At 55.4% G+C, this 56466-nt stretch carries 56 protein-coding genes and 2 tRNA genes (2 of these 58 only partly in view); 21 read left to right on the top strand and 37 right to left on the bottom strand.

The genetic code is table 11. The features are described from left to right. The 3 genes from ACB496_RS09155 to hisD all read left to right on the top strand — a co-directional run. A protein-coding gene (locus tag ACB496_RS09155; RefSeq protein WP_100780421.1) for a nuclear transport factor 2 family protein crosses the window boundary here: on the top strand, positions 1-14 show its end. It extends 958 nt beyond the left edge of the window; the window shows 14 of its 972 coding nt (coding positions 959-972); the start codon falls outside the window, past its left edge; the stop codon is at positions 12-14. Between the two features lie 152 nt (positions 15-166). Then, positions 167-1309 (top strand): ester cyclase, encoded by a 1143-nt coding sequence (locus ACB496_RS09160; RefSeq protein WP_102103554.1) that lies wholly within the window; start codon positions 167-169, stop codon positions 1307-1309. Then, positions 1309-2619 carry a histidinol dehydrogenase gene (hisD, locus tag ACB496_RS09165; RefSeq protein WP_371975019.1) on the top strand — a complete coding sequence of 437 codons (1311 nt, stop codon included), beginning with the start codon at positions 1309-1311 and terminating at the stop codon, positions 2617-2619. The genes ACB496_RS09160 and hisD overlap by 1 nt, the downstream gene beginning before the upstream one ends. 32 nt (positions 2620-2651) lie before the next feature. On the opposite strand, the gene ACB496_RS09170 is transcribed toward hisD, so the two are convergent. The 4 genes from ACB496_RS09170 to mdtK form a co-directional block, all read right to left on the bottom strand. Then, positions 2652-4262 (bottom strand): FAD-NAD(P)-binding protein, encoded by a 1611-nt coding sequence (locus tag ACB496_RS09170; protein WP_371975020.1) that lies wholly within the window; start codon positions 4260-4262, stop codon positions 2652-2654. A gap of 403 nt (positions 4263-4665) precedes the next feature. Further along, positions 4666-4742: transfer RNA gene (locus ACB496_RS09175), tRNA-Val, on the bottom strand. A gap of 19 nt (positions 4743-4761) precedes the next feature. Beyond that, positions 4762-4838: transfer RNA gene (locus tag ACB496_RS09180), tRNA-Val, on the bottom strand. Between the two features lie 153 nt (positions 4839-4991). Continuing rightward, entirely contained in the window at positions 4992-6365 is a 1374-nt protein-coding gene (gene mdtK, locus ACB496_RS09185) for an MdtK family multidrug efflux MATE transporter (RefSeq protein ID WP_102103557.1), read from the bottom strand. Positions 6366-6592: 227 nt separating this feature from the next. Between mdtK and ACB496_RS09190 the strand changes: the two genes are divergently transcribed. Beyond that, positions 6593-7234: a riboflavin synthase subunit alpha gene (locus ACB496_RS09190; RefSeq protein WP_231276411.1), complete on the top strand. Its 642-nt coding sequence runs from the start codon at positions 6593-6595 to the stop codon at positions 7232-7234. A 30-nt stretch (positions 7235-7264) separates the two neighbouring features. Here ACB496_RS09190 and cfa read toward each other — a convergent pair whose 3' ends face one another. After that, the gene (cfa, locus tag ACB496_RS09195) at positions 7265-8413 is read right to left on the bottom strand and encodes a cyclopropane fatty acyl phospholipid synthase (RefSeq protein ID WP_123428955.1); all 1149 of its coding nucleotides are present in this window, start codon (positions 8411-8413) and stop codon (positions 7265-7267) included. 296 nt (positions 8414-8709) lie between these two features. Next, the gene (punC, locus tag ACB496_RS09200; protein ID WP_371975021.1) at positions 8710-9909 is read right to left on the bottom strand and encodes a purine nucleoside transporter PunC; all 1200 of its coding nucleotides are present in this window, start codon (positions 9907-9909) and stop codon (positions 8710-8712) included. Positions 9910-10025: 116 nt separating this feature from the next. On the opposite strand from punC, the gene punR reads away from it, so the two are divergent. After that, the gene (gene punR / locus ACB496_RS09205; protein ID WP_371975022.1) at positions 10026-10937 is read left to right on the top strand and encodes a DNA-binding transcriptional activator PunR; all 912 of its coding nucleotides are present in this window, start codon (positions 10026-10028) and stop codon (positions 10935-10937) included. Between the two features lie 16 nt (positions 10938-10953). On the opposite strand, the gene purR is transcribed toward punR, so the two are convergent. Further along, positions 10954-11979 (bottom strand): HTH-type transcriptional repressor PurR, encoded by a 1026-nt coding sequence (gene purR, locus ACB496_RS09210; protein ID WP_100780412.1) that lies wholly within the window; start codon positions 11977-11979, stop codon positions 10954-10956. Between the two features lie 296 nt (positions 11980-12275). Here purR and ACB496_RS09215 point away from each other — a divergent pair, with 296 nt between their 5' ends. After that, positions 12276-12365 carry a YnhF family membrane protein gene (locus tag ACB496_RS09215; RefSeq protein WP_100780411.1) on the top strand — a complete coding sequence of 30 codons (90 nt, stop codon included), beginning with the start codon at positions 12276-12278 and terminating at the stop codon, positions 12363-12365. A 169-nt stretch (positions 12366-12534) separates the two neighbouring features. Next, complete coding sequence (locus ACB496_RS09220) at positions 12535-13701, top strand: MFS transporter (protein WP_100780410.1); 1167 nt, start codon at positions 12535-12537, stop codon at positions 13699-13701. 38 nt (positions 13702-13739) lie between these two features. Here the strand turns inward: ACB496_RS09220 and sodB are convergent, their stop codons facing one another. Both sodB and ACB496_RS09230 read right to left on the bottom strand, forming a co-directional pair. After that, complete coding sequence (gene sodB / locus ACB496_RS09225) at positions 13740-14321, bottom strand: superoxide dismutase [Fe] (protein WP_100780409.1); 582 nt, start codon at positions 14319-14321, stop codon at positions 13740-13742. Positions 14322-14443: 122 nt separating this feature from the next. Further along, positions 14444-15226, bottom strand: a complete 783-nt coding sequence (locus tag ACB496_RS09230; protein ID WP_371975023.1) for a C40 family peptidase — start codon at positions 15224-15226, stop codon at positions 14444-14446. A 340-nt stretch (positions 15227-15566) separates the two neighbouring features. Here ACB496_RS09230 and grxD point away from each other — a divergent pair, with 340 nt between their 5' ends. Then, the gene (grxD, locus tag ACB496_RS09235) at positions 15567-15914 is read left to right on the top strand and encodes a monothiol glutaredoxin 4 (protein WP_095281803.1); all 348 of its coding nucleotides are present in this window, start codon (positions 15567-15569) and stop codon (positions 15912-15914) included. A 46-nt stretch (positions 15915-15960) separates the two neighbouring features. Here grxD and rnt read toward each other — a convergent pair whose 3' ends face one another. From rnt to eptA, 5 genes are all read right to left on the bottom strand, one after another. After that, entirely contained in the window at positions 15961-16611 is a 651-nt protein-coding gene (gene rnt / locus ACB496_RS09240; RefSeq protein WP_100780407.1) for a ribonuclease T, read from the bottom strand. Between the two features lie 95 nt (positions 16612-16706). Next, positions 16707-17114: a lactoylglutathione lyase gene (gene gloA / locus ACB496_RS09245; protein WP_012017189.1), complete on the bottom strand. Its 408-nt coding sequence runs from the start codon at positions 17112-17114 to the stop codon at positions 16707-16709. A 99-nt stretch (positions 17115-17213) separates the two neighbouring features. Further along, positions 17214-18311, bottom strand: coding sequence for an alkene reductase (locus ACB496_RS09250; RefSeq protein ID WP_102103565.1), 1098 nt, complete (start codon positions 18309-18311; stop codon positions 17214-17216). Positions 18312-18364: 53 nt separating this feature from the next. After that, positions 18365-18964: a TetR/AcrR family transcriptional regulator gene (locus ACB496_RS09255; protein ID WP_102103566.1), complete on the bottom strand. Its 600-nt coding sequence runs from the start codon at positions 18962-18964 to the stop codon at positions 18365-18367. 39 nt (positions 18965-19003) lie between these two features. Further along, positions 19004-20632, bottom strand: a complete 1629-nt coding sequence (eptA, locus tag ACB496_RS09260) for a phosphoethanolamine transferase EptA (protein ID WP_102103853.1) — start codon at positions 20630-20632, stop codon at positions 19004-19006. 148 nt (positions 20633-20780) lie between these two features. Here eptA and ACB496_RS09265 point away from each other — a divergent pair, with 148 nt between their 5' ends. The 3 genes from ACB496_RS09265 to sodC all read left to right on the top strand — a co-directional run bounded on the left by ACB496_RS09265 (position 20781) and on the right by sodC (position 22564). Next, on the top strand, positions 20781-21020 hold the full coding sequence (locus ACB496_RS09265; RefSeq protein WP_100780403.1) for a DUF1289 domain-containing protein: 240 nt from the start codon (positions 20781-20783) through the stop codon (positions 21018-21020). A 48-nt stretch (positions 21021-21068) separates the two neighbouring features. Beyond that, positions 21069-21965: an aldo/keto reductase family oxidoreductase gene (locus ACB496_RS09270; protein ID WP_100780402.1), complete on the top strand. Its 897-nt coding sequence runs from the start codon at positions 21069-21071 to the stop codon at positions 21963-21965. 80 nt (positions 21966-22045) lie between these two features. Next, the gene (gene sodC / locus ACB496_RS09275; protein WP_100780401.1) at positions 22046-22564 is read left to right on the top strand and encodes a superoxide dismutase [Cu-Zn] SodC; all 519 of its coding nucleotides are present in this window, start codon (positions 22046-22048) and stop codon (positions 22562-22564) included. Here sodC and ACB496_RS09280 read toward each other — a convergent pair. From ACB496_RS09280 to ACB496_RS09290, 3 genes are read right to left on the bottom strand one after another with little or no spacing between them, the layout of a single operon-like run. Then, positions 22543-24576 carry an FUSC family protein gene (locus ACB496_RS09280; RefSeq protein WP_371975024.1) on the bottom strand — a complete coding sequence of 678 codons (2034 nt, stop codon included), beginning with the start codon at positions 24574-24576 and terminating at the stop codon, positions 22543-22545. The two genes, sodC and ACB496_RS09280, sit on opposite strands and share 22 nt — an antisense overlap. Further along, complete coding sequence (locus ACB496_RS09285; RefSeq protein WP_371975025.1) at positions 24576-25436, bottom strand: efflux RND transporter periplasmic adaptor subunit; 861 nt, start codon at positions 25434-25436, stop codon at positions 24576-24578. Before ACB496_RS09285 ends, ACB496_RS09280 begins: the two co-directional genes overlap by 1 nt. Positions 25437-25438: 2 nt before the next feature. Next, on the bottom strand, positions 25439-25675 hold the full coding sequence (locus ACB496_RS09290) for a DUF1656 domain-containing protein (protein WP_100780398.1): 237 nt from the start codon (positions 25673-25675) through the stop codon (positions 25439-25441). Positions 25676-25851: 176 nt separating this feature from the next. Here ACB496_RS09290 and slyA point away from each other — a divergent pair, with 176 nt between their 5' ends. Further along, positions 25852-26292 (top strand): transcriptional regulator SlyA, encoded by a 441-nt coding sequence (gene slyA, locus ACB496_RS09295; RefSeq protein WP_100780397.1) that lies wholly within the window; start codon positions 25852-25854, stop codon positions 26290-26292. A 36-nt stretch (positions 26293-26328) separates the two neighbouring features. On the opposite strand, the gene ACB496_RS09300 is transcribed toward slyA, so the two are convergent. Together ACB496_RS09300 and slyB are read right to left on the bottom strand one after the other, a co-directional pair. Further along, a complete protein-coding gene (locus ACB496_RS09300; RefSeq protein WP_371975026.1) occupies positions 26329-27690 on the bottom strand; it encodes a GGDEF domain-containing protein in 1362 nt (453 codons plus the stop codon). Between the two features lie 203 nt (positions 27691-27893). Continuing rightward, on the bottom strand, positions 27894-28361 hold the full coding sequence (gene slyB, locus ACB496_RS09305) for an outer membrane lipoprotein SlyB (protein ID WP_100780395.1): 468 nt from the start codon (positions 28359-28361) through the stop codon (positions 27894-27896). A 255-nt stretch (positions 28362-28616) separates the two neighbouring features. On the opposite strand from slyB, the gene anmK reads away from it, so the two are divergent. The 5 genes from anmK to pdxY all read left to right on the top strand — a co-directional run bounded on the left by anmK (position 28617) and on the right by pdxY (position 33200). Next, a complete protein-coding gene (gene anmK / locus ACB496_RS09310) occupies positions 28617-29741 on the top strand; it encodes an anhydro-N-acetylmuramic acid kinase (protein ID WP_100780394.1) in 1125 nt (374 codons plus the stop codon). 95 nt (positions 29742-29836) lie between these two features. Beyond that, on the top strand, positions 29837-30160 hold the full coding sequence (gene mliC, locus ACB496_RS09315) for a C-type lysozyme inhibitor (RefSeq protein ID WP_100780393.1): 324 nt from the start codon (positions 29837-29839) through the stop codon (positions 30158-30160). Between the two features lie 57 nt (positions 30161-30217). Beyond that, positions 30218-30874: a pyridoxamine 5'-phosphate oxidase gene (gene pdxH, locus ACB496_RS09320; RefSeq protein WP_100780392.1), complete on the top strand. Its 657-nt coding sequence runs from the start codon at positions 30218-30220 to the stop codon at positions 30872-30874. A 125-nt stretch (positions 30875-30999) separates the two neighbouring features. Further along, the gene (tyrS, locus tag ACB496_RS09325) at positions 31000-32274 is read left to right on the top strand and encodes a tyrosine--tRNA ligase (RefSeq protein ID WP_100780391.1); all 1275 of its coding nucleotides are present in this window, start codon (positions 31000-31002) and stop codon (positions 32272-32274) included. Between the two features lie 65 nt (positions 32275-32339). After that, positions 32340-33200, top strand: a complete 861-nt coding sequence (gene pdxY, locus ACB496_RS09330) for a pyridoxal kinase PdxY (protein ID WP_371975027.1) — start codon at positions 32340-32342, stop codon at positions 33198-33200. 49 nt (positions 33201-33249) lie between these two features. Here pdxY and gstA read toward each other — a convergent pair whose 3' ends face one another. The 12 genes from gstA to blr all read right to left on the bottom strand — a co-directional run bounded on the left by gstA (position 33250) and on the right by blr (position 43538). Continuing rightward, positions 33250-33855: a glutathione transferase GstA gene (gene gstA, locus ACB496_RS09335; protein ID WP_100780389.1), complete on the bottom strand. Its 606-nt coding sequence runs from the start codon at positions 33853-33855 to the stop codon at positions 33250-33252. Between the two features lie 109 nt (positions 33856-33964). After that, positions 33965-35473 (bottom strand): dipeptide/tripeptide permease DtpA, encoded by a 1509-nt coding sequence (dtpA, locus tag ACB496_RS09340; protein ID WP_100780388.1) that lies wholly within the window; start codon positions 35471-35473, stop codon positions 33965-33967. A gap of 620 nt (positions 35474-36093) precedes the next feature. Beyond that, entirely contained in the window at positions 36094-36729 is a 636-nt protein-coding gene (nth, locus tag ACB496_RS09345; protein WP_107703691.1) for an endonuclease III, read from the bottom strand. Next, a complete protein-coding gene (locus ACB496_RS09350) occupies positions 36726-37412 on the bottom strand; it encodes an electron transport complex subunit E (protein ID WP_371975028.1) in 687 nt (228 codons plus the stop codon). Before ACB496_RS09350 ends, nth begins: the two co-directional genes overlap by 4 nt. A 2-nt stretch (positions 37413-37414) precedes the next feature. Continuing rightward, a complete protein-coding gene (rsxG, locus tag ACB496_RS09355) occupies positions 37415-38035 on the bottom strand; it encodes an electron transport complex subunit RsxG (protein ID WP_100780385.1) in 621 nt (206 codons plus the stop codon). 10 nt (positions 38036-38045) lie between these two features. Next, on the bottom strand, positions 38046-39098 hold the full coding sequence (gene rsxD / locus ACB496_RS09360) for an electron transport complex subunit RsxD (RefSeq protein ID WP_107703690.1): 1053 nt from the start codon (positions 39096-39098) through the stop codon (positions 38046-38048). Further along, positions 39099-41216 carry an electron transport complex subunit RsxC gene (gene rsxC / locus ACB496_RS09365; RefSeq protein WP_371975029.1) on the bottom strand — a complete coding sequence of 706 codons (2118 nt, stop codon included), beginning with the start codon at positions 41214-41216 and terminating at the stop codon, positions 39099-39101. Continuing rightward, complete coding sequence (gene rsxB, locus ACB496_RS09370) at positions 41209-41784, bottom strand: electron transport complex subunit RsxB (RefSeq protein WP_100780382.1); 576 nt, start codon at positions 41782-41784, stop codon at positions 41209-41211. Before rsxB ends, rsxC begins: the two co-directional genes overlap by 8 nt. Further along, a complete protein-coding gene (gene rsxA / locus ACB496_RS09375) occupies positions 41784-42365 on the bottom strand; it encodes an electron transport complex subunit RsxA (RefSeq protein WP_100780381.1) in 582 nt (193 codons plus the stop codon). The genes rsxB and rsxA overlap by 1 nt, the downstream gene beginning before the upstream one ends. A 76-nt stretch (positions 42366-42441) precedes the next feature. Beyond that, positions 42442-42882, bottom strand: a complete 441-nt coding sequence (locus ACB496_RS09380; RefSeq protein WP_100780380.1) for a DUF2569 domain-containing protein — start codon at positions 42880-42882, stop codon at positions 42442-42444. 86 nt (positions 42883-42968) lie between these two features. Then, the gene (gene ydgT / locus ACB496_RS09385; protein ID WP_064325909.1) at positions 42969-43184 is read right to left on the bottom strand and encodes a transcription modulator YdgT; all 216 of its coding nucleotides are present in this window, start codon (positions 43182-43184) and stop codon (positions 42969-42971) included. Between the two features lie 228 nt (positions 43185-43412). After that, a complete protein-coding gene (blr, locus tag ACB496_RS09390) occupies positions 43413-43538 on the bottom strand; it encodes a division septum protein Blr (protein WP_181827939.1) in 126 nt (41 codons plus the stop codon). Between the two features lie 245 nt (positions 43539-43783). Between blr and ACB496_RS09395 the strand changes: the two genes are divergently transcribed. Beyond that, positions 43784-44824 carry an oxidoreductase gene (locus tag ACB496_RS09395; protein ID WP_102103576.1) on the top strand — a complete coding sequence of 347 codons (1041 nt, stop codon included), beginning with the start codon at positions 43784-43786 and terminating at the stop codon, positions 44822-44824. 36 nt (positions 44825-44860) lie between these two features. On the opposite strand, the gene add is transcribed toward ACB496_RS09395, so the two are convergent. From add to malX, 3 genes are all read right to left on the bottom strand, one after another. Then, positions 44861-45859 carry an adenosine deaminase gene (add, locus tag ACB496_RS09400; protein ID WP_102103577.1) on the bottom strand — a complete coding sequence of 333 codons (999 nt, stop codon included), beginning with the start codon at positions 45857-45859 and terminating at the stop codon, positions 44861-44863. Between the two features lie 96 nt (positions 45860-45955). After that, positions 45956-47128, bottom strand: coding sequence for a MalY/PatB family protein (locus ACB496_RS09405; protein WP_371975030.1), 1173 nt, complete (start codon positions 47126-47128; stop codon positions 45956-45958). 50 nt (positions 47129-47178) lie between these two features. Next, positions 47179-48771, bottom strand: coding sequence for a maltose/glucose-specific PTS transporter subunit IIBC (gene malX, locus ACB496_RS09410; RefSeq protein WP_100780375.1), 1593 nt, complete (start codon positions 48769-48771; stop codon positions 47179-47181). Between the two features lie 178 nt (positions 48772-48949). Here malX and ACB496_RS09415 point away from each other — a divergent pair, with 178 nt between their 5' ends. Then, complete coding sequence (locus tag ACB496_RS09415; RefSeq protein WP_100780374.1) at positions 48950-49978, top strand: Mal regulon transcriptional regulator MalI; 1029 nt, start codon at positions 48950-48952, stop codon at positions 49976-49978. Positions 49979-49987: 9 nt separating this feature from the next. Here ACB496_RS09415 and ACB496_RS09420 read toward each other — a convergent pair whose 3' ends face one another. After that, positions 49988-51100 carry a serine hydrolase domain-containing protein gene (locus ACB496_RS09420; protein WP_371975220.1) on the bottom strand — a complete coding sequence of 371 codons (1113 nt, stop codon included), beginning with the start codon at positions 51098-51100 and terminating at the stop codon, positions 49988-49990. Between the two features lie 267 nt (positions 51101-51367). Between ACB496_RS09420 and ACB496_RS09425 the strand changes: the two genes are divergently transcribed. After that, positions 51368-51883, top strand: coding sequence for a phospholipase D family protein (locus ACB496_RS09425; RefSeq protein ID WP_194514041.1), 516 nt, complete (start codon positions 51368-51370; stop codon positions 51881-51883). 74 nt (positions 51884-51957) lie between these two features. Here the strand turns inward: ACB496_RS09425 and ACB496_RS09430 are convergent, their stop codons facing one another. Together ACB496_RS09430 and manA are read right to left on the bottom strand one after the other, a co-directional pair. Further along, the gene (locus tag ACB496_RS09430) at positions 51958-53484 is read right to left on the bottom strand and encodes a YdgA family protein (protein ID WP_102103581.1); all 1527 of its coding nucleotides are present in this window, start codon (positions 53482-53484) and stop codon (positions 51958-51960) included. An 85-nt stretch (positions 53485-53569) separates the two neighbouring features. After that, positions 53570-54745: a mannose-6-phosphate isomerase gene (manA, locus tag ACB496_RS09435; protein WP_371975031.1), complete on the bottom strand. Its 1176-nt coding sequence runs from the start codon at positions 54743-54745 to the stop codon at positions 53570-53572. Positions 54746-54945: 200 nt separating this feature from the next. On the opposite strand from manA, the gene fumA reads away from it, so the two are divergent. Further along, positions 54946-56466 carry the 5' portion of a class I fumarate hydratase FumA gene (gene fumA, locus ACB496_RS09440; protein ID WP_100780369.1) on the top strand. The gene runs 126 nt beyond the window's last position, so the window shows 1521 of its 1647 coding nt (coding positions 1-1521); it begins with the start codon at positions 54946-54948; its stop codon lies beyond the right edge, outside the window.

The following is a 56466-nucleotide window of genomic DNA, read 5'->3' on the forward strand; positions in this document are numbered from 1 at the left end:
AGATTGTGAAATAAATCAGATTGTGAAATAAAAAAAGGGAGGTTCGCCTCCCGCTATTCTTCTTTCATTAACGCTGTCTACATCGCCGTATTAGGTTCTGCGGTTAATTTCTCCATCCATTCCGGGTGCGGGATCCTTTTGTCTGAAAAGAAATGCAGGAGGTCATATGTCTTCAACTGAAGCAACCAATAAAGCTCCAGCAGTACCCGAGAAAAATAATAGCAAACCCGCGCGAGACGAGCCGGTATTACAGGTCGAGCGTCGTGACTTTATTGATCTCGTTCCGGAAAAACGTCCGCGTGCCCAATCATTACGAGGCTTCGATGATTGTTATACGGATATTGTCGATTATATTGTCCGCTGTACCCATAAAATATGGGATGAGCGTGATGTCGGATTAATTTACACCCATTACACCCACAACTGCGTGTTATATAACGCGCTGGGAACCCTCTATAACCGCGAGCAGGTCGTGCAGGATACGCTCCAGCGCTTAATTGCGTTCCCGGAGCGTCGCGGCATGGCGACCCAGGTTATCTGGAACGGCAATGACGTGGACGGTTTCTATACCTCGCATCTGGTGACCGGCAGCGGGCGTCACACCCAGTACAGCCATCTGGGCAAACCGACCAATCGCACCTTTGTGAACCGTACCGTCGCCGACTGTATGATCCACGAAAACAAAATTTACCGTGAGTGGGTGGTGAGCGACAACATGTCGCTGATGAAGCAGCTTGGGCTGAACACCGATGAAATCGCCTTTAACATGGCGAAAGAGCAGTTCGATAAAGGTTTTCGCGTCACCGATATTGGCGAGAACGGCCGGATGCTCGGCCAGTATCCGCCGGATGTGGCCTGTGACGTCTCTATCGCCCACACGGACACCGAAGAGCAGCTCCTGCGCTGGCTGCATGAGATCTATAACCGCCGGATGCTGGGCAAAATCAAAGAGGTGTACGCCCCGACCGTGCAGTGGCACGGCCCGTTAATGAAAGAGCTGTACGGCACGGCGGCGGTGACGCACCAGACGCTGGCGCTGATCGGCATGATCCCTGATGGCGCATGGCTGCCGCAGCATATCTGCTCGAATCCATGCGATGAGGGCGGGGTGAAAGTGGCGGTGCGCTGGATTATCGAAGGCCACCACCTGGGCTACGGCGCGCTGGGCAAACCGACGGGCGAGCGTCTGTTCGTGATGGGCATGTCCCACTACCACATCGTCAACGGCAAAATCGTCGATGAGTGGGTGGTGTACGACCACCTGGCGCTGCTGGCTCAAATCAAACTCGGCCAGATGGAGGAGGCGTAATGTCTGCACAAGCGATTACGGAACAGGTGCGCTGGATCAAGCGGCCGCAGGGGCAGGATGCGCAGGCCGACCGTACATTAACGGATAAAGTCAGCGCCATCATCGAGCGCGTGAAAACGGAAGGCGATGCGGCGCTGCGGGCATTTTCGCAGCAGTTCGACAACGTGGTGCCAGAGCAGTTTGAAGTGACGGCGCAAGAGATTGAAACCGCGCTGAACGATCTGGATCCGCAGACGCGGCGCGACAGCGAATTCGCCATTGCGCAGGTCCGCCGTTTTGCCCAGGCGCAGCTGGCGACCATGCAGCCGCTCGAGGTAGAAACCCTACCGGGCGTGCATCTCGGACACCGCATTATTCCCGTGCAGACCGTCGGCTGCTACGTACCGGGGGGGCGCTATCCGATCCTTTCGGCGCCAGTGATGTCGATTGTTCCGGCAACCGTCGCGGGCTGCGAGCAGATTATTGCCTGTCTGCCGCCCGCCGCTCATCCGGCGATGATTGCTGTCTGCCATCTGGCGGGCGCACATCGGATCTTCAAAATCGGCGGGGCGCAGGCGATTGCGGCGATGGCCTGGGGAACCGACAGCGTTCCGGCGGTGGATAAAATCGTCGGGCCGGGCAACGCTTTTGTGAACGAAGCCAAGCGTCAGGTGTTTGGCAAAGTGGGGATTGATGCCCTGGCCGGGCCAAGCGAAATCTTCACCGTCGCCGACGACAGCGCCGATCCGCGTATTCTGGCGGCGGATCTGCTGGCGCAGGCTGAGCATGACGTCCATACCCGCGTCGGGCTGGCGACCACCAGTCGCGCCATTGCCGAAGGTACGCTGATGGAGATCGAACGTCAGCTGACCACGCTGCCGACGGCGGCCACGGCGGGTGAAGCCTGGCGTCGTCAGGGCGAAATCGTGCTGTGTGACACCGAGGAGCAACTGATCGCGTTTGCCGATTTTATGGCGACGGAGCATCTGCAGGTGCACACCCGCGATCCGCACGGCACGGCGGCGAAGATCCACAACTACGGTTCGCTGTTTATCGGCCAGAACGCCAGCGTGGTGTTTTCGGACAAATGCTGTGGGACCAACCACACCTTGCCGACGATGGCGGCGGCGCGCTACACCGGCGGGCTGTGGGTGGGCGCCTATGTGAAAATCTGTACCCATCAGTGGATTGATGACAAAGGCATTGCGGCAATTGCGGAACCGGCGATACGCCAGAGCCGCACGGAAGGGATGCAGGGGCACCGGCGCGCGGCGGAGATTCGTCTGCGGCCTGAGGCGATTGACGCAATCACGTCGGGCACGCGCGATTAAATCAGCAGCCTGGCCTGGCCCTCCGCCAGTCCTTACTCCTCGCTGAATGGCAGGCGACGACGCGCGCGCGATGCGCGTTGGGTGATCGCTTTCGCCATCGACTCGCCAATCTCCGCACACACGGTCAGCCCCTGAACAAAGGGCTGATCGTGCATCAGATATGGCAGAGCACCAAAGGCGATGCGCCCGCGCACGCTGTCGGGTGCCAGCAGGGTATAATCCTCACCGACGTCCGGGATCTCATCGCCGTTTTCCTGTAACTGCTGGCGCAGCGTCGGGAACGGCAGATCTTTGGTCTTCAGCGGTTTTTGCCCGCGGGCATCAATAAAGAGATCGAATTCATTACGCTCTCCCTTCGCCATAATGATCGTCCTGTCGTCCTGCACATCCCTTTTATAATCTGCGCCCAGCGCCAGCACGCTGATAATGCCGGCCTCGCGCAGCGCCAGCAGCCGACGAATCGACTGGGAGGGAATGGCCGCATAGTTGTCGATAAAAATGCGCGACAGCCCGGCGTCAAAACGCTTGCGGTCTTTATCCGTCAGATGCGGGACGATCTCCTGCACCACTTCATGCATCCGCAAAATGGTGTAGCGCCAGGGCACCGTGCGTTTATCACGTTTGTTGCGCTCAACCTCATCGAGGTTGGATTGCGCCCAGCTGAAGGGATCGTGTTTGTGGCGCTCGGCAAAATAGGCGTCGTGGAAGGTATCGACGTTCAGCGCTTCAAGGCCAATGGCGTGGCTCCACTGCGGATCGGCCAGCTCAAGTTCCTGCGTCATCAGAGTGAACACGCGATCGAGCAGCCCCTCAGATCCTGCGGCGATCGCTTTTTCGATGGCCTGTTCCGTGACGAGGGTGAGCGGTTCGTAGGGGAGAGGGCAGTAAAAATCGGCTTCTGGCAGAATGCCCGAGCGCGACATCAGCACGATGTCGAGCGCGTCGCTCCCTTCGTCGAGCCTGAATTCCACGGGCTGATTTTCCGGCTCGATAAATTCACCGTGCTGAATGGCGACCGCCATCGCCGCATCTAATCCGCTGAGGGAGGTGCCCATAATGCCAACGCGACAGGCGCGAATAGTGGCTTCCATCAATCCCGACCAGGGGCTGGGGAAGAACGAGCGCGTTGATTCCTCTTCGTCCGGCCAGACGTGACCGGTGGCGATCACCGCCAGATCGTAGGTCGCGGGTTCTGCCCGGTTCTCCGCCCAGACGTTGACGCCCTGAGGCGTCACCTCCAGGTCCGTCACCTGGCAGGACTCCTGCACCTTGACAGTGAACCCGCGCTGTTTCGCCTGTGCGATCAACTGTAAAAACTGGTCGCGATAATACTCGCCCAACAAAATGCGTGGCAGGAACTGACGGTCATGAAGGGAGGATTTCTGCACACCGTAGCGTGCCAGGTGTTCGCTGCTCTGGGTAAGCAGCCAGTCGAGGTAGGTCGAAAAGAGCGGGGGGATTTCGATGCTGGCGATGTTAGCGAGCATCATCCGCGAGTTGTCTTCATCGCTGTACGGCATGCCAACTCCGGCCTCGTCGCCCTGCTCATAAATATCCACGGCCAGTGGCGTCTGATTTTTCAGCAGAGAGAAAAGGGTATAAATGCCGGTGGGGCCGGCACCGATAATCGCAATCTGTTTCATCCATTCTCACCCGTTATTATTGTTTGATTCCTGGAGGGCAACCGGGCACCGACTTCGCCGGGCGTTAACGCCTTTTGCCCGTCTGCCCTCGTCCATTTCTGAGTCATCACCGCTTTTAGTGCCGGATTTCCCTTACATCAAACAGTATATACGCTGTCACTATTTCTATAGCAGAAGCGGGAGCGTCATCAGAAAGCGGTCATCCGTCAGGATGTCACTTGTGGGACACATTACGTCAGGGGATGAAACAGGATTCGCGCAAAGAAGCAGAGGGTTAAGCGGTGAAAATGTAAAACGGGAAACTTGGTCGAGAGAGAGCCGCAATGGCTGTTATTAACGGGCTAATCAGGGATATTCTGGAATGTTGAAAAGGGAGGTAAAGCTGAGGAGGTGTAACCTGAAATGGTGCGTCCGAGTGGACTCGAACCACCGACCCCCACCATGTCAAGGTGGTGCTCTAACCAACTGAGCTACGGACGCACTTTACAGATTTTTTTGATGGTGCGTCCGAGTGGACTCGAACCACCGACCCCCACCATGTCAAGGTGGTGCTCTAACCAACTGAGCTACGGACGCATCATGTTGTCTGTGACAACGGGGTCGAATATTAGCGACAGTGACGGGATGAGGCAAGAGGGAAAATGCAATTTTCTTCCGTATTTCACGCGATTGCTTCATTCCCGCGCAAAATGAAGAGAAAGTAGCCGCCCGTAGACGGCTAGCGGGTAATTAACGCGCAGCGCGTTGCAAAATCACATTCGATGGCTGACGTTGCAGGAAGCGCATACGCAGCATCATCAGGATCGCGGCGGAAGTTAATCCGATGATAAAGCCCATCCAGAAACCGGCCGGCCCCATTCTGTCGACCACCAGATCCGTCAACGCCAGCACGTAACCGCTCGGCAGCCCGAGCACCCAGTAGGCGGTGAAGGTGATAAAGAAGATCGAACGCGTATCTTTATACCCACGCAGAATACCGCTGCCGATCACCTGAATCGAATCGGAAATCTGGTATACCGCCGCCAGCAGCATCAGCTGTGAGGCGAGGATCACCACTTCCGGATTGTCGTTATAAAGCAGGGCGATCTGCTCGCGCAGCAACACGGTAAAGATGGCGGTACAGGCCGCCATGCACACGCCCACCATCAGGCCGGTACGCGCCGCCGTCTGTGCATCAAGCGTCGAACCCTGCCCCAGACGATAGCCGACGCGGATCGTTACCGCTGCCGCAAGGGACATCGGCAGTACGAACATCAGCGAGCTAAAGTTCAGCGCAATCTGGTGGCCCGCCACGTCGACAATCCCCAGCGGGGAGACCAGCAGGGCGACGACCGCAAACAGCGTCACTTCGAAGAACAGCGCCAGCGCAATAGGCAGACCGAGCTGCACCAGACGTTTCACCACGCTCATATCCGGCTTGCCGAAACCCGGCTCATTGCGGATATCGCGCATTGAGCGCGCGCGTTTGACGTAAGAGAGCATGCTGGCAAACATGACCCAGTACACCGCCGCCGTCGCGACGCCACAGCCCACGCCGCCCAGTTCAGGCATGCCGAAATGACCGTAAATAAAGACATAGTTCACCGGGATGTTAACCAGCAGCCCGATAAAGCCAATTACCATGCCGGGTTTGGTTTTCGCCAGTCCTTCACACTGGTTACGCGCCACCTGGAAGAACAGGTAGCCGGGCGCGCCCCACAGCAGCGCACGCAGATAGCCGACGGCTTTATCGGCCAGGGCCGGGTCGATATTGTGCATCGAGCGAATAATATGGCCCGCGTTCCACAGAACAATCATGATCAGAACGGAGACACATCCGGCGAGCCAGAAGCCCTGACGCACCTGATGGGCAATACGATCGCGTCGGCCTGAGCCGTTAAGCTGGGCGATAACCGGCGTAAGGGCCAGCAACAGTCCGTGGCCGAAAAGAATAGCCGGAAGCCAGATAGAGGTACCGATAGCAACGGCGGCCATATCGGTGGCGCTGTAACCACCCGCCATAACCGTATCCACAAATCCCATTGCGGTTTGAGCGACCTGCGCGATGATCACCGGTATTGCCAGCGCTAATAACTGACGCGCTTCATTCATGTACTTCTGCACGTGAACACCTTTTGTTTTGTTGTTATTTGAGAGACTAAAAAACCCGCCGAAACTGGCAGCAAGAAGAAAAAACAGGGGGAATGCCAGCTATTGTAGCGGGGTTTCTCTATTTATCTAGTGAAAAAATCGCCAGAAAATGCGCTCCGCTGGCAACCTGTTTTTCCAACTGTTATTGTGTTGCGATTAAACGGTGTCACTACCGTTGGGATAATACAGGAGTGGTAAGCATGTTTACTGGTATCGTGCAGGGCACTGCAAAACTGGTGTCCATAGATGAAAAACCTAATTTCCGTACCCATGTGGTCGAGCTGCCGGAATATATGCTCGACGGTCTGGAGACCGGGGCATCGGTGGCACACAACGGCTGCTGTCTGACAGTGACAGAAATTAACGGCAACCGTATTAGCTTTGATCTGATGAAAGAGACGCTGCGTATTACCAACCTCGGCGAGCTGGTGGTGGGCGACATGGTTAACGTTGAGCGCGCGGCGAAGTTCAGCGATGAGATTGGCGGACATTTAATGTCGGGTCATATTATGACGACCGCCGAGATTTCGAAAATCCTGACCTCAGAAAATAACCGTCAGATCTGGTTTAAGGTTCAAGACGCGTCATTAATGAAATACATCCTGTACAAAGGATTTATTGGCGTGGATGGGATTAGTCTGACGGTGGGAGAAGTGACGCCAACCCGTTTCTGCGTGCATTTAATTCCGGAAACGTTGCAGCGCACGACGCTCGGGGCGAAAAAACTCGGCCATCGCATTAATATCGAAATTGATCCCCAGACCCAGGCGGTAGTGGATACCGTAGAACGGGTGCTGGCGGCGAAAGAATTAGCAAGTAAACTGACGTCGGAAGAAGAATAAAATAAACCCCGGATATCCGGGGTTTATTTTTTATCGCGCGACCCGCAAACCATGCTCCACGCCACGACTGAACACGACCTGCCAGAGCTGAATATCCCGGGCACGAAACGCGCCCGCACAGGCATTCAGGTAATAGACGAACATCCGCTTGAAGCGTTCAGAATAGTTATCCGCAATTTCCGGCCATGACGCCAGAAAACGTTCGTGCCAGGCCATCAGTGTCGTATCGTAGTCGGCACCGAAATTGTGCCAGTCTTCGACAATAAAGTGCGATTCACTGGCATCGGCTATCTGGCGAACCGAAGGTAAACAGCCATTCGGGAAGATGTATTTATTGATCCAGGGATCGACCGAATGATCGGTCTTTTTGGAACCAATGGTGTGTAGCAGGAAAAGACCTTCTGGTTTCAGGTTGCGATCGGCAACCGTGAAATAGGTGTTGTAATTTTTTGGCCCAACGTGCTCGAACATTCCCACGGAGACGATACGATCGAACTGATCGTCCAGATCGCGATAATCCTGCAGCAGAATGGTCACATCCAGCCCCGCGCAGCGTTCTTGCGCCAGTTTCTGCTGTTCAGCCGAAATGGTCACACCCACGACGCTCACGCCGTAGTGTTTCGCCATGTACCAGGCAAGCCCACCCCAGCCGCAGCCGATATCCAGCACCCGCATACCGGGTTGAAGCTGCAGTTTTTCGCAGATTAAACGCAGTTTCGCCTGCTGTGCATCTTCGAGCGTGGTGGCCTCTTTCCAGTAGGCGCAGGAATATTGCATCAACGGGTCAAGCATGCGGCTGAAAAGATCGTTGCCAAGATCGTAATGCTCTTTCCCGACAATCCATGCCCGTTTTTTACTTTGCAGATTCAGCAACCGTGCAGAGGCGATCCGCAGCGTATCCTTCAGGTGGTGGGGGAGCTGGTTTTCCAGCCCGGCGCGCAGAACGTTATGGAAAAACATATCCAGCCGCTCGCATTCCCACCAGCCGTCCATGTAGCTCTCGCCTAAACCCAGCGAACCTTCCTGCAACACGCGTTTGAAAAAATCGGGATGCTTTACCTGAATATCTGAAGGAGCAGACCCGTTAATCGCGATGCCCGCCCGACTCAGTAATTCATTGACGATCCGGAACCAGTTATTGTCCCGAACATTGACTTCTTCTATACACGATGAACTCATAGCTTCTCCATCACGTTGTGTGATCAGAACCTTCAAACAGCGTAGCCGCTTTTTATGGTTTGTGAGAAATCCCACGGTTTTTCCGTGAGGCTAATATCCGACGTAGAACAGAGGAAGGGAGATAACCCTTACCGAAAGGCCTTCCATGGTAAAACGGGAGCACTCCGGCTCCCGTTAACACATAATATTTATCGTATTTATATGAACCAAATTTAGTATAGGCCGCAAAAAAGAGCGATTCAACTGAAAGTTGTTAGCAGCCTAATGACTGAAATGTAACATAATTGCTCGCGCGATTACGCCTGCGACGATTTCGCCTCTGCAGTGTCCTCTGTCAGCGTCTTCATAGAGGCCTGCATGCGATAACCCAGCGCGGCGAGAACCACGGTAGCCAGCATCACGCTGGTCGTGGTCATTAGCGGCGTAGCGATTAACGCAGAGACAATCAGGCTTGCGAGGAAGCACAGACCGAGCTGCAGGGTGTTTTGCAGCGCCGCCGCACGGCCCGTTGCATGAGGGAACGGGCGCAAAGCCTGAGCCACCACAATCGGGTAAATCGCGCCGTTTGCCACGGCCATCACACAGAACGGGATCAGAATTTCAGTCAGCCCGACGTGTGGAATAAAGCCAACCGCCCAGGTACCGATGACGCTTACGGCGAACAGCACCAGCAGCCATGGCAGCATCTGCTGTCCCTGCCATTTTTGCAGCGCGGCGCGGCAGCCGTAGCCCCCCACCAGGAACGCGATGGTCTGTGGAACATAGCTCAGGCCGATCACCGCCGGGCTGTAGCCCATATCATGCAGAATAAACGGCGAACCGGTCAGCCACGCAAAGAAGCTGGCGGAACAGGCGGCGTAGACCAGCACGTTGCCGCGATACGCGCGTGAACGCAGCAGCGACAGGAAAGTGACGCGATTATCGTGGTTTTCAGCCGGTTTCGGCTGGGCAGGTTTTAGCGTGAAGGCCGGTAACATCAGCACCAGCGTGATGATAAACAGGGTGGCGAAAATCGCCTGCCAGTCAAAATGCACCAGGATCCAGCTACCGAGCAGGGGAGCCAGCGCCGGAGAAAGCCCGACCAGCGGCATAATAGTGGCAAAAATGCGGTTCACGCGAGACGCGGGATAATAGTCCGTCACCAGCGCCTGCCAGGTGACAGCTGCGGCACACACACCGAATGCCTGGATAAATCGCAGCACCAGCAGCCAGGTGGCATCACGCACCCACAGCATCCCCAGGCAGCCGACGGCGAAAATCGCCAGACCGAGGAGCAGAATCGGTTTGCGACCGTAACGGTCAGAGAGCGGGCCCCATAACAGCTGTGCGAAGGCAAAACCGGCGAGGAACAGGCTCAGGCTGGCGCTGATGGCGGCGGCAGGGGTCTGTAAATCGGCCTGCATCGCGGCAAACGCGGGCAGGTACATGTCGGTCGCCAAAAAGCCCAGCACGCTTAAACCGCCGAGCCAGACCAGGAATCCTTTGTTGGGTTGCATTGTTTTTTATTTCCTAAAGAGGGCAGGTAATCACTGGCGCAAAGTGTAGGGAGTGCAAACTGCCTTGTGAAACGCTAATATTTGGTGATTGCATTCAAAAATTTTGCAGGCAGAAAATGTGGTCAGAATATTCGTTAGAAGTGGTGGATGCGGTCGCGCGTAACGGCAGCTTTAGTGGCGCGGCCCAGGAACTCCATCGCGTCCCCTCTGCGGTGAGCTATACGGTGCGTCAGCTTGAAGAGTGGCTGGCGGTTCCGCTGTTCGAGCGCCGTCACCGCGACGTTGTTCTGACGCCAGCGGGCGTCTGGTTTTTGAAAGAAGGACGATCTGTTATCAAAAAAATGATGATCACCCGCGAGCAGTGCCAGCAGATTGCGAACGGCTGGCGCGGGCATCTCGCCATTGCGGTGGATAACATCGTCAAACCCGAACGCACCCGACAGATGGTGGTCGATTTCTATCGCCACTTCTCTGATGTGGAGCTGCGCGTCTCGCAGGAGGTGTTCAACGGCGTGTGGGATGCGCTCTCTGACGGCAGGGTGGAGATGGCGATCGGCGCGACTCAGGCGATCCCTGTGGGTGGTCGCTATGCATTTCGCGATATGGGAGCCCTGAGCTGGACCTGCGTTGTCGCCCGCGATCATCCTCTGGCCGCCATTGCAGGCCCGTTGAGCGATGATACGTTGCGCAACTGGCCGTCACTGGTGCTGGAAGATACCTCACGATCGCTGCCAAAACGGATTACCTGGTTACTGGATAACCAACGCCGTGTGGTCGCCCCGGATTGGGAAACGTCGGCGACCTGTCTTTCTGCGGGGCTGTGCGTGGGAATGGTGCCGGCGCATTTTGCACGTCCACGCATCGATCGCGGTGAATGGGTGGCTCTGACGCTGGAAAACCCGTTCCCGGATGCGGCCTGTTGCCTGACGTGGCAGCAAAACGATATGTCACCGGCGCTGGCGTGGCTGCTGGATTATCTGGGAGACAGCGAAACGCTGAACAGAGAGTGGCTGAGGGAGCCGGAATAACCGGCCCCTCGGGGGATTAACGGCGGTAGTCGCGGAACGGACCGTCGGCCACGGAGCGGCGTTCAATCAGGCGCGGGTGGACTTCAATCGACTGCGACTCTTCACGCTTGCTGACGATGCGGTCCAACAACATATTGAAGGCCGTTTCGCCCAGCGAGTCTTTCGGCTGGTGAATGGTCGTCAGCGCCGGGGTGAAGTAGCGTGCGTTGCGCACGTTATCGTACCCGATCACGGAAATGTCCTGCGGCACGCGCAAACCCAGCTCATCGGCTGCGCAAAGGGCGCCCATCGCCATGATGTCACCCCCGATAAAGACTGCGGTAGGGCGGTGCGACTGGGAGACGATCTGCTGCATCGCGCGGTAGCCGGACTCCGGCTCGAAGTCGCCCTGCACGATCCAGTTTTCTGGCACCGTAATTAGCGCTTCTTCCATCGCTTTCATGAACCCTGCCAGACGGCCTGCGCCGGTGTTGCGCTCCAGCGGACCCGGAATGACGCCGATTTCGCGGTGACCGCGCTCAATCAAGTAGCGACCTGCCATGTAGCCGCCTTCAAAGGCGTTATCGTTGACGGAATCGGTAAAATCAGCGCGGGTATCACCCCAGTCCATCACCACCATCGGAATGTGGCGATACTCTTCAAGCATGGAGAGTACGGACTCCGGGTATTCAGAACACATTACCAGCAGGCCATCAACGCGCTTTTGCGCCATCATCGACAGGTAAGCGCGCTGTTTCTCCTGGCTGTTCCAGGCGTTGCCGAGAATCAGGGTGTAGCCCTTCTGGAAACAGTTTTTCTCAACCGCTTCGATGATCTCCGCAAAATAGGCGGCTTCGCTGCTGGTCGCCAGCAGGCCGATCGATTTGGTGTGGTTCACCTTCAGGCTACGCGCCACGGCACTTGGGGAGTAGTGCAGCTCTTTGATGGCGGCCCATACGGCGTTGCGCGTCTCTTCCGCAACGAAACGCGTTTTGTTAATTACATGTGATACGGTTGTAGTGGAAACGTTTGCGCGTTTCGCCACATCTTTAATTGTTGCCATTACATGTCACTCCAGACCATATCTTAAACTCCTGAAATACTTAAAGGTAAACGTTTGCCTTCTCTCACCCTTATCTCGCAATGTGAATTGCGATACGCCGGGAAAACGACTCAGAACGTCAGGAGGGGGTCAGTGGCCGGTACGCTTATAAATTTAGCGTGGAATTTTGTCTTATCTTGATGAAAAGGGGAAGAGCAAAAACGGTTATCAGCCTAAATCCAGGAAGATTTTTGGGGTAAACTGTGTAAAAATGAGCAAGCTCACTTTTCGTGGGGTGATTAAAAGGAGAAAAATTGATGAGTACCGATCTGAAGTTTTCGCTGACGACAACCATTATTGTTCTGGCTCTGATTGTCGCTGCGGGTCTGACCGCTGCGCTGCACTGATTCAAGCGGGGGAGAGTTCTCTCCCTCATCTCCTGCCTGTTCCCTGATTGTTACCCGCACGGCAAAAATCTTTTGCTAATTTGTTAACTTCTCATTTTTTGTGATTGATGTCATGCTTTTGACATCTTAGTCCCGTGTCGCGCGACGACACGGCATCCGTAGTTAATCAATGAAAATCAATTTTCCCCTGCTTGCCCTGGCGATTGGCGCTTTTGGCATCGGCACCACCGAGTTTTCCCCGATGGGACTGTTGCCGGTTATCGCAAAAGGGGTAGATGTCTCTATTCCCGCCGCAGGTATGCTGATCAGCGCCTACGCCATTGGCGTGATGATTGGTGCGCCGCTCATGACGCTGCTGTTGTCGCATCGTGCCCGTCGCAATGCGCTGATCTTCCTGATGGCGATTTTTACCCTCGGTAACGTGCTCTCGGCGCTGTCACCGGATTACACCACGCTGCTGCTGTCACGCATTCTGACCAGCCTGAACCACGGCGCGTTCTTTGGCTTAGGCTCTGTGGTGGCGGCGAGCGTGGTGCCAAAACACAAACAGGCCAGCGCGGTGGCAACCATGTTTATGGGGCTAACCATCGCCAATATTGGCGGTGTACCGGCGGCGACCTGGCTTGGTGAAGTCATTGGCTGGCGGATGTCGTTTATGGCAACCGCAGGGCTGGGCGTAGTGGCGATGATTGCACTGTTCTTCTCGCTTCCGAAAGGCGAGGCGGGCGAGCGCCCGGACGTGCGTAAAGAGCTGTCGGTGCTGGTTCGTCCACAGGTGTTGTCTGCTCTGTTAACCACGGTGCTCGGGGCGGGCGCGATGTTTACGCTCTACACCTACATTTCACCGGTACTGCACGATATCACTCACGCCACACCGCTGTTCGTGACGGCGATGCTGGTGCTGATTGGCGTCGGTTTCTCTTTGGGCAACTATCTCGGCGGTAAACTGGCGGATCGCTCGGTCACCGGGACGCTGAAAGGCTTCTTAACGCTGCTGATTGTGATTATGCTCGCGATTCCCTGGCTTGCGCGCAACGAGTTTGGGGCGGCCATTGCGATGGTGGTGTGGGGCGCTGCAACCTTTGCCGTGGTTCCGCCATTGCAGATGCGCGTCATGCGTGTGGCGCACGAAGCGCCGGGCCTGTCTTCTTCCGTGAATATCGGTGCGTTTAATCTCGGGAATGCGCTGGGTGCGGCAGCGGGTGGGGCGGTGATTTCAGGCGGGCTGGGATACGCTTTTGTACCGGTGATGGGGGCGATTATAGCGGCGCTCGGTCTGCTGCTGGTCCTGACATCGGGCCGTAAACAGCCGGAACCTGTTCGCGTCACAGAGTAATCAAAAAACGCAGAAGGGCTGCCCCTTCTGCGTCTCATTTACGCCGCGAAGTTCTTCGCCACAAATTCCCAGTTAACCAGCGCCCAGAAGTGCTCAAGGTAGTTCGGGCGAGCGTTACGGTAGTCGATATAATACGCGTGTTCCCACACATCAACGGTCATCAGCGGTTTCGCGCTGGTGGTCAGTGGGGTTCCCGCGTTTGACGTTGAGACGATAGCCAGTTTACCGTCAGCCTCTTTAACCAGCCACGTCCAGCCAGAGCCGAAGTTCTTAATTGCTGCGTCAGTAAACTTCGCTTTGAAATCCGCAAAGCTGCCGAAGGCGGCGTTAATGGCAGCCGCCAGTTCACCGGTCGGTTCGCCACCGGCGTTCGGTGCCAGGCAGTGCCAGTAAAACGTGTGGTTCCAGACCTGAGCAGCGTTGTTGAACACACCGCCGTCAGAACTGCGCACAATCTCTTCCAGCGTTTTACCTTCAAACGCGGTGCCCTTAACCAGATTGTTCAGGTTAGTGACATAGGTCTGATGGTGTTTGCCGTAGTGGTATTCCAGGGTTTCCGCCGAAATGTGCGGAGCCAGGGCGTCTTTTGCATACGGTAATGCAGGTAATTCGAACGACATTGCTTCTCTCCTTATTATAGTGTTGCACTGCAATAACCCTATTGAGTGCAAGGATAGAGTAGCAAATTGAAAGGGTATGCAAAAGAGGAACTTACCCTGCCGACGGTGCGGCAGGGCAGGGATTAGCGAATGGTTTTCGGGGTCATTACGCGGCGGGCGCCAACGTAGTGGCGAACCCAGTAATCTTCGCTCAGGGAGGTGATTTGGATATCCTGGCCGCTGCGAGGCGACTGGATAAACTTGCCGTTGCCAACGTAAACGCCAACGTGATCGGCGGTGCCGCGACCCTGGGTGCGGAAGAAGACCAGATCTCCGCTCTCCAGCTCACCGCGATTCACGGCTGCTGCATCGCGCAGGTGATACATCTCATTCGCCGTACGCGGGATGCGGAACTTCACCAGATCTTTATAGGCGTAATAGACCAGACCGCTGCAGTCGAAACCGGTGCGCGGGGAGGTGCCGCCCCAATGATAGGGTTTGCCAATCTGCCCCATCAGCTTGTTCATCGCGGTTTTCTGCGCTTTCTGAACGCGCACTTTATGCACCTCAGAGAGCTTCGCAGTTTTGCCCACTTTCACACAGTTCGTTTTGTGGCCTTTCCGGACGGTGCATTTTTCCGGAGCCACTTTTGCAACTTTTACGGCAGTGCGGGTAGGTTTGCTGCGGGTTTTACTGGTGAGGGCCTTACTGGAGGTGGACTGCTTTCGTGCGGTAGTGGTTTTTTTCTTTTCGCTTTTACGGGTGCTGGTAGGTGTTTTTTTCTTACGTTCTGTGGTTTTCGCCAGATGTGACTTCTGCACGGCAGAGTGCCGCGCCTGCTCCGAGGCGTTAGCCGCTGGCGTGAAAACGAGTGATGTAAACAGTAAAGCACAGAGCGTGATCGAGATTTTTGTTATCCGCGCCACTGAGCATTCCCCTGAATTAGATGTGGGTCATCAATAGTACCCACGTATGATTTACAAAGCCCGTCGATTCTAATCTAAAAATCTGCGAGAAGTTAATAGCATTTATCGGCCTAAAAGTCTGTTTCGTTAGCGAGTGCAAAAAAAAAAGTCAGATTGTTGCCGCGTTGTTCACTCCCTGAACAAAACCACACCGGGTGAGGGGGTAAGCTATCTTTGGAATGCAACTTTAGCCGACAACCGTTAAGATATAAGCAGGTGACGAAAATGTTATTTTCCGATGTCTCTCTGACCCGCTACAATGTCAGACGATCGCCGTAACAGAAGTTAAAGGAAGCAAGACATGAGCACGACTATTGAAAAAATCCAGCGCCAGATCGCTGAAAACCCGATTCTGCTGTACATGAAAGGTTCACCGAAGCTGCCAAACTGCGGTTTCTCTGCACAAGCCGTGCAGGCGCTGTCTGCCTGTGGCGAGCGTTTTGCTTACGTTGATATTCTGCAGAATCCGGACATCCGCGCTGAGCTGCCGAAATACGCTAACTGGCCAACCTTCCCGCAGCTGTGGGTTGATGGTGAGCTGGTCGGCGGTTGCGACATTCTGATCGAAATGTATCAGCGTGGTGAACTGCAGCAGCTGATCAAAGAAACCGCTGCCAAGTACAAAACCGAAGAGCCAGACGCAGAATAAGTTCTTTTGCATCAGGCAAAAAAAAGCGACCTTTCGGTCGCTTTTTTTATTCCTCGCTGTCGCCCATCGGCAGCGGCCAGCCACCCAGACGCTTCCAGCGGTTCACAATCTCACAGAACAGTTCTGATGTGCGCTCAGTGTCGTACAGCGCCGAGTGCGCCTGAGTACCGTCGAAATCGATGCCCGCAGTAATACAGGCTTTGGAGAGCACGGTCTGGCCCAGTGCCAGCCCGCTCAGCGCGGCGGTATCGAAGGTCACGAACGGATGGAACGGGTTACGCTTGAGCGACGCGCGCTCGGCGGCAGCCATCATAAAGCTGTGATCGAACGTGGCGTTATGCGCCACCATGATCGCGCGATTACAGTTGCTGTCCTTCATACCTTTGCGCACCATTTTAAAAATGGCGTGCAGGGCGTCATATTCACTCACCGCGCCACGCAGTGGGTTCGTAGGATCAATGCCGTTAAAGGCCAGCGCTTCTGGCTGCAGGTTCGCGCCTTCAAAAGGTTCAACATGGAAATGCAGCGTGGTGTCCGGTGTAAGCCAGCCCTGTTCATCCATTTTCAGCGTAATGGCTGCAATCTCAAGCAGCGCATCGGTTTTAGCGTTAAATCCGGCTGTTTCTACGTCAATCACAACAGGATAAAAACCACGAAAACGGTCGCACAGACCGGTAAGTTGAGCGTTATCGGACATCAGGGTCTCTTACAAGGGAAAAAAGCAGTGCGTATTATGACAAATTTTGCGAGGCGATGCAGTAAAACAACGGGCGCAGAACGCGCCCGGAGGGATCAATTGCCCAGACCGCGACCGGCGTCTTTGGCTTCAATCAGTTCGATTTTGTAACCGTCAGGATCTTCCACGAAGGCAATTACGGTGGTGCCGCCTTTGACCGGACCCGCTTCGCGCGTCACGTTGCCGCCGTTGCTGCGAATGCGCTCGCACGCTTCTGCCGCGTTATCCACTTCCAGCGCGATGTGGCCGTAAGCGGTGCCCAGCTCGTAGCTATCGACATCCCAGTTGTAGGTCAGCTCGATAACCGCTTCGTCGCTTTCCGGGCCGTAACCGACGAACGCCAGGGAATATTTGTATTCCGGGTTTTCGCTGGTGCGCAGCAGCTGCATGCCCAGTACGTTAGTGTAGAAATCGATAGAACGTTGCAGGTTGCCAACGCGCAGCATGGTATGAAGTAGGCGCATATTTTCCTCTTGACCAACTCAATGGCTTATCTTTTTGAACAGAAACGATGTTTTAGTATAGCGGCGAATCATCGCCGCTATCAATGGACAACCGAGGAATTACAAGGAAGGGTAGTCTGTATAGCCTTCAGCGCCGCCGCCATAGAAGCTTTCTGGACGCTGTGGGTTCAGCTCGGCTTTACGCTGCAGACGTGCCACCAGGTCCGGGTTGGCGATGTAATCGCGACCAAAGGCCACGGCGTCGATCAGACCTTTGCCAATCAGATCTTCCGCTTTCTCTGGGGTGTACGCACCCGCACCGATGATGACACCCTGGAAGCGCGCACGCACTTTCTCACGGAATGCCTCAGAGTACGGCTGACCGCCCGCCCAGTCCGGCTCGGACATGTGCAGATACGCGATGCCGCGTTTCGCCAGCTCTTCGATCAGATACAGCGCGTCGGCTTCTTCGTTCGGGCCGTTGTCCACATTCTGGAACGATCCAATTGGCGAAACGCGGATACCGATACGGTCCGGGCTCCACTCCTGACACACCGCATCCACCACTTCCAGCACCAGACGGGCGCGGTTTTCCACGCTGCCGCCGTACTGATCGGTACGCTGGTTAGACGACGGGGAGAGGAACTGGTGCAGCAGGTAACCGTGCGCAGAGTGCAGCTCGACCAGGTCGAAACCGGCTTCACGTGCATTCGCCACCGCCTGGCGGAAATCATTGACGATGCCTGGGATCTCATCGAGTTCCAGCGCGCGTGGGGTAGAGGTATCCACGCGAATGGCATGGCCGTTTTCGTCACGCAGCGAGGTGCGGGTTCCGGCGTTCAGGGCAGACGCGGAAACCGGTGCCTGGCCGCCAGGCTGGATGCTGTTGTGGGAGATACGGCCCGTATGCCACAGCTGGACCGCGATGCGACCATCATCGGCATGAACACCGGCGGTGATTTTTTTCCATGCTGCGATCTGCTCTGGGCTGTGCAGGCCCGGTGCGCCCGCATAACCTTTCGCCTGAGCGGAGATCTGGGTCGCTTCGGAAATGATCAGGCCGGAGCTGGCGCGCTGGCGATAGTATTCACCCATCAGCGGCGTGGGGATATCGCCCGGCTCGATGCTGCGCAGACGGGTGAGAGGGGCCATTAATACGCGATTAGGTGCGGTAACCGCACCGATTTTCAGTGGGGTAAATAATTTTTCAGTTGACATCATGACTCCTGAGTAGACCGGTCGACTAGTAGATGAATAAATAAAAACGCCTGTTAAACGCCAGGCGTCGTAATACTGTTCTTCACATGCGCCAGCGCGCTTTCAAGCGGCACGGCGCTGCGGGAAATTTTGGCCTGCAAATTTGCGCCTAACCACAGCGCGTACAACACCTGGGCCTGAGTTAAAGGATCGCCGCTAAAGTTTAGCGTTTTTTCAGCGCGACCTTTTTCCAGCGCCTGAGCCAGCAGGGCGATAACGCCGCTGGCCCCTTTGTCCATCGCTGTGCGCATATCTTCTGACAGATCGCACACTTCGGCGGACAATTTAACGGTCAGGCACCCGCTGATAATGCCCTGCTGACAGAACTGGTTCAGCGTTTCCTGATAGTAGTTGAGCACACGATCACGGTAGCACCCTTCGCCGCTGGCAAAATGGGCGGCGAGACGCTGGTGGTAACTGGCATAGTGCCGCTCCAGCATCGCCACGCCAAACGCTTCTTTGGAGCGGAAGTAGTGATAAAACGAACCCTTAGGCACCTCAGCGGTTTTTAACAACTCGCTCAGCCCCATTCCGGTAAACCCGCGGTGCATACAGAGACGCTCGCCGGTGGCCAGAAGATGTTCGCGTGTATCGTGTTCAGTATTTTTGCTCATGGCGCTCACTGTAATAGACCAATCGGTCTAATGCAAGTATCACGATTTTCGACAGGTACTGATGAGATCCATCTGCGGATGATAAACCGCTGATTTTATGTTCATCATCCCGAGCACGGTCGAGAACAAATTATCCTGAGACACCTCTGTTTTCGCCGCCCGATCGCGTAAGCACGGCTCGTTGATACTGTAATTGTTCACGTAATCCGGCGAGAGCCAGAACATAAACGGAATGTGCGTCTGCTGTGTCGGCGCCAGCATGTACGGCGTGCCGTGCAGATATAGCCCATTTTCGCCGAGCGATTCGCCGTGATCGGAGAGATAAATCAGCGCGGTGTTCATCGTCGTCTGACGCGCTTTCAGTGCATCAATGGTTTTACTGACCACGCTATCCGTATAGAGGATGGTGTTGTCGTAGGTATTCATCAGCGCCTGGTGATCGCAGTCCTGAATCTGATTGGTGTCGCAGGTCGGGGTAAACTGGCGATACGCTTTTGGATAGCGCTGGTAATAGGCCGGACCGTGGCTACCCATCAGGTGGATCACCAGAACCGAGTCCTGCTTCAGCCCATCGAGCACGTTGTCCAGACGGTGCAGGTTGACGTCATCGATACAGGATTTGTCTTTACAGAACTGATCCAGTTTCCACTGGGTCATATCCGTGTGCGGAATGCGATCGCAGGCGCCCTTACAGCCGCCGTCGTTTTCACGCCACAGCAGATTAATGCCTGCATGCGCCAGCACATCCAGTAAACCTTCCTGATGACGGGCCAGATCGGCATCATATTTTTTGCGCGGCATACCGGAGAACATGCACGGCACTGAAACTGCCGTTTCTGTTCCGCACGAAGACGCCTGTGGGAAGTTAATCATGTTCTCTTTTTTGAGCTGCGGGTTGGTGTCGCGCCCGTAGCCGTTGAGAGAGTAATTTTCCGCACGAGAGGCTTCGCCAATCACCAGCACCAGCACCGTCTTTTTCTTCTGCGCCAGAATGACTGGCCCTTTCTGGGCGTCCTGGCCGATGCGTACCAGCGTTTGATCGCCTGCAAACCAGCGGTTTTTGCTGTATTTGGCAATGGCGCTGACGTAGTTAGCAGGCGTCACCATTTTGACGATGCTTTTGTTATTGCGAAATAGCGAGGCGTAATCCTTATAGAAGACCGAGGCTACCAGAATAATCACCATCAGGGCACCCAGAATGGCCGCGACGCGCGTAAGCAGCGTGTACCACCATTTCCCGGAACGAATACGAATAAACAGCAGTGCTATGGAGGGAATCAACCCGATCGCCGCGATCCACAGCAGCATTTGCGGCGTGACCAGCGCGGTGGCTTCCTGCGAGTTGGTCTCGAAAATATTCACCATCATGTTCTGATCGATGACGGCGCCATAGGTGAACATAAAGTACGTGGCCCCGGCGCAGCCCAGGGTCAACAGAATCATTAGCGGTTTACGGATAAACGGAATATTGAGCAGGCTGAAAATAATCACCCAGCCACAAAACAGAACCAGCGGCACGGACGCCGCAAACAGGAAATCGTGCAGATGCGACGGGGCAATAATCTGCCAGCTGCGCTGAATAAACAGGGCATTAAGGAGAGTAAAGAACAGGGCGCAACCGAGGGTAAATTTAATATCGTTACACTGTAACTTTTTCGCGGACCACATCATTAAGAAACCATTCGTTATATTGATGAGGCGAGTATAGGGAGCGAAGATTAGAGAAACCTTAATGACACATTTCTGTGCTAAAGCCCTTGCAGGCACGGCGTTTAGCGTCTTCACTGAAGGTGTTAAGTGATTTCGGGAGGTGTGTGTGGCAGAGCAACTGGAGTTTTTCCCCATCCAGAGCCCGTGCCGGGGAATTTGTCAGTCGGATGAACGCGGTTTTTGCCGGGGCTGTATGCGCAGCCGCGACGAGCGTTTTAACTGGCAAAAGATGAGCGACGCGGAAAAACAGGATGTCATACGCCTGTGCCGACAGCGTCTATTGCGCAAATTACGCGCAAACAAACCGACCGATACGGAAGAACCTCAGCAGCCTTCACTTTTTTAGCGGCGGATATGCGTATACTCATGACATCACTTCCTTGAGGAAATTGTTATGGTTCAGCGTATTGCCCTTGCCCCGCAGGGCCCAGAGTTTTCGCGTTTTGTCATGGGTTACTGGCGTCTGATGGACTGGAATATGTCCCCGCGCCAGCTGGTCAGTTTCATTGAGGAACACCTCGACCTCGGAATTACCACTGTCGACCACGCCGATATCTACGGCGGCTATCTGTGCGAAGCGGCGTTTGGTGAGGCCATGAAACTTGCGCCACACCTGCGTGAGCGCATGGAGATTGTCACCAAATGCGGTATTGCCACCACCGCGCGCGCCGAAAATGCCCTCGGGCATTACATCACCGACAGCGATCACATCATCAAAAGCGCCGAGCAGTCGCTGGTCAATCTGGCCACCGACCATCTGGATTTGCTGCTGATTCACCGTCCCGATCCCCTGATGGATGCGGACGATGTGGCGCAGGCGTTCCTGTCGCTGCACCAAAGCGGGAAAGTGCGCCACTTCGGCGTGTCGAACTTCACACCGGCGCAGTTCGCGCTGCTCCAGTCCCGTCTGCCGTTTACGCTCGCGACCAACCAGGTGGAAATCTCCCCAGTTCACCAGCCGCTGCTGCTGGACGGAACCCTCGATCAGCTGCAACAGCTGCGCATTCGTCCGATGGCCTGGTCCTGCCTTGGCGGTGGACGTCTGTTCAACGATGAGGCCTTCCAGCCGCTGCGTGATGAACTGGAAACCGTGGCCCGCGAGCTGAACGCCGAGAGCATTGAGCAAGTCGTTTATGCGTGGATCCTGCGCCTGCCGTCGCAGCCGCTGCCGATTATTGGCTCCGGCAAAATCGAGCGAGTGCGCTCGGCGATTGCGGCAGAAGAGCTGCAGATGACGCGCCAGCAGTGGTTCCGCATCCGCAAGGCCGCGCTGGGCTACGACGTACCTTAACTGCGCATTAGCCTGACTTTCCGGTGAAAATGTTGCCCCTGGTCTAAACTTTAGGGGCAAATTAAACCCGAGGAGGTCATATGAAGCGTTTTGCTCTGGCAGTCGTGACGCTGGTTGTGTGCGCAGGTGCGCAGGCAGCCAGCGAAACCGTCGACATGAATCTCGTTACCTCACAAGGGATCGGCCAGTCCATCGGGACGGTGACGATTTCTGAAACCGACAAAGGGCTGAAATTTGCGCCCGATCTCAAAGCACTTCCTCCTGGTGAACATGGTTTTCACGTTCACGCTAAAGGCAGCTGTCAGCCTGCACTGAAAGAGGGTAAAGCCTCTGCGGCAGAAGCCGCTGGCGGCCACTTTGACCCTCATCAGACGGGCAAACACGAAGGTCCGGAAGGGCTAGGCCACGAGGGCGATCTGCCTGTGCTGGTGGTGAACAACGACGGAATAGCCACCGACCCCGTTGTGGCACCGCGTCTGAAAAAACTTGATGACATCAAAGGCAAGGCGCTGATGATTCACGTCGGTGGCGATAACATGTCCGATCAGCCTAAACCGCTGGGCGGTGGCGGCGCACGTTACGCCTGCGGCGTGATCTGATCGCTGATTGTCCCTGGCGGCGGGGCCTGTTCCAGCTGCGACAGGGAGCAGTGTAAACGCCAGACAAGAGACGCTAAATCGCGCGCGGCCGGAAGGGGGTGGCGTGCGAGCGTCTCACTGATGCGCTGCAGCTCGGCAAGCGTGACCGCCAGCGGACGTTGCTGCACGCCCCGTTTGCTCATGACATCTCTCAGCAGAGAGATACAGATGTCGCGCACCTGCGACAGCGGATCTGAGCGCGTTTCCCATGCTCGCAACTGCCACACCACATGCGAGCAGTTCAGCAGCACTACGCCCCAGCGCAGCAGCCAGCGGCGGGATAATTCGTCCTGACTGTTGTTCAACTGGCTGACGTGATGATAAACCAGCGACTCGTACTCATTTTCACTCAGATGAGGTTTGCGGCTGAGCTGATCGACAAATCCCGCGCGCAACTCGCGAATGTGGCGTCGGCTTTTGCGCGCATCGGAGCCAGGACGCAGGACCGCAAACGCCAGCCAGGCCAGACCAACACCGAGGATTTTCGCCAGATTATCATTCAGAAAGTCGGCAAAATCGTACACCGGTGGATTGGTGACAGAGATAAACGAACCCATAAAGACGATCAACTGCCCCCACAATCCGGCGAGTTTTGGCATCTGCAATTTCAGCAACTGCATGGTCGTGAGCAGCGGAAACAGGAACAGCAGGAACTGCCATAGATCGGTGACCTGCACCATCAGCCCGAATTTCACTGCGAAACTGAACAGCGAGAGCAGCACCAGCGTGCGCAACAGCAGCGTGAGGGAGTTGAAGGGGGAAGCTGCCACGGAGTAAAGCACGCAGCTGATTGCCGCCAGAGTCAACGCCGCCGAGCCGGATTCCCACTGCGTGGTAATGCTCCAGGCGCCCACCAGCATCAGGGCGCAAAAGGTGCGAAATCCGCTCCAGAGCGCTTCGATATTATCCGTATGACGGGTCAGCGCCGGGCTGCCGGGCACCGCGAATTCGGTTATGGGCGTGGCTTCCTCAACGGCTCTGATCCAGCGGCTGCTGCGCAGATATAAACGACAGAAATAGAGCAGCCGCTGCCAGAAGGCGCGATGGCGGTAGTCAAACTCATCCGTCGGGGCGAGAGGGGCAATAATCCGCGCCACCGTAAGGATATCGGTTTGCGGGTTAGCGAGCGCCGCCAGCAGACGGTCGATCACTTCCCGCGTGTTTTCCGGCGGGTTTGGCCAGTTGAGTAACATCCTGCGCAGGCCGGAGAGGGCGCTGGTCATCCTTAGCTGCTGGTGAAGAAGATAGTTCAGCAGTGTGTTCTGACGACGAAAGCGGTAATGGCTCCAGAACGCCTGAATACGCAGCAGGTTCATCGTCAGGATCTGCCCGATGACTTTCTCGTGGGCAAGGCGGATCGCGTCGCTGGAGTCAGGCTGCCAGAGTAAACTTGCGTGCTCAAGCAGGCGAGCATGCATGGTTTTCAGGGCGGTGATAAGCGTTGTTCCATCCGAGGTGCTGGGCAGAATCATCATCATCACGCCGCCGCAGAGGATACCGATGATCACTTCGCACACGCGTGCCTGAGCGATATCCCACAGCTCGGTGGTATCCAGAATATTGACTACCGGAAAGGCGATAATCGCCGCCGTGTAACCGGCGAGCTGGAACGCGTAGGCCACGTTGTTGGTAAAATGGGCGCAGGCCCAGGTACACAAGCCCAGCCAGCCGGCCATGCTCAGCAAAAAGAGCCAGGGATCGTTGAGCGTGTGCCCGGCGATAATCAGCGCTGCCGTGGCCCCCAGCAGGCTGCCCGCGACGCGCCCGAGGCTTTTACTGATTACCCCTCCGACGGTAGGAAAACTGACCACCGCCGCTGAGGTCATCGCCCAGTAAGGCTCATCCAGATTCAGATAATAGGCCACTGAAAGGGCCAGACACATGGCGATGCCGTTGCGCAGGGCATATCGCCACTGCGCAGGGGTTGCTTTGAACCACGGCATTTTGCGCCAGGAGAAAGCAGAGAGGTCCATCAGCGCGTTCCGATCGAGACGGTGCAGGTTGTGCCGGAGACCAGCGTGATGTCTGCCGGGAGTTTGTCGAACTCTACGCGAACCGGTACGCGCTGGGCGAGGCGCACCCACGGCACGTTAGGTTTGATGTCGGGCACAAGGCCGGAGTCGGTCTCGACACTCTGATCGTAAATGGCGCGGCCAATGCTGGAGACGTGACCCTGTAACCTGGTGGCGCCGCTATAAAGCGTGATCTGCGCCGGTGCGCCTTCCTGAATATGGCGAAGCTTTGTCTCTTCGAAATAGCCGACAACGTAGAACGAGTGGCTGTCTACCAGCGCAAAGACCGGCTGCCCCTGAGTGGCGTAGTTCCCCTCGCGGGTGGAAAGATTGGTTACCCATCCGTCAACGGGCGCTTTAACGACCGTTTGCGTGAGCTGCCACTGGGCTTGTTTCAGCGTGGCTTCTGCCACCTCAACGCTGGCCTGCATGGCTTTGACGTTGATGTTCGCGGTATCGAGATCTTCAGCAGAGATAAAGTTTTGCGGCAGGTGGCGGCGGCGATTGGCTTCATTGTTGGCTTTCGCCAGGTCGGACTGCGCCTTTGCCAGCTGCGCCTGGGCGTTCAGTACCGCGATATGAAACGGTGTCTCATCGATGCGAAAGAGCACGTCTCCCGCTTTCACCCGCTGGTTATCCTTAACCAGCAAAGACGTAATGCTCCCGGAGACCTGCGGCGTAATGCTGACCTGCTCGGCGCGGACTTTACCATCGCGCGTCCACGGCGACTGCATGTAAAAATTCCATAGCCACCAGCCCGCGACCAGTGCCAGAGCCAGAACCAACAGGCTGGAGAAATATTTAAGGGTTTTCAGCGACATATTCACCACGCAATCAACAGAGCCAGAGCGAGACAGACGGAAAGGGTAAACAGCGAAAGATCCATCAGCATGGGGTGCCAGATTTCGCCGGAGTACATCCAGTCGCGAAGCAGCCGGTGGGCCACAAGCCAGATCAGAAAGCCGAGCATAACGGCTTTGAAAATCGGGGGAAAATAGACAGACGCACCGACAATCAGGTCCTGAAGGGGTAACCCCGCGGAGCTAGTAGAGAACTTCACGAGCAGAGATCCTTTGCAGTGGTGAGGGGCCAGTGTTAACACAATGAAGTGTCTTCATTAAGTGTAAATGATCCGTTCGGAATTGATGAATGCAGTATTGCATTTGTTTTGCCAATATAAATGCTGCACACTATTCTAAAATCAGTATAATAACTTAGCAAGCTAATTATAAGGAGATGAAATTGGAATCGCCATTAGGTTCTGATCTGGCAAGGTTGGTACGCATCTGGCGTGCTCTGATTGACCATCGCCTGAAACCTCTGGAATTGACACAGACGCATTGGGTCACGCTGCATAACATTCATCAGTTGCCGCCCGATCAGTCACAAATTCAACTGGCCAAAGCGATTGGCATTGAGCAGCCATCTCTGGTGCGTACGCTCGATCAACTGGAGGAGAAAGGGCTGATTTCCCGGCAAACCTGCGCCAGCGATCGCCGTGCTAAACGCATTAAACTGACGGAAAAGGCAGCGCCTATCATCACTGAGATGGAAGCGGTGATCAGCAAAACGCGGGGGGAGATCCTCTCCGGGATTTCACCGGCCGAGCTGGAACAGCTGATTGATATGATTGCTCGCCTTGAGCAAAACATCAATGAGCTGCAAACCCGCGACTGACGTCATGACAAAGCCTTGCATCGCAAGGCTTTCTTTTTAGCGGTACACCACCACCCGGTTGCGCCCCGTCTCTTTAGCCTCATACATCGCCTTATCCGCACGCTCGACGCACTCTTCAGCTGTAACCGCTGATGACGTCGCGGTATACACGCCCATGCTGATAGTGATTGGCTCCGGAAGCTGTCCGTGGGTGGTTTCACGATCGAAACTGCTCAGCAGGATACGGATCCGCTCGGCCACCTGTCGTGCCGCCTCTGACGGGGTATTCTCCAGCAGCAAGACAAACTCTTCGCCGCCAATGCGCGCGGCAATATCCTGAGGACGGACCGAATCCATCAGCAGATTGGCAACAAACTGCAGCACTTTGTCGCCTTGCAGATGACCGTAGGTGTCGTTGATGCGCTTGAAGCGATCGAGATCGCTGACAATCACCGACACGGGTTTACTGGCGCTGGTGGTTCTAAGCAAATGGTTCAAGGATTCGTAGAAGTAGCTGCGGTTGTAGAGACGCGTCAGGGCATCGCGAATCGAGTTCTGATAAGACTGCTGATATTTAAGATGGGAATCGCGGTACAGACTGAAGACATCGTGCAGCAGGGTAAAAATAATCAGCAACGTGGCGGTCGTTTCAAACAGACGCGAGCTATACCAGGCAAATCCCCCCACATAATCACTGGCAAACAGGGTGACCAGCGTGATCATATAGCAGACACACAAAAAGCTGCCGCTGATCCAAAATTCATTGCGCAGACGCGTGATGATCAGCATGGTAATTAATGTGACAATCCAGAAAATAATCAGAATGAGATTAATCACTTGATTCCATAATATTGTCATCTGCCGGGTGTCATCACTGACCAGATCTATCGAAAGTAATGTACTGTGGCTCGAATAAATCCACGCAAGAGTAATCATTGAAACGGTAAACAGAAATAAACAGATAATAATTATTACATGTACACGGCGCGGTAATACATGATGGCGCAGGGTGTAAAGTACCGCCGCGCATGTGATCAGGAAGGCCATCATCACGTTGCGGAACATGAAGAAAATCATCGCGTCGTTATAATTAATGCGATGCAGACCGAACGAGGTGAGCCACGCCGGGAAGCTGCTCAGTGTTCCCAGCATCAGCACCGCGGAGCCCGCGAAGGCAAAGGCGATGGCGAGCAGGAAAATCCGGTTTTTATCGCACCAGTATTTCATCAGCATAAAAAAAGCAATAAACAGATGAAAGACTAAAAGAAATATCGTTAGCGTAGGAAAAATTAATGGCGAAAGGCTCGGAATAATACTCTCTGTTTTTAAATAAAGAGTATGTAATATTCCATAAAAGACCAGACAGGCAAGCAAGAAGGAAACGTAGCGGTTTCCCAGATATCGGTTTATCACGATCATACGGTTGTTAACTGACAGATAATGCGTTATTAAGAAAAGAAGATGAACGCGGAGGATAATGTAATAAGAGATAAAATACTTTGCGCGGGAACAAGAGAAGGGGAAGTAATTAATTCACACGGTGAATGTGTTTTAGGGGGTTAATTAATCGAAATACATTCAAGAGTAATGGATGTGACCCTGAGGCCACATCCATTATGGAATTAGCGTGGGGATACAGTCACCTGGCTACCGTTGCTTGCCAGGACCACACGTTGGCCGCTAGCAAACTGGGTTTTACCCTGTTTCTGCACAACCATGATGGTGTTGCCGTCATCTTTACGGATTTCCAGCTCAACGCCCTGGGTTTTGTTCATCGAACCCTGAACACCCTGACCCGCTACGCCACCCGCAACAGCACCTGCGGCAGTCGCCAGAGAACGTCCGGTGCCACCACCGACGGTGTTACCCAGGAAGCCACCCAGCACAGCACCACCAATCGCGCCAATCACGTTGTTGTCATCGCCACCCTGGATCTGAACCGGGCGAACGTTAACAACAGTACCGTAAGTGACGTTCTGAACTTGCTTGGCTTCGGAGGCGGTGTAAACGTCACCCGAAAGGGAATCGTTATTGACGCAGCCAGCCAGTGTTAAACCAATCAGTGAAACGCCCAGTACACGTAAAATCATTTGAATCTCCTGTTCACCAACAACGCTCAAACTGAGCATCCGTTATGGCTAAATTATATGGCATTGAGAGCCATAGATCATATCTTTGCACTAACAATAGGAAAATTGTACTTGAATTTGACTTAACGAGACATAAACGGAAGAGGCGGGGTGCTTGAGATCGGACATTGTTAAAAAATATTAGCCGGTCATAGAAATACCCCTTCATTTATGGTGGAGTGGTGACCCCAAGCCCAGATAACCTAAGGAAAGCGCATGAAATCGGGTCGTTATATCGGTGTCATGTCAGGCACCAGTCTTGACGGAGTCGATGTTGTCCTTGCTGCAATTGATGAAAACATGGTGGCGCAGCAGGCAAGCCTGAGCTGGCCGATTCCCGTTGAACTGAAAGAAGCGATTCTGAGCATTTGCCAGGGACAGCAGCTGACCCTTTCGCAACTTGGGCGGCTAGATGTGCAGCTGGGATCGCTGTTTGCCGATGCGGTGCTGGCGCTCATGCAACAGGAAAATCTTCAGCCAAAGGACATCGTGGCGATTGGCTGTCATGGGCAAACCGTGTGGCACGAACCGCTTGGCGACGCGCCGCATTCGATGCAAATTGGCGATAATAACCAGATCGTCGCCAAAACAGGTGTGACGGTCGTGGGAGATTTCCGCCGTCGCGACATCGCCCTTGGTGGGCAGGGCGCGCCGCTGGTTCCGGCGTTTCACCAGGCGCTGCTGGCGCACCCGGATGAACGCCGCATGGTGTTGAACATTGGTGGCATCGCCAATTTGTCGATGCTCATTCCTGGGCGACCGGTGCGCGGTTACGATACCGGGCCTGGCAATATGCTGATGGACGCCTGGATCTGGCGTCAGCGTGGCAAAGCGTACGACAAAGACGCGCAATGGGCGTGCGAGGGAAAAGTCATTATTCCACTGCTGCAAACGATGCTGAGCGATCCCTATTTCGCCGCGCCTGCGCCAAAAAGTACGGGGCGCGAATATTTCAATTACGGCTGGCTTGAGCGCCAGCTGGCGCAGTTCCCGGCGCTGGCCCCGCAGGATGTGCAGGCGACGCTGGTGGAGCTGACGGCAATCTCGATTTCGGAGCAAGTCCTGCTGAGCGGTGGCTGTGAGCGACTGCTGGTGTGCGGCGGTGGCAGCCGAAATCCGCTGGTGATGGCGCGCCTCGCCGGGCTGTTACCTGGCACCGAGGTGACCACTACCGATGCGGCAGGCATCAGCGGCGACGATATGGAAGCCCTGGCCTTCGCCTGGCTTGCCTGGCGTACGGTCGCCGGTCTGCCGGGGAATCTGCCTTCTGTTACCGGTGCGCGCGAAGCCAGCGTGCTGGGGGCGATTTTTCCGGCCAATCCACGGCATAATCAGAGTTAACTGAATTCCAGCCCTGCCCGTTGCCGTTAAAATCGAAAGGAATACAGGAGGGTGACTTCACCCTCCATGACCAGGATAGTCTTCGGAACAGGCTCATGAAAAAACTTCTTCTTACGTTTGCCCCTCTCTTACTCGCGGGCTGTAGCTACTACAACCAGGTTGTCGATCGCCTCAATACCGACACCCTCGAGTATCGCTGTGATGAAAAACCACTGACCGTGAAGCTCAATAATCCGCGTCAGGAAGCCAGTTTCATCTACGACAATAAAATGCTGAACCTGAAACAGGGTATGTCCGCCTCCGGCGCGCGCTACACGGACGGGATCTACGTATTCTGGTCCAAAGGTGACGATGCCACCGTCTACAAACGCGACCGCGTAGTGCTCAACAACTGCGTGCTGCAAAATCCGAAGCGTTGAGATTTTTACAGGGGCGGCGCACAATAGCGCCACCCAATTCTAATTTCAGCTAACGCCATGTCAGATAACGATGAATTGCAGCAAATTGCGCATCTGCGCCGTGAGTACACCAAAGGCGGCCTGCGTCGCCAGGATCTTCCCGCTGAACCCCTCGTACTTTTTGAGCGCTGGCTGAAACAGGCCTGTGAGGCCAAACTGGCCGATCCGACCGCCATGGTCGTCGCCACCGTCGATGAGAACGGCCAGCCCTACCAGCGTATCGTTCTGCTGAAACATTACGACGAAAAAGGGCTGGTGTTTTATACCAACCTCGGCAGCCGTAAAGCTCACCATCTGGAAAACAATCCGCGCATCAGCCTGCTGTTCCCGTGGCACATGCTGGAGCGTCAGGTGATGGTGACAGGGAAAGTCGAACGCCTCTCAACGCTCGAAGTGCTGAAGTATTTCCACAGCCGTCCTCGCGACAGCCAGATTGGCGCCTGGGTTTCGAAACAATCGAGCCGCATTTCGGCACGCGGCGTGCTGGAGAGCAAATTCCTCGAGCTAAAACAAAAATTCCAGCAGGGCGAAGTGCCTTTGCCAAGCTTCTGGGGCGGTTTCCGCGTCCCCATCGAGCAGATGGAGTTCTGGCAGGGCGGCGAACACCGTCTGCATGACCGCTTTTTATACCAGCGCGACAACGACGCGTGGAAAATCGACCGACTGGCCCCGTAATCCTCGAAATTTGTTGTTTTAAGCGCTAGCGCTGGATGGGCTGGCGCTTTATTCTATGTCTCTTTCGCGCTAGGCGAAAAGTCGTGTACCGACAGAGGTGCAGTCGTTTATACATGGAGAATTTGATGGCAAGCAGTAACTTGATTAAACAATTGCAAGAGCGGGGCCTGGTGGCCCAGGTGACGGACGAAGTAGCGTTAGCAGAGCGACTGGCGCAAGGCCCGATCGCGCTCTATTGCGGCTTCGATCCCACCGCTGACAGCTTGCACTTGGGGCATCTAGTTCCATTGTTATGCCTGAAACGCTTCCAGCAGATGGGCCATAAGCCTGTGGCGCTGGTGGGTGGTGCAACCGGTCTGATTGGTGACCCAAGCTTTAAAGCCGCCGAGCGTAAACTGAATACGGAAGATACCGTGCAGGAGTGGGTGGACAAAATTCGCAAGCAGGTTGCGCCATTCCTCGACTTCGATTGCGGTGAAAACTCTGCGATTGCTGCCAACAACTACGACTGGTTTGGCAACATGAACGTGCTGACCTTCCTGCGTGATATCGGCAAGCACTTCTCCGTTAATCAGATGATCAACAAAGAAGCGGTGAAGCAGCGTCTGAACCGTGACGATCAGGGCATCTCCTTTACCGAGTTCTCCTACAACCTGCTGCAGGGTTATGACTTCGCCTGTCTGAACAAACTGCACGGCGTGGCGCTGCAGATTGGTGGCTCCGACCAGTGGGGCAACATCACGTCCGGTATCGACCTGACGCGTCGTCTGCATCAGAACCAGGTATTCGGTCTGACTGTACCGCTTATCACCAAAGCTGATGGCACCAAGTTCGGTAAAACCGAGGGCGGCGCAGTCTGGCTGGATCCGAAGAAAACCAGCCCGTACAAATTCTACCAGTTCTGGATCAACACCGCCGATGCGGACGTTTATCGCTTCCTGAAGTTCTTCACTTTCATGGACATCGAAGAGATCAATGCTCTGGAAGAAGAAGACAAGAACAGCGGTAAAGCGCCTCGCGCACAATATGTGCTGGCCGATCAGGTCACCAGCCTGGTACACGGTGAAGAAGGTCTGGCGGCGGCGAAACGCATCACTGCCAGTCTGTTCAACGGTACCCTGAGCGATCTGAGCGTGGAAGATTTCGAGCAGTTGGCGCAGGATGGCGTGCCAATGGTTGAGATGGAAAAGGGCGCCGATCTGATGCAGGCGCTGGTCGATTCCGAGCTGCAGCCATCCCGTGGTCAGGCGCGTAAGACCATCGCCTCCAATGCCATCACCATCAACGGTGAGAAGCAGGCCGATCCGGAATACACCTTCGCTGAGAGCGATCGTCTGTACGGGCGATACACCCTGCTGCGTCGCGGTAAGAAGAATTACTGTCTGGTTTGCTGGAAGTAATCACAAGTGTTTGAGGGGCGTGGGAAACCACGCCCCTTTATTTTTTCAGGGTTGTGGTAAGAAAAATGAATAACATCCTCGCCATTCAGTCCCACGTTGTTTTTGGCCATGCCGGCAATAGCGCCGCAGAGTTCCCGATGCGTCGCCTTGGGGCCAACGTCTGGCCGCTCAACACCGTTCAGTTCTCCAATCACACACAATACGGTAAATGGACAGGCTGCGTGCTGCCTGCATCGCATTTGACGGAGATTGTGCAGGGTATCGCGGATATCGATCAGCTAAAGCGCTGTGACGCCGTTTTAAGCGGATATCTGGGATCGGCGGAGCAGGGCGAACATATCCTGGGTATCGTACGTCAGGTTAAAGCGGCAAACCCGTCAGCCAAATTTTTCTGCGATCCGGTGATGGGCCATCCGGAAAAAGGGTGCATCGTGGCGCCGGGTGTGGCGGAGTTTCATGTGCGTCATGCGATGCCGGCAAGCGATATCATCGCGCCAAATCTCATCGAACTGGAAATTCTCTGCGAGCATCCGGTTAACAACGTAGAAGAAGCCGTGACAGCGTCACGTGAGCTGATAGCTCAGGGGCCGGAGATTGTGCTGGTGAAACATCTGGCGCGCGCGGGGTTTAGCCTGGACCGCTTTGAAATGCTGCTGGTGACGAAAGACGACGCCTGGCATATCAGCCGTCCCCTGGTGGACTTTGGCGCTCGCCAGCCGGTGGGCGTGGGCGATGTGACGAGTGGGTTACTGCTGGTGAAACTGTTGCAGGGGGCATCCCTGCGCGACGCGCTGGAGCATGTGACCGCAGCGGTCTATGAAATCATGATCGCGACGAAACAGATGGATGAGTATGAGTTGCAGGTTGTGGCGGCGCAGGAGCGTATTGCGAAGCCGGAGCACTACTTTAGCGCGACGCAGCTTTAAAAACAGTGCCCGGCAAGCGCGCAGCGCCGCCGGGCAATGCAGAGATATCTTAGTTCAACCCTTCCGCTTTCAGCGCCGCCGCCACGCCCGGACGTGCCGCCATGCGTTCCATATACGACGCAATATGGCTTAATCCTTCCATATTCAGCTTCACTGCCCGCGCCCAGCGCAGAACCGTAAACAGATAAGCGTCAGCAATGGTGAAGCGCTGGCCGCAAATCCACTGATCGTCTTTCAGGGCGTCATTAACGTACTGCAGTTTTTTCTCCAGCAGGGCACGAACGGTCGGTTTGTACTCTTCAGGCGTATCCGGGCGGAACAGCGGCGTGAAGCCTTTATGCAGCTCAGTCGCGATGTAGTTCAGCCACTCGAGGGTTTTATAGCGGGAAATGCTGCCCGTCGGCGCCAGCAGATGGCGATCGGGTACTGAATCGGCCAAGAACTGCATAATGGCGACGCCTTCGGTGAGCAACGTGCCGTCGTCCAGCGCCAGAGCCGGAACCTGTCCTTTCGGGTTAATCGCGAAATAATCCTCGCCATTCTCCAGACGCTTTTTCATCAGGTCGACGCTATCGAGCGTGAAATCCTTACCGCTCTCGCGCAGGGTGATGTGTGAAGCAAGAGAGCATGCGCCTGGTTTGTAGAACAGTTTCATCGGTAACTCCTTTTTGCTGAGATTAAGGTCATGGTAATGCGCGGCAGAATAAAAAAAAAGCCGCTAACGCACAGTTAGCGGCTTCTCTTCAGTCGTTTCCCGATGACAATTACGCGGTGGCGGTATCCGTCGCTTTAGCGGTTTTGTCGTCGTCCTGGGTCATACGATTCAGTTTAGGTGCAGTCAGCAGCATCAGCACGGCGATAATTGCGGTGGCGATACCGATTTGCATGAATACGCGACCGTACACTTCCAGGGAGACCAGAGGGTCGGTGACGTTTTCTGGAACGGCCATCAGGTTTGCAATTTTACCAGCGATGATAGCGGCACCCGCAGTAGTCAGGAACCAGCTACCCATGATGAAGCCCATCAGACGCTGTGGAACCAGCTGTGCAACCATTGCCAGACCCAGACCCGAGATCATCAGCTCACCGATAGACTGCAGCGCGTAGCTCAGAATCAGCCAGTTAACAGACACGATACCCGCGTCGGTCGCGAACTTGGTGCCCAGCGGCAGTACCAGGAATGCGCCAGAGCACAGCACCATACCGATGGCGAATTTGTGCGGCATCGGCAGACGGTCGCCCATCTTGTTGTAGATAGCGGCCAGAATCGGGCTACCAATCATGATCCAGAACGGGTTCAGTGCCTGGAACTGCTCAGGTTCGAACGCGATACCCAGAATGGCGTGCTCAACGTTACGAATGGCGAAGAAGTTCAGGGACGTTGGCATCTGGCTATACAGCACGAAGAAGACAATCGCCTGCAGCATCAGAATGAAGGCCACAATCATCTTACGACGCGCAGCGCCCTGCATGGCGAACGCTTCTTTCGCGAAGATGCAGATAATACCCAGAGCAACCACGCCCAGTACCGCGCGAGCAACGCCCTGGTTGTGCAGCAGCCAGGTGGCGATGGTGGCGAGGATCACGACGCCCACGATAGTCGCCAGCAGTTTGCCCATGTGAACCGGTTCGAAGTCAGGTTTAGAACCGTAGTCTTTGACCCAGCGTTTGCAGAAGGCAAAGTTAACCACGGTGATCAGCATACCGACAACGGAGAGTGAGAACGCTACGCTCCAGCCGAACTTCGCTGCCAGCCACGGTGTTGCCAGCATAGAGAAGAAGGAACCGATGTTCACCGACATGTAGTACATGGTGAATGCACCGTCGAGACGCGGGTCATCTTTGCTGTAGCAGGTAGAAAGCAGGGAGGACGGGTTCGCTTTGAACAGCCCGTTACCGACAGCAATTGTCGCCATACCCATGTAGACAACCGCAGCATCGTGACCGGACCACGCAACCAGCGCATAGCCGACAGCCAGAACGATGGCGCCGAGCATGATCACGCGTTTGGTGCCAAGAACTTTATCGCCTAACCAGCCGCCGACGGCGACCAGGCCGTAAACCAGTGCACTGAAAGAGGAGAACAGCGTGATGGAATCCGCTTCGGACATACCCAGTTGTTTAACCAGGTAAACAGCCATAATCCCTTGCAGGCCGTAAAAGCCAAAACGCTCCCATAACTCGATAGAGAAGATGAGATAGAACGCTTTAGGCTGTTTGAAAGCGTTTAAACTTACGCTCTCTTCTGTTGGTTTATTGTTTGCAGTAGACACATATACCTCTTTTTTTACATCCCATATTAACGGGGGTGTTCATAGCGTAATTGACCGGAGTCCATTCGCCTTATAGTTATATTGGGAGGGGAAACGGCGGGTAATGTTCACTATCCTGACCCATCTGGCAAGGTGTTTGTAATACTCTGTTACATATAACCACAGTGGTATAATACGCGGGTCAGACAAATGTTATTTAGCGTTAAATCTTTCAGCATGAGAATTGGTGGTTTTTTTCACTGCTGAGACCCGTAAAAAAGGGCTGTACGGCGATATGTTCTGCTATATGGTCATTGTGGTAGTGATATGGTCCATAATCTGAAAATCAACTGGTTTAATCTGTTGTGAACGATCGGTCATAGCTTGTTCACGCAAGGGCTTAGTGGGTTTTTATATACAAAAATCCAACATGACGTTATCAGAGTGATCGCGATCACAGATGTATAGAAAATTTCGCTGACGAAAAAACAATTAACCTGCCAGGGTGTTAATGAACCGAACAATCAAGAGGTCTGAAAGTGAACGAAGCGGATAATAAATGGGCAAAAGGAAGGTTTACGGTTAGACCTTCCTTTAGTAAGGGATTGATATACTGAGCAGAGGAGGTAGGTGACGGAAATTCAGGCGTACACTTTCTCTTTATATTCGCATAAATCTTCGATCAGACACGAACCGCAGCGGGGTTTACGGGCGATACAGGTATAACGTCCGTGCAGGATCAGCCAGTGGTGGCAATCCACCTTAAACTCCGCCGGCACCACCTTCAGCAGTTTTTCTTCAACCTGCTCGACATTCTTACCCGGTGCGAAATTCGTGCGGTTACAGACGCGGAAAATATGCGTATCGACAGCAATGGTCGGCCAGCCGAAAGCGGTATTGAGCACCACGTTGGCGGTTTTACGCCCCACGCCAGGCAGCGCTTCCAGCGCGGCTCTGTCTTCCGGCACTTCGCCACCATGCTGTTCCAGCAGGATGCGGCAGGTTTTAATCACGTTCTCGGCCTTGCTGTTAAACAGACCAATGGTTTTGATGTACGACTTCACGCCGTCCACACCCAGCTCCAGCATCGCCTGCGGCGTATTGGCGACAGGGTAGAGCTTCGCCGTCGCTTTGTTGACGCTCACGTCGGTAGCCTGGGCGGAGAGCAGCACCGCGATCAGCAGCTCAAAAGGGGAGTTGAAATTCAGCTCCGTTGTCGGATGCGGGTCGTTATCACGCAGACGAGTCAGGATCGTGATGCGTTTCTCTTTATTCATACAGCCTTCTCAGGGAGTCCTTCCTGCACGCTACGCTCGGCGGCGCGGCGTTTACGTCTCTCATCAATGAGGTATTTTAACGCCAGCATCATACCAAGGCCAATAAATGCGCCCGGCGGCAGCATCGCCAGCAGGAACGGCGTATCCGTGTGGAAGACCTCAATACGCAGGGCCTTCGCCCAGCCGCCCAGCAGTGCGTCAGCGCCGTCAAACAGGGTACCGTTACCGAGGATCTCACGCATTGAGCCCAGCACAAACATCGCGCAGGTGGCGCCCATACCGATGGCAAAGCCATCCAGCGCCGAGATCAGCGGATCGTTCTTCACCGCAAAAGCTTCCGCGCGGCCCACGACGATACAGTTGGTCACAATCAGCGGAATAAAAATCCCCAGCGACTGATAAAGGCCGAACGCGTAAGCGTTGATCAGCATCTGCACGATGCTCACCACCGAGGCGATGATCATCACGTAAATCGGAATACGAATTTCCGACGGTGTCCAGCGACGCAGGGCGGAGATCGACAGGTTGGTCAGGGTCAGCACCAGCGTGGTCGCCAGTCCAAGGCCGAGGGCGTTCGTGGCAGTGGATGTCACCGCCAGCAGCGGGCACATCCCCAGCAGCTGGACCAGCGCGGAGTTGTTCTTCCAGAGACCCTGGACAATAACCTCTTTAACCTGGCTCATGATTACTCCTCACAGGCGGGAAGATTGTTGATTTGCGCAGGCAGCGTTTCGGCGTACAGCCCCGCGCGTTTCACCGCATTCACCACGGCGCGTGGGGTGATGGTCGCGCCAGTAAACTGGTCGAACTCACCGCCGTCTTTTTTGACTGCAAAGGCGGTGTCATTCTCACCGTGAATCACTTTTCCGGCAAAATGTAAAATCCAGTCGCTGAGGCGAAGCTCGATTTTATCCCCCAGACCTGGCGTTTCGTGGTGCTGCGTCACACGGGTACCGAGAACCGTACCAGAGAAGTCGGTGCCGACCAGCAGTTGAATCGCGCCAGAGTAGCCGTCCGGTGCGGTCGCTTCCATCACGGCACCCACGGCGGTATCCCCTTTACGGGCGATGAAAACGCGGTGTTCACCTTTGCCTAATTGCGGCGCCTGCACAATAAAGCAGCTTTTCTGCAGGTCATTATCGTAGAAATCTGACGGGATCACCTGATCGAACAGCGCCTTTTGCTGTTTCGATGCCTGTTCATCAATCGTCGTTTTGGTCATTTCATTCACCAGCGCGGTCAGCCCCGTCAGGGCAGCGGCGAAGATCGCCAGCGTCACGCCGTGTTTTTGCATTGTTTTCAGCATGGCGAATCCCTTAGCGGTGGCCATACACGCGAGGACGCGTGTAGTAGTCGATGAGCGGCACCGTGATATTGGCCAGCAGTACGGCGAACGCCACGCCATCCGGATAGCCGCCAAAACTGCGGATCAGCCAGACCAGCAGCCCCGCCAGCGCGCCAAAAATGAGGCGTCCACGGTTGGTGGTCGATGCGGTCACCGGGTCGGTCAGAATAAAGAAGGCACCCAGCATGGTTGCACCGGAGAGCAGATGCATCTGCGGGCTTGGTAGCGGCTCGGACGAGAACATCCAGCCGAGCGTGGCGCAGATCGTCAGCGTCACCAGGAAGCTCACCGGAATGTGCCAGCGAATCGTCTTTTTCCACAGCAGGAACACGCCGCCCAGCAGATAGGCGATATTAACCCACTGCCAGCCAGCGCCCGCCAGCACACCGCTGTAGATTGGGTACGCCATGATCTGCTCAACGCTATGACCGGCATGCAAAGACGTTTTAAAGGTGTCGAGCGGCGTCGCCTGGCTGATACCATCCACGCCCATACGCAGGGTGGTCATGTCGCCACCCGTTGCCGTGTGGCCGGTAAAGATCACCTGAAGCGCATCCATAAATCCCGGTACCGTCGCGGCAATCTCGTGCGGCGGCAGCCAGCTGGTCATCTGCACCGGGAAGGAGATCAGTAAGACCACATAGCCGATCATCGCCGGGTTAAACGGGTTATGCCCCAGGCCGCCGTACAGCTGTTTGGCAATAATGACCGCGAAAACGGTGCCCAGCACCACCATCCACCAGGGGGAAAACGGCGGAATACTGATCGCCAGTAACAGACCCGTCAGCAGGGCTGAGTTATCGGCGAGAATGCGGGGAACAGGCATTTTGCGAAGCTTAAGCACCAGCGCTTCGGCGGCCAGCGCACTGACGCAGCCGAGAACAATCTGAAACAGCGTCCCCCAGCCAAAAAACCAGAGCTGCACGGCAATGCCCGGTAAGGCCGCCAGGCAGACCAGCATCATAATGCGCGACGTCTGGCGCTGGTTATGGGTGTAAGGGGAACTTGCGATTCTGAAAACCATTTAATCCTCGTTTACTGCCTGCTGTGCGGCTTTCTTAGCCTGAACGCGTGCAATCGCGGCGGCGACTGCGGCTTTGCGTGGGTCGTCATTGGCGGCGGGTTCGGGGTCCTGCTGGGCCGCTTTACGCGCTTTGGCGCGAGCAATGGCGGCTTCAACGGCCGCTTTGCGCGGATCGACAGACGGTTCCTGCTCGACGCTCTTTTCCTGTTGCTCCGCTTTACGCGCTTTGGCGCGAGCAATGGCGGCCTCAACGGCGGCTTTGCGCGGATCGACAGGCGGTTCCTGCTCGACGCTCTTTTCCTGTTGTTCCGCTTTACGCGCTTTCGCACGAGCAATGGCGGCCTCAACGGCGGCTTTGCGCGGATCGACAGGGGTTTCCTGTTCGACGCTCTTTTCCTGTTGCTCCGCTTTGCGCGCTTTGGCGCGAGCAATCGCCGCTTCAACCGCTGCTTTACGCGGATCGCTCTCAGCGTTCGGCTGTGCGTCCTGGGCTTTTTCTGCCTGACGGGCGCGGGCCTGCGCTTTGCGCGCTTCACGCGCGGCGATGGCTTCGCTGTTGTCTGGTTTTTCACCGGCTGGAATGATCACCGGCTGTGCGGCAGAGGCTTTCTTCTCACGCACCCGCGCGAGCGCGGCGTTAATGGCATCCTGATCTTTTTCGGCTGGCTGAACGGCAGCCTTTTTATGACGTTCCTGACGCGCCAGTTTCTCACGCTCAAGACGCGCCTGACGCGCTTCAAAGCGGGCTTTGGCTTCGGCGGCACGTTTGTCTTCCAGCGAAATGGCGTAGATCTCGGCCTTTTCCTGACGGAAATACTGCACCAGCGGAATGCTGCTTGGGCAGACCCAGGCGCAGGCCCCGCACTCAATGCAGTCGGCCAGATTGTGGGCTGTGGCTTTATCGTGCAGCTGGCCTTTGCTGAACCAGTACAACTGCTGCGGCAGCAGATCGGCCGGACAGGCGTCGGCGCAGGCGCTACAGCGGATACAGCCTTTTTCTTCCTGCTCTTCGCCCATCTCGCTTGCGGAGGGGGCAAGCAGACAGTTGGTGATTTTGACGACCGGAACGTCCAGCCAGGGCAGGGTAAAGCCCATCAGCGGCCCGCCCATGATGACCATTTGATCGCTGCCCGGACAGAAGCCAGCCTGCTCCAGCAAATGACGCACCGGCGTACCCAGCCGCGCCCAGACGTTACCCGGCTGCGAAACGGACTCGCCGGTGAGCGTCACTACGCGCTCGGTCAACGGTTCCCCGTCGATCACCGCGCGTTTCACCGCGTAAGCCGTACCGACGTTTTGCATCAGCACGCCAATGTCAGAAGAGCGGCCGCCGTGCGGAACCTGTTTCCCGGTCAGAATTTGCGTCAGCTGTTTTGCGCCGCCGGACGGGTATTTAGTGGGAATAACGCGCAGGCCAATGTCGTGGCTGCCCGCCAGCACCGCACGCAGCATGGAGATCGCCTGCGGTTTGTTATCTTCAATGCCGATCAGCACTTCGCGCGGCTGCAAAATATGGGAGAGGATGCGAATCCCTTCGACGACCTGCGCGGCGCAGTCCTGCATCAGGCGGTCATCAGCGGTGATGTATGGCTCGCACTCTGCGGCGTTGATAATCAGGGTCTGAATTTTATCGCCACCACCGCGCAGCTTGGTGCCGGTCGGGAAGCCTGCGCCGCCAAGACCGGCCACGCCGAACTGGTGGATGCGCTCGATCAGGGCTTCGCGGCTCTGGGCGCGGTAATCGCTCCAGCCGTCACGGTCGATCCAGCGGTCTTCACCGTCCGGCTCGATCATGACGCTTAATTCGGCCAGTGCCGAAGGGTGGGGAACCGTGTGAGGGGCAATCGCCACCACTTTCCCGGAGGTCGGTGCGTGGACCGGGAGCATACGCCCGCGTCCAAAGGTCAGCTGCTGACCGCGCAGCACGTTGTCACCGACTTTCACGCATAGCTCGCCTTCCGCACCGATGTGCTGTTTTAGCGGCATGACGAACCGGTTTGCTAACGGAATCTGGCGCAGCGGCGTGCCGCTGGACTGGGTTTTCATCTCTGGCGGATGAATCCCGCCGTCGAAATCCCAAATCTTCTCTTTTCTGAACGCAGAAAATAACTTAAACATGGTGTTCCACAGGAATTATACGAACCGGAATGGTTTGAAGATCCCACTTCCAGCTGTCGGGAGTCGTTTCGACCGGACGCAGCTCGATGCATTGCGTCGGGCAGGGGGCCACACAAAGATTGCAGCCCGTACAGAGATCCGCCATCACGGTGTGCATCGCGCGGGTTGCGCCAACAATGGCGTCCACCGGGCAGGCCTGAATACACTTGGTGCAGCCGATGCAGTTTTCTTCGTCGATGACCGCCAGCACGCGCGCAGGTTCTTGTGCGCTCTCGTCGCCATCAACGGGCTGCGGATCGACGTTAAGCAGCGCCGCGATTTTTAACATCACGGCTTCGCCACCCGGCGCACAGCGGTTAATTTTTTCACCGTTGCCTACCGCCTCAGCATAGGGACGGCAGCCAGGATAGCCGCATTGCCCACACTGGCTTTGCGGCAGGAGGTCATCGATTTTTTCGACGACAGGATCGCCTTCAACCGCAAACCGGCGCGAGGCGTAACCCAGAATAATGCCAAAAAACAGCCCCAACACGCTGATGGCGGCGATGGCAATCCAGATAGCATTCATTACAACTTCACCAGACCACTGAAGCCCATAAAGGCCAGAGACATCAAACCAGCGGTGACCAGTGCAATGGCGTTACCGCGAAAAGGCGCCGGAATATCGGCAGCGGCCATGCGTTCACGGATAGAGGCAAACAGCACCATGACCAGCGAGAAACCGACCGCCGCGGAGAAACCGTACAGGGCCGATTGCAGGAAATTATGCCCAAGGTTGATGTTGAGCAGCGCCACGCCGAGCACGGCGCAGTTGGTGGTAATCAGCGGCAGGAAAATGCCAAGCAGGCGATAGAGCGCCGGGCTGGTTTTGCGCACCACCATTTCCGTAAACTGCACCACAAAGGCAATCACGAGAATAAACGCCAGCGTGCGCAGATAGATCAGGCCGAGGGGGATCAATATCCAGGTATCAATCCACCAGGCGCAAATAGAGGCCAGTGTCATCACGAAGGTGGTTGCCAGTCCCATGCCCATTGCGGTTTCCAGCTTTTTGGAAACCCCCATGAACGGGCACAGGCCAAGGAACTTCACCAGCACGAAGTTATTCACCAGCACAGTTCCGACAAAGAGCAGTAAGTAATCGGTCATTATTTAGCCTGAAATAAAAAAGCCGCCTATTATCGGATAAACCACAACGGGCGACAACAGGATAACTGTAGGGTTATTACGGGTTCACGAAGGTCTTTTTGACCCGGGCGGAACGCCTGAAGTAGGGCGCGAAAAGCGCGGCGGCCAGCAGCGGGAACAGCAGCTGGCGCACTGCCAGTAAGTCCGAAACCGGTGAAAAGGCAAAGGCCTTGATCGCCAACAGCACAGAGATCAGCAGCCAGATAATATAGTGCTTAGGCACTTTCTGACGGCGTTTAAAGAACGCAATGGTCAGCCAAAGGGTGTAATACCACATAGCAATGGCAAAACCGAAGGAGATAAACCACAGCGCAATATTCATTGTGCTCTGGGAGGTCAGATTCTTAAGCGCATACGGCGTCACAAGAGCCGTTGTATACAGCAGCAGCGCAAGCGATGCGCTTAACAAAGCCACCAGTAACCAGGCGAGCGGGGCGAGTAACCAGCCTCCGATTTTTTCTCCAGGCGATGCGGTCATGTTATCTCCCTCAGTCTGCACGAAATGATACCCGGCAAATTTACCGGGGCGTGAGTATATAACATTTCGCGCCGATGGCTACCGTCTTACAGCACGTAGCGCCAAACTGATTTAGGGACTTCGCCGATATTGAACAAACGACCGCCGGAAACCAGCTCTGCGCGACGATGATCGGCAGCGCGGTACATATTGATGATGTCCTGATTATCGGTCAGCGTGTAGTTCAAATGATCAAACAGTTTTTCCAGGCTCTCGAGAGAACTGATCTTGCGAAATTTTAATAAATAATCCTGAACTGTCATTTAATAAGCTTCCATTTTTAAAAGTAAATTTTATCAGTAGGGTAATTCGCTCGAATAATAAACGGATAAATAAAGACGTAAACAACCCACTTAAGGGTTAAGACTAAATTAGGAGTTTTCTTTGAAAGTTTCAGGCGTCGGACGACGCCTGCAGAAGAAGGTTAACTCTGATGACCGTGGCTGGCAACCGGCAACTGACAGTATATGTCACTCTTTTGCCAGCAGAACTTATTTGGTCTGAGACGCCGCAACCGGTTCTGGTGGCTGGTAGTTATCAATATGGCTGGCAACGCCGAGTAAAATGACGGAAACACCCAGGACAACCCATCCTGCTAATTCAACGATTCGATTGATAATTGACGTCATGATTCTTGTTTGTGATTTATCCATAAATACAGATTGAGAATGTTACAGCGCGATTTCCGCTATCGCAAGTCCTTTGGGAACGGTTTCTATGTATGAATTCAGCAGGTTATATAATTGTAACAAAGACCGCTGGTCAGTCGTGCTGTTTTACTTTTTGTAATCCATTACAAAACGGTTGTGACAGGCTTGTTGATAGTGTGAAATGAGTGAAAGACAAGACGAGAGGCAACGACATGAGTGACAAAATCCGCGTCGGATTAATTGGTTATGGTTATGCGAGCAAGACGTTTCACGCACCGCTGATTGCCGGTACGCCTGGAATGGAGCTGGCGGCGGTTTCAAGCAGTGATGCGTCGAAAGTGCATGCTGACTGGCCTGCGGTTCCGGTAGTGTCTGAACCTAAGCACCTGTTTAACGATCCGAATATCGATTTAATCGTGATCCCCACGCCAAACGATACCCACTTCCCGCTGGCAAAAGCGGCGCTGGAAGCGGGTAAGCATGTGGTGGTGGATAAGCCTTTTACCGTGACGCTGTCTCAGGCACGCGAGCTGGATGCGCTGGCAAAAAGTCTGGGACGTCTGCTGTCGGTATTCCACAACCGTCGCTGGGACAGTGATTTCCTCACACTTAAGGCCCTGATGAACGAAGGGACGCTGGGTGAAGTGGCGTACTTCGAATCCCATTTCGATCGTTTCCGCCCACAGGTACGTAACCGTTGGCGCGAGCAGGCCGGTCCGGGCAGCGGTATCTGGTACGATCTGGCCCCGCATCTGCTGGATCAGGCGGTGAATCTGTTTGGTCTGCCGGTCAGCGTGACGGTCGATCTGGCGCAGCTGCGCCCGGGCGCACAGGCCACGGACTATTTCCACGCGATTTTGACCTATCCACAGCGTCGTGTGGTGCTGCACGGCACCATGCTGGCGGCGGCAGAATCTGCGCGCTATATCGTGCACGGCACGCGCGGGAGCTACGTTAAGTTTGGTCTGGATCCGCAGGAAGACCGTCTGAAAAACGGCGAACGCCTGCCGCAGGAAGACTGGGGCTACGATATGCGTGACGGCGTGTTAACGCGTGTCGAAGGGGAGGAGCAGGTGCAGGAAACCTGGCTGACTCTGCCGGGGAACTATCCGGCCTACTATGCGGCGATCCGCGATGCCCTGAACGGCACGGGCGAAAACCCGGTTCCGGCAAGCCAGGCGATTCAGATTATGGAACTGATTGAGCTGGGCATCGAATCAGCGAAACACCGCTCGACGCTCTGTCTGGCGTAATAAAAAAGGCCGGCAAATTTGCCGGCCTTTTACTTCTTAGCCTGCGACTTTATCGCGCAGAGCCTGTTTTTCAGCTGCGCTCAAGAACGCAATTTCCAGGCCGTTGATCTGCGCCTGTCGAATCTCTTCGCGGCTCAGTCCCGCCTGCGGCGCGGCAACATTATACTCATGAATAATATCGACACCCTGTACTGCCGGATCGTCGGTGTTCAGCGTTGCCAGCACGCCGTGCGCGAGGAACGTCTTCAGCGGATGCTGCGCCAGTGACGCAACGGTGCTGGTCTGAATGTTAGACGTCAGACAGGATTCGATGCCGATGCGCTGCTCGACCAGGAAATCCATCAGCGCCCGGTCTTCAACGGCTTTCACACCGTGGCCGATACGCTCGGCACCCAGCTCACGAATTGCCTGCCAGATACTTTCCGGACCGGCCGCTTCGCCCGCATGCACGGTAACATGCCAGCCCGCGTCGCGAGCGCGGTTGAAATGAGAGAGGAACAGGCTGCCGGGGAAGCCAAGTTCATCACCCGCCAGATCGACGGCAGTGATCTGATCGCGATGGGCCAGCAGCGCTTCCAGCTCCTGCAGACAGGCCGCTTCACCGAAGGTGCGGCTCATAATGCCAATCAGATTTGCCTGTACGTTAAACGCCTTACAGCCTTCGCGCACGCCTGCGATAACCGCTTCCACCACGCCGTCGACGGGCAGATTGTGGGTCATCGCCATATAGCCTGGGGAAAAACGCAGTTCGACATAATGCAGGCCATTGCGCGCCGCATCTTCGATATTCTCGAACGCCACGCGACGACAGGCATCTAGCGACGCCAGCACTTTCACGCCCCAGTCCAGTTTGCTGAGGAAGCTCACCAGATCCGGTTCGTTCGCCGTCACCTGGACGTGGGGAATGAGTGTCTCAATAGTTTGAGCGGGCAGGGACAAATTAAACTGGCGGCCAAGATCGAGAATGGTTTGGGCACGAATGTTGCCATCAAGGTGACGGTGAATATCGGTAAGGGGAAGGCGGGTATCAATCATGGTCGCACTCATTTTCTGGTTAAAGTGCGCCACATTATAAAAACATTTGCGGGTAAAAAGCTATTTGCGCAATGGAATATTCCATTGCGCAACCTGTCAGAGCAGAGAATGAATCCCCGCAATCAGCCGCTCAACGCCCTGTTCCAGTTTACTGCGTGGACATCCGGCATTCAGGCGTACATACCCGTTACCCTCCACGCCGTACGTGTAACCTGGCATGATCGCGACTTTTTGCTGCTCAATGAGTACGTTCTGCAGCGCTTTGTCGTCGATACCGAGCGCGCTCAAATCAATCCATGCCAGATAGGTCGCTTCCGGCGGCTGCCAGTTGAGCTGCGGGAATGCAGCGTTGAGTTGCTCAGCCACATACCGTAAATTCGCCTCCAGATAGGCGCGCAGGGCATCCAGCCACGGCTCGCCCTGCTGATAGGCGGCGATATGTGCCGTCAGTGCCAGCACGGACGGAGATGAAAGCCCGTCGCGGCCCTTAAGGGCGTTAAGATAGCTTGCGCGACTTTCATCGTCACCGATCAGCCCGTACGCCCCGGTAAGCGCCGGAATATTAAAGCTCTTGGAGCCTGACGTTAGCAGCGCCCATTTGCTGCGCGCCACCTCGTTCCACGGCGTATGCTGATGGTCGCCCCACACCATATCCATGTGGATTTCGTCGCTGATCACCGCCACATCGTAGCGCGCACACAGCTCGGCCATGGTGTTCAGCTCGTCGCGCGTCCAGACTTTACCGGTCGGATTTTGCGGGCTGCACAGCAATAAAATCGTGTTTTCCGGTTTCGCCAGCGCGACTTCCAGGCTGGTCATATCGCACTCCCAGCCGGCTGTGTTTTTTTGCATTGCGACCGGAACGACGTTGCGATCGTTGCCCTGGATGGCGTTGTAAAACGCATCGTAGGCGGGGGTATGCACCACGATGCCGTCGCCGGGTTTCGACCACACGCGGATCATCTCGGAAACCATATAAATGACCGACGGACCGTACACCAGGGTGTTCGTATCAATCTGGCTGTGAAAACGCTGCTGGAACCAGTGCGCAACGGCGGCGAGAAATTCGTCGTTTTTCCAGCGGCTGTAGCCAAACACGCCGTGACTGATGCGTTGATTCAGCGCGTCGATGATGCACGGTGCGGTGGCAAAATCCATATCGGAAATGGTAAAGGGCAGCAGATCGTCGGCACCGAAGCGGTCGGCAACGTAATCCCATTGGGTACACCAGGTCCCGTGGCGATCGACGACGGTTGAAAAATCAAACATAGCGCTCGTCCTTAAAGTCAAAACCCCCTTCGCCAGAAGGGGGTGAGGTGTCAGGCTTCTACCGTACGCATCAGCGTCGATAGCTCATCTTTAACCGACTGGACCTGCGGCCCAATCACCACCTGCAAATTATGCTGATTTAACTGTACCACGCCGATGGCCCGGTTGGCCTTCAGGGCGTTGGTGTCCACCTTGGACATATCGTTCACCGACAGACGCAGGCGGGTGATGCAGTTATCGAGAGACGTGATGTTATCCGCGCCGCCCAGTGCCGCCAGAATCGCTGGCGTGTTGTAGCCGGATTTACCGACGGTACCCACAACGGCTTGTTCCACGCTGCTGGCGGTATCGGTATCGCGGCCCGGTGTTTTCAGATTAAAGCGGGTGATGGCGAAGCGGAAGATACCGTAGTACACCGCAAACCAGATAGCCGCCACAACCGGCACCAGATACCACTTGGTCGACAGACCGTGCAGGATGCCGAACACCACGAAGTCAATCACGTTGCCGTCGGTGTTACCGATGGTCACACCCAGCACCGCCATCACGGTGAAGCCCAGACCGGTCAGCACGGCGTGGATGAGATACAGCACCGGTGCAACGAACAGGAACAGGAACTCGATTGGCTCAGTCGTTCCGCCAACCACGCAGGCGATGACGCCGGAGATCAGCAGGCCTTTAATTTTATGACGGTTTTCAGGACGCGCGCAGTGGTACATCGCCAGCGCCGCACCCGGCAAACCGCCTAAGAAGGCCGGCATTTTACCCTGGGACAGGAAGCGGGTCGCACTTTCAGAGAAGCCGTGGGTGGTCGGGCAGCTCAGCTGCGCCTGGAAGATAGTCAGCGCGCCACTCACGTCGTGGCCGCAGACGTCCATCGTGCCGCCCGCTTCGGTAAAGCGAATCAGCGCGACAAGAATGTGCTGTAAACCGAACGGCAGCAACAGACGTTCACCGGTACCGAAAATCATCGGGCCGAAATCGCCTGCGCTGTTGATGATGCGGCCAATCGCCGTAATCCCCATCGCGAAGACCGGCCAGATCAGGGGGATCACCAGACCAAACAGACCCATGACCACCAGGGTGACAATCGGCACAAAGCGGGTACCGCCGAAGAAGGCCAGGGCGTCCGGCAGACGGATATTGTGGAAGCGCTCGTGCAGCATCCAGATGATCACACCGGCAATAACCGCACCGAGGATCCCGGTGTCGATCGACTGAATACCCAGCACGCTCTGAATGTTGTTCGCTTTCAGCACTGCCGCGTCGGTGGTGGGCAGAATGCCTTTCGCGGTCAGCCAGAAATTCACCGCCAGGTTCATCACCGCGTAGCCGACAAAACCGGCAAACGCCGCCACGCCTTTGTTCTCGCGCGCCAGCCCCAGCGGGATAGCGATACAGAACATGACGGGCAGGAAGCTAAAGGCAAAGGAGCCGACTTTACTCATCCAGATGAAGATCGCCTGCAGCACCGGGTTGCCGAGGAAGGGGATCAGGGTAATGACATCATGGCTGCTAAGTGAGCTGCCGATCCCGAGCATGATCCCGCAAAAAGAGAGCAGAGCCACCGGCAACATAAAGGTTTTACCCAGTTGCTGGAAAAACTCCCACAGCGATATTTTTTGTGCTGCTTTCGCCGTCATAAAACGACTCCTTGATGGTTAAAAGGGTTTTATCTGTTTCACTGTGGCGAGAAGATAAAACGTTTTACCAAACTTTAGTGCGCGCTGAATCACATTCTCATGCTTTAATTAGCAGTATAAATAGAACCTATTGATAAAACGTTTTATCCGACTGCACATCAGGGAGTTGCGCGTTCACATGTCTGTTGCGAAGAAGATCACCATCAATGATGTTGCGCTGGCGGCCGGGGTATCGGTGAGCACCGTTTCGCTGGTCTTAAGCGGAAAAGGGCGCATTTCTCCCGCGACGGGCCAGCGCGTGAACGAGGCGGTTGAGCAACTGGGGTTTGTGCGTAATCGCCAGGCAGCGTCTCTGCGCGGCGGGCAGAGCGGCGTGATTGGGTTGATCGTGCGCGATCTGACGTCGCCGTTTTATGCAGAACTTACCGCCGGGCTAACAGAAGCGCTGGAAGCGCAGGGACGGATGGTCTTTTTACTCCACGGCGGGCGCGAAGCGGATCAACTGCTCTCCCGGCTGGATATGTTGCTGACGCAGGGCGTGGACGGCGTGATTATCGCGGGGGCGTCTGGCGTGGGGAGCGAGCTGTGCGAGCGCGCGGCACAGAAGGGCGTTCCGCTGGTGTTTGCCTCACGCGCCAGCTATCTCGATGAAGCCGATACCCTGCGCCCCGATAACATGCAGGCCGCACAAATGTTGACCGAGCATCTGATTCGTCGCGGGCATCAGCGCATCGCCTGGCTGGGCGGCAAGAGTTCGTCCCTTACGCGCGCCGAACGCGTGGGCGGTTACTGTTCGACGCTGATAAAATACGGTCTGCCGTTCCACAGCGAATGGGTGGTTGAGTGCGAATCGAGCCAGAAAAAAGCCGCCGAAGCGATGGGCGCGCTGCTGCGCAGTAATCCCACCATCAGCGCGGTGATCTGTTACAACGATATTATCGCCATGGGGGCCTGGTTCGGCTTGCTCCGCGCCGGACGTCAGAGCGGCGAGGGTGGTGTAGAGACTTTCTTCGACCAGCAGGTGGCGCTGGGTGCTTTTGCGGATGTCGGGGAAAACGCGCTGGACGATCTGCCTATTGTCTGGGCGACAACGCCCGCGCGGGAGATGGGTTACACCCTGGCAGACCGCATGATGCAGCGAATTGAGAAATCAGACGTCCAGGCCGGGCATCAGATCGTGTCGGCGCGACTGGTAACGACGAAATAACGATGTGAATCAACGTGCCGCACGGTTTTGCGGTTTTTTCGCCAGATGAGTCAAAATCGTCTGGCCGATGTAATTACTCCAGTTGAAACTGTTTTGCAGCACAATCACCGCATTTTGATTCTGTTTATCAAAGCCAATGTAACTGGAATACCCGCCAATATACCCCACCTGATAGGTCATTTTCTGGCCGTCCGTCTCATCACTCACCCACGCGATATTGGCGGCCTCTTTGTGCCGATAATAGTAAGTACGGGTGACGTCCTTGAAAGCCTGGTTGATCGCCTTATCCTGCGTCGCGCTGACGTGCGCCCGGGCGTAGGCCGCCAGATCGCGGGCGCTGCTGTAGAGGCTTGCCGCTGCGGTCATGTTGTGCTGAAAATGCCAGTCCGGCGTCAGTTCGCCACGGCGTATCAATTTGGGTTGATCCCCTGCGTGGCCGAGCGCACGCCTCGGGTATGCCGCCAGTATTTCCGGCGTATAGCTGGAGTTTTGCATGTCGAGTGGCTGAAAAATCAGCCGCTGGGCCAGGGCTTCGATCGATTCACCCGTCTTTCGTTGCAGAATATAGCCGAGGAGGGCATAGCCGATGTTTGAATACTGTGGTTCGTGTGAGTCAGGCGCAGAGAAATCGCGCAGGTAATTGAGTACGTTATTGCTGTCGAGTTCTGAATAGAAGTTCTCGCCGGTACTGAAATAGCGCACAAGATTTTCGAGAGTCAACAGATCCATCGGCTGGCGCGGTAAGCCAGACGTGTGAGTGACCAGCTGCAACAGGGTGATGTTTTTCGCGTCAGCACTTAAGGGTGTGCCTTCAGGCAGTAGGGTCGCGAGCGTATCCGTCCAGCGGAGTTTGCCCTCATTGACCAGCAGGGTCGTGACTTCGGCGGTAACACCTTTGCTCAGTGAGCCGAGTGCAAAGAGGGTATCCGGGGTGACGGGGTACTGGTTTTTTGCGTCGGTTACGCCGTAGCTGTGAAATTCGGTGGGGCCGTTATGCTGAATAATGGCGACAATCATCCCGGTCACCTCTTTTTCTTGCATGTACTGCTGGATCATCGGGTCGATCCCGCGACCGTAGTATCCGACCACAATACGGGTACTCTTTTGTTCCGGCATATCCATTTGCGATAACGTACTGTTTCCACAGCCAGCTAACACCAACAGGGACAAAAGCAGTAATGGTGTTTTAATGTTCATTCTTAAAAGCTGACTGTGCCGCCGTCCAGGAAAAATAGAGCGCGCAGTATACAAAAATGCGGCCCGGCAGGCGCCTATTTTTGACGCTTTTGGGCAGAGGGCATCAGGAGGCGGTGATCCAGATCAAGAGCCTTGCCCGCCTTACGAGGCATATTCTGCGCTCCTGTTAAGTTCTGTAAAACGATTACCGCCATGCAACTCTGTAAAACCCTGCTCGCTTTAGCCTTTGTTCCCGCCATCTCCTTTGCCGCCAGCAATATCGAAGTCGGTTTTTCACCGGAAGGGGGCGCCCAGGAGCTGGTGCTCAAAACCATCAATGACGCGACAAAATCGATCCGCATGATGGCCTTTTCGTTTAGCGCCCCGGATATCATGAACGCGCTGGTGGCGGCGCAGAAGCGCGGCGTCGATGTGCAAATCGTGATTGATCAGAACGGCAACGTTAGTGGGAAAAGCCTGCAGGCGATGCGCTATGTGGCACATAACGGCGTTAAGCTCAGAACGGATAATCATTACCGTATTCAACACGATAAAGTGATTATTGTAGACGGGAGTACGGTCGAAACCGGGTCATTTAATTTTGCCAAAACGGCGGAGTCTAAGAATTCGGAAAACGTGATTGTGATTCACAACGCACCGGATCTGGTGGCGGAGTATCTTGCGCACTGGGAAAACCGCTGGCAGCAAGGGGTGGATTTCTCTGCGTAAAACTGCCGGGTAGCACAGCGCACCCGGCGGGTAAGACTAATGCCCGGCGAACAACGAGCCGGGCAATGCCTGTATTACTGCTGCGGTACTGCTGGAGCCGCAGGTTCAGCCGGTTCCGGCATCCCAAGCGTTGGCATACCAAACATACCGACAAAGTCTTCGAGCGGCATTTTCTGACCGTTTAACGTTACCTGACCATTCGCATACTGCAGGCTGGTGCTAATCACGTTGTCTTCAAGCGTGGTGATGCGGAACATCTGGCCCATGGCCGCCATGCCTTTCACCTGCTGGCTGGCGAGCTTAGCCGCATCGGCGTCGTTATAGCCTTCGAGCTTCGCAATCTGGGTCATAAACTCGGTCGCCATATCCATCGGGATCGTCAGTTTGCTGTCGATGGATTTCACGCTACGATCCACTTCCTGCGCCAGCGTCTGCGCTTCACCGGTCGCAGTGGCCGGATCTTTCAGGAACAGGGACAGGTTGAAGTTGGTTTCGCCTTTGCTGTTTTTCCAGCTCAGTGGGGCGATCGTGATCACCGGCTCGCCTTTCAGCAGCAGCGGCAGGTTGCTTAACAGGGCATCCATTGCTTTTTGCTGATACAGCTCAGGATTTTTGGTCATCAGCTCTTTATCGGCCAGCAGCGCCTGGCTTTGCGCACGATACTGCTGACTGAACTGATGCCAGGCCTGGCCGTCGATATTGCCGAGTTTCAGGGTCAGTTTGCTGGAACCCAGATCCTGGCTCTGTACTTTGAGGCTATTCAGGCTGTAATCCAGCTGGCTGTTGACGCTCTTACCGTCTTTGGAGAGATCGGATTTACCGACCAATTCCATCCCTTCCAGAACGGCCATCTCTTTGCCTTCCACGGCAATCGCCATTTTACCCAGGCTGATTTGCTGGTCGCCCATGCGCTCGCCAAAGGTGGTCATACGGCTGTTGCCGTCGGCTTTAAGATTATTGAAGGTCAGCTGAACCTTCTGATTGTATTCGTTAACCGCGTTGACCAGGCCACTTTCCGCCGAGCCGCTCAGGGTAAAGACGTTACCGTCGCGATCCGCGTCGAGTTTGAAATCGCCGCCGCTGAAGGCCACTTTCTCGTCGCCTTTTTCATAATTCAGCGCTTTCAGGGCGATATCGGAGCTTGTATCGCCGGCGTAGCTGATGCGCGTATCCACCACAAACGGCGACTCATTTTTCGCCAGTTCAAACAGCGGTTTAGACGCTTCGTTGTTGACCAGCGTGGTTTTTACCGACGCCATGGACGGAATCAGATTGAAATGCTTCAGCTGTGCCAGCGGGAACGGACCGTGATCGACAACTTCGTCCAGCACCACGCTGTGACCGTCTTTCAGCCAGCCGTTTTCGGTGCCCGCAACGGGTTTAACCACCAGTTGCATATGGCTTTTGAAGACGCCGCGCTGATAGTTCTGATAGCTTAATTCCAGCCCGGCTTCCGGCGCCGTGCGTTTGATTTCGCTGTTAGCCTGCGCCACCATCTCTGCCAGACGACTCTCCAGCTGTTTGCCCGTAAACCAGGAGGCGCCCGTCCAGACCACCCCTAATGCGACAACAACACCAACCGCTATAACCGATTTTTTCATCATGATTGTCCATAAAATGAAACCAGGCGGTAAAAACCGCCTGGTGATTAAGTCTTCCACTAGCTTAGCAAGAGAGTCGATAAACTTATAGCTTATTGAAGACCCTTGCCAGGCGGCCATTTCCGCTGATAGCGATCGGGGACTCATTCGCCGCGACAAACGCCGACTCACCAGGTTTGAGCACCAGGCGCTGTTCGCCTTTGCTCAGCACCGCTTCGCCTTCAACACAGAACAGGATTGCCGCACTCTGCTGTGAGACCGCGGTTTCCGTCGCGCTCAGGTCGTGCAGCGCAAAAGCGAAGTCGTCGACAGGAATCGGGAAGTCCAGCTCTGCGCCGTTTTTCACCGGCTGAGTCAGCAGCTCTGCGGCAGGTTTGGCGACGAATTTGACGTTCGCTACCAGCTCCGGGATATCAATATATTTTGGCGTCAGCCCGGCGCGAAGTACGTTATCGGAGTTTGCCATCACTTCCAGCGCCACGCCCTGCAGATACGCATGCGGGGTTTCCGCAAACAGGAACATCGCTTCGCCTGGATTCAGTTTCACCACGTTCAGCAGCAGCGGAGAGAAGAGGCCGCTGTCGTTCGGGTAGAACTCAGAAATCAGGCGAATGGTCTGCCAGGGTTCACCCCGCTGGTTATTGAGAGCGGCTTTCAGCACCGCCAGCGCGTGGGATTTCTCGTCATCCTGCATATTCAGCAGGCTGGCAAACAGCTGGCTTAAGCCTGCGGCGTCCGGGTTTTCGAGGAAATGGGCAATAGCATGATGGGCGCCCGCGACCGGCTGCAGCAGCGAAACAATTTCCGAGAACTCGCGGAAGGCGTTCATCGCCAGGAACGGCGTTAACGCGAACACCAGCTCTGGCTTATGGTTCGGATCTTTGTAGTTACGTTCGGCGGCATCCAGTGGGATACCGGCTTTATTCTCTTTCTCAAAACCTATTTCAGACGCTTTCTTGTTCGGGTGCACCTGAATGGAGAGCGGCTGCGCGGCGCAAAGCACCTTGAACAGGAACGGCAGTTCGCCGAAACGCTGCGCCACGGCATCGCCCAGGAGCGTCGCTTTGTCCGCGTCGATCACCTCGCGCAGAGAGCGTACCTGGCCGCTGGCATCTTCAATTTTTGAGCTGCTCTTCGGATGCGCGCCCATCCACAGCTCTGCCATCGGCAGGTTGTCAGGATTGGCAATACCGTAGAGATCCGTTAACGCAGTTTGACTTCCCCAGGCATAGTTCTGCACTGAGTTGATGAGTTTTTGCATTATCAAGCCCTGTTTCAAATGTGGAATTATCTTCGCGTATTAAAGCAATAAACCGCCCGGAAGTAACCTGCGCATGTAAAAAGTCGTACTAGTCTCAGTTTTTGTTAAAAAATTGTGTAGGATAAGCAAACTCGCTTTTAAGCAGGGCAGCGGAACATCTGCTCTTAAATAACCAGACCGAAGCAGTAAGTGAGAGAACAATGTCGAACAAACCCTTTCATTATCAAGATCCTTTCCCGCTGGCAAAGGATCAGACCGAATACTATCTGTTAACATCCGATCACGTCTCTGTCTCTGAATTCGAAGGGCAGGAGATCCTCAAAGTTGACCCGCAGGCGCTGACCTTACTGGCGCAGCACGCCTTCCACGATGCCTCCTTTATGCTGCGCCCCGCGCATCAGCAGCAGGTTGCCGATATCCTGAGCGATCCGCAGGCCAGCGAAAACGACAAATACGTCGCGCTGCAGTTCCTGCGTAACTCCGATATTGCTGCGAAAGGCATTCTGCCGACCTGTCAGGACACGGGCACGGCGATCATCACCGGCAAAAAAGGCCAGCGCGTCTGGACTGGCGGCGGTGACGAAGCGGCGCTGGCCCACGGTGTCTACAACACTTACATCGAAGATAACCTGCGTTATTCGCAAAACGCGGCGCTGGATATGTATAAAGAGGTCAATACCGGCACTAACCTGCCGGCGCAGATCGACCTCTACAGCGTCGACGGCGACGAGTACAAATTCCTGTGCATCGCCAAAGGCGGCGGCTCCGCGAACAAAACCTATCTGTACCAGGAAACCAAAGCGCTGCTTTCGCCGGGCAAGCTGAAAAATTACCTGGTCGAGAAGATGCGCACGCTTGGCACGGCAGCCTGTCCGCCGTATCACATCGCGTTTGTTATCGGCGGGACGTCGGCGGAAAGCACCCTGAAAACCGTCAAACTGGCGTCGACCAAATACTATGACGGCCTGCCAACGGAAGGGAACGAACACGGTCAGGCATTCCGTGACGTTCAGCTCGAACAGGAGTTGCTGACAGAAGCGCAGAATTTAGGCTTAGGCGCACAGTTCGGCGGCAAATATTTTGCTCACGATATCCGCGTCATCCGTCTGCCGCGCCACGGTGCGTCTTGTCCGGTCGGGATGGGCGTCTCCTGCTCTGCGGATCGCAATATCAAAGCGAAGATCAACCGCGACGGTATCTGGATCGAAAAACTGGAAAACAATCCGGGGAAATACATTCCGCAGGAGTTGCGTCAGGCCGGTGAAGGTGAAGCGGTGCATGTCGATCTCAATCGTCCGATGAGCGAAATCCTGGCCCAGCTGTCGCAATACCCGGTCTCCACGCGTCTGTCGCTGAACGGCACCATTATCGTTGGCCGCGACATCGCTCACGCGAAACTGCAGGAGCGTCTGGATAAGGGCGAAGGTCTGCCGCAGTACGTGAAAGACCACCCAATCTACTACGCAGGCCCGGCGAAAACCCCGGAAGGTTATGCCTCTGGTTCACTCGGCCCGACAACGGCAGGGCGCATGGACTCCTACGTGGATCAGCTGCAGGCCAACGGTGGGAGCATGATCATGCTGGCCAAAGGCAACCGCAGCCAGCAGGTGACGGATGCCTGCCACAAACACGGCGGATTCTATCTCGGCAGCATCGGCGGCCCGGCAGCGGTGCTGGCACAGGGCAGTATTAAGAGCCTGGAGTGCGTGGAATACCCGGAA

Source organism: Lelliottia nimipressuralis, from assembly GCF_041464075.1.
Classification (GTDB): domain Bacteria; phylum Pseudomonadota; class Gammaproteobacteria; order Enterobacterales; family Enterobacteriaceae; genus Enterobacter; species Enterobacter nimipressuralis.

Excerpts from the sequence above, each read along its gene's own strand:
- ACB496_RS09160 (WP_102103554.1), top strand. The coding sequence starts at position 167 with ATGTCTTCAACTGAAGCAACCAATAAAGCTCCAGCAGTACCCGAGAAA.
- hisD (WP_371975019.1), top strand. The coding sequence starts at position 1,309 with ATGTCTGCACAAGCGATTACGGAACAGGTGCGCTGGATCAAGCGGCCG.
- ACB496_RS09170 (WP_371975020.1), bottom strand. The coding sequence starts at position 4,262 with ATGAAACAGATTGCGATTATCGGTGCCGGCCCCACCGGCATTTATACC.
- ACB496_RS09190 (WP_231276411.1), top strand. The coding sequence starts at position 6,593 with ATGTTTACTGGTATCGTGCAGGGCACTGCAAAACTGGTGTCCATAGAT.
- cfa (WP_123428955.1), bottom strand. The coding sequence starts at position 8,413 with ATGAGTTCATCGTGTATAGAAGAAGTCAATGTTCGGGACAATAACTGG.
- punC (WP_371975021.1), bottom strand. The coding sequence starts at position 9,909 with ATGCAACCCAACAAAGGATTCCTGGTCTGGCTCGGCGGTTTAAGCGTG.
- punR (WP_371975022.1), top strand. The coding sequence starts at position 10,026 with ATGTGGTCAGAATATTCGTTAGAAGTGGTGGATGCGGTCGCGCGTAAC.
- purR (WP_100780412.1), bottom strand. The coding sequence starts at position 11,979 with ATGGCAACAATTAAAGATGTGGCGAAACGCGCAAACGTTTCCACTACA.
- ACB496_RS09215 (WP_100780411.1), top strand. The coding sequence starts at position 12,276 with ATGAGTACCGATCTGAAGTTTTCGCTGACGACAACCATTATTGTTCTG.
- ACB496_RS09220 (WP_100780410.1), top strand. The coding sequence starts at position 12,535 with ATGAAAATCAATTTTCCCCTGCTTGCCCTGGCGATTGGCGCTTTTGGC.
- sodB (WP_100780409.1), bottom strand. The coding sequence starts at position 14,321 with ATGTCGTTCGAATTACCTGCATTACCGTATGCAAAAGACGCCCTGGCT.
- grxD (WP_095281803.1), top strand. The coding sequence starts at position 15,567 with ATGAGCACGACTATTGAAAAAATCCAGCGCCAGATCGCTGAAAACCCG.
- rnt (WP_100780407.1), bottom strand. The coding sequence starts at position 16,611 with ATGTCCGATAACGCTCAACTTACCGGTCTGTGCGACCGTTTTCGTGGT.
- gloA (WP_012017189.1), bottom strand. The coding sequence starts at position 17,114 with ATGCGCCTACTTCATACCATGCTGCGCGTTGGCAACCTGCAACGTTCT.
- ACB496_RS09250 (WP_102103565.1), bottom strand. The coding sequence starts at position 18,311 with ATGTCAACTGAAAAATTATTTACCCCACTGAAAATCGGTGCGGTTACC.
- ACB496_RS09255 (WP_102103566.1), bottom strand. The coding sequence starts at position 18,964 with ATGAGCAAAAATACTGAACACGATACACGCGAACATCTTCTGGCCACC.
- eptA (WP_102103853.1), bottom strand. The coding sequence starts at position 20,632 with ATGTGGTCCGCGAAAAAGTTACAGTGTAACGATATTAAATTTACCCTC.
- ACB496_RS09270 (WP_100780402.1), top strand. The coding sequence starts at position 21,069 with ATGGTTCAGCGTATTGCCCTTGCCCCGCAGGGCCCAGAGTTTTCGCGT.
- sodC (WP_100780401.1), top strand. The coding sequence starts at position 22,046 with ATGAAGCGTTTTGCTCTGGCAGTCGTGACGCTGGTTGTGTGCGCAGGT.
- ACB496_RS09280 (WP_371975024.1), bottom strand. The coding sequence starts at position 24,576 with ATGGACCTCTCTGCTTTCTCCTGGCGCAAAATGCCGTGGTTCAAAGCA.
- ACB496_RS09285 (WP_371975025.1), bottom strand. The coding sequence starts at position 25,436 with ATGTCGCTGAAAACCCTTAAATATTTCTCCAGCCTGTTGGTTCTGGCT.
- slyA (WP_100780397.1), top strand. The coding sequence starts at position 25,852 with ATGAAATTGGAATCGCCATTAGGTTCTGATCTGGCAAGGTTGGTACGC.
- ACB496_RS09300 (WP_371975026.1), bottom strand. The coding sequence starts at position 27,690 with ATGATCGTGATAAACCGATATCTGGGAAACCGCTACGTTTCCTTCTTG.
- slyB (WP_100780395.1), bottom strand. The coding sequence starts at position 28,361 with ATGATTTTACGTGTACTGGGCGTTTCACTGATTGGTTTAACACTGGCT.
- anmK (WP_100780394.1), top strand. The coding sequence starts at position 28,617 with ATGAAATCGGGTCGTTATATCGGTGTCATGTCAGGCACCAGTCTTGAC.
- mliC (WP_100780393.1), top strand. The coding sequence starts at position 29,837 with ATGAAAAAACTTCTTCTTACGTTTGCCCCTCTCTTACTCGCGGGCTGT.
- pdxH (WP_100780392.1), top strand. The coding sequence starts at position 30,218 with ATGTCAGATAACGATGAATTGCAGCAAATTGCGCATCTGCGCCGTGAG.
- tyrS (WP_100780391.1), top strand. The coding sequence starts at position 31,000 with ATGGCAAGCAGTAACTTGATTAAACAATTGCAAGAGCGGGGCCTGGTG.
- pdxY (WP_371975027.1), top strand. The coding sequence starts at position 32,340 with ATGAATAACATCCTCGCCATTCAGTCCCACGTTGTTTTTGGCCATGCC.
- gstA (WP_100780389.1), bottom strand. The coding sequence starts at position 33,855 with ATGAAACTGTTCTACAAACCAGGCGCATGCTCTCTTGCTTCACACATC.
- nth (WP_107703691.1), bottom strand. The coding sequence starts at position 36,729 with ATGAATAAAGAGAAACGCATCACGATCCTGACTCGTCTGCGTGATAAC.
- ACB496_RS09350 (WP_371975028.1), bottom strand. The coding sequence starts at position 37,412 with ATGAGCCAGGTTAAAGAGGTTATTGTCCAGGGTCTCTGGAAGAACAAC.
- rsxG (WP_100780385.1), bottom strand. The coding sequence starts at position 38,035 with ATGCTGAAAACAATGCAAAAACACGGCGTGACGCTGGCGATCTTCGCC.
- rsxD (WP_107703690.1), bottom strand. The coding sequence starts at position 39,098 with ATGGTTTTCAGAATCGCAAGTTCCCCTTACACCCATAACCAGCGCCAG.
- rsxC (WP_371975029.1), bottom strand. The coding sequence starts at position 41,216 with ATGTTTAAGTTATTTTCTGCGTTCAGAAAAGAGAAGATTTGGGATTTC.
- rsxB (WP_100780382.1), bottom strand. The coding sequence starts at position 41,784 with ATGAATGCTATCTGGATTGCCATCGCCGCCATCAGCGTGTTGGGGCTG.
- rsxA (WP_100780381.1), bottom strand. The coding sequence starts at position 42,365 with ATGACCGATTACTTACTGCTCTTTGTCGGAACTGTGCTGGTGAATAAC.
- ACB496_RS09380 (WP_100780380.1), bottom strand. The coding sequence starts at position 42,882 with ATGACCGCATCGCCTGGAGAAAAAATCGGAGGCTGGTTACTCGCCCCG.
- ydgT (WP_064325909.1), bottom strand. The coding sequence starts at position 43,184 with ATGACAGTTCAGGATTATTTATTAAAATTTCGCAAGATCAGTTCTCTC.
- ACB496_RS09395 (WP_102103576.1), top strand. The coding sequence starts at position 43,784 with ATGAGTGACAAAATCCGCGTCGGATTAATTGGTTATGGTTATGCGAGC.
- add (WP_102103577.1), bottom strand. The coding sequence starts at position 45,859 with ATGATTGATACCCGCCTTCCCCTTACCGATATTCACCGTCACCTTGAT.
- ACB496_RS09405 (WP_371975030.1), bottom strand. The coding sequence starts at position 47,128 with ATGTTTGATTTTTCAACCGTCGTCGATCGCCACGGGACCTGGTGTACC.
- malX (WP_100780375.1), bottom strand. The coding sequence starts at position 48,771 with ATGACGGCGAAAGCAGCACAAAAAATATCGCTGTGGGAGTTTTTCCAG.
- ACB496_RS09415 (WP_100780374.1), top strand. The coding sequence starts at position 48,950 with ATGTCTGTTGCGAAGAAGATCACCATCAATGATGTTGCGCTGGCGGCC.
- ACB496_RS09420 (WP_371975220.1), bottom strand. The coding sequence starts at position 51,100 with ATGGATATGCCGGAACAAAAGAGTACCCGTATTGTGGTCGGATACTAC.
- ACB496_RS09425 (WP_194514041.1), top strand. The coding sequence starts at position 51,368 with ATGCAACTCTGTAAAACCCTGCTCGCTTTAGCCTTTGTTCCCGCCATC.
- ACB496_RS09430 (WP_102103581.1), bottom strand. The coding sequence starts at position 53,484 with ATGAAAAAATCGGTTATAGCGGTTGGTGTTGTTGTCGCATTAGGGGTG.
- manA (WP_371975031.1), bottom strand. The coding sequence starts at position 54,745 with ATGCAAAAACTCATCAACTCAGTGCAGAACTATGCCTGGGGAAGTCAA.